We start from the raw sequence: 57,671 nt of genomic DNA on the forward strand, positions 1-57,671 counted from the left end.
AGTATTTTTTTATTATGCTACAAAAAAAATACTTTTAAATTTTATAGCGCTTAATGAATGATTATTGGGAGTAATTTAGTCAAGTTTATACAAGTGATGTAGTAATTATTTGTATGAAAAAGTTTTGTCGAAGGTGTTCAAATTTGGCTTTATTGAAATGTGGAATTGACATATTTTCATAAGTGTTTGATTGTAATTTTAGGTTGTGATCACATATTGAAATAAGTATGAGGAAAAACATTCATATAAAAAAACCATCCCGAAAAATGGGATGGTTTTTAATTTTATTTAAATTTATGTTCTTTCTTGAATTAGATATTTGTGGAAAAAAATATTAGCGAGTTCCTCCAGCCCACCAAACTTTTTCTGAATATACATAAGTTCCATTACCAAATGCTGCTTTGACATTATCGTTTGTAGACACATCAGAATCTCCATATGGTAATCTAAGTGGGAACTGAGTTGTGTTTTTAGGATTTGCCAATTGAATTGGATGTGCCGCTGCAGATCCATACATAGCTAGTAAACGTCTGTAGTCATTGTATGCCTCAACTGATTCGTTTTCGTAGAAAGATAGATATTTTTGTACTGCAATCTCTTTTAATAAATCGGCATTAGTTACAATGTTTAATCCAGCAACATAGCTTGCAGCATCTGTTTCTGAAAAATTAACAGCCTCATCTTTATTGAAAGCGGCATTTACAGCATCTGTTAAAGAGCTTGTACTTGTTACAGCAGGTGAATTTCTTGCTTCAGCTTCAGCCTTGATAAACAACAATTCGTGGTAGCTTAACATAAAAATTGGATTAGTTTCGTCTATTAAAGCTGAATACGAATATTTTTGACTTTGAATACTAACACCATTCTCAAAAAATTCGTAGGTAAGAGGGGCTCCAGTTGTTTTTTTAATTTTTTCAAAATAACCTTCAGCACGAGGGTCATTTGCTCTAACGTTTAGTTTGTCAAATAAACTTTTACTTGCAAATAAATAGCCTCTGTCATTATCAAATTGAAAATAAGGATTTGGAATATTTGCATTTTTCATCTTTAGTTCCTCACTGTTATCTGTAAAGGATTTACTAACATAGGTTAATACTTTAGCATAGTCAGGATTTTTAAAAGAAAGGCGCAGAGTATAACGAGCTAACAAACCATTAGCAGCTTTTATCCATTGGGATGTGTCTCCTCCATAGATTAAATCTTGTGTTCCTAAATTTGGATAAACCGAAGATGTTGTTTTCTCTAAGTTAACTATAGCATCTTCCAAAGTTGAAAAAACAATCTTGTATAGATCTTCTTGACGGTCAATTTTAGGTTGAAAAATAACACCAGGTTGGAAGGATTCAGATAAAGGGACATCTCCATACATATCTGTTAGTAAAGCTAAGTTGTATGCGTATAGGATTTGTGCTATTCCTAATGTGCTGTAGTTCCCTATTTCGTTACCCGTAGAACATTTGTTCATGATTCGCTTTAGATTCAATAATGTTTGATATTGACTGTTCCAAGCGTTGTTAAAAGTTGTTTGATTTTGAGGCTCGCCATTTCTTATCTCAGCATTGTACATCTGACCAAAACCACCTGCGTTTAATTCCATATAAACACCAGTATAGAAAGCTAGATCCGAACCAGTATTACTAAATGCAGTACTTGTCATAGCATCAGTAATGGCAAAACGGCTTGGAGCATCAATTGGATTGTTTACATTGGTATTGATATCGTCCATTACATCCTCTGAACAAGAATTTAATGAAATTGACGCAATCACCAAAAGTAATAAGACTTTATATTTTTTCATGATTTTTTGAATTATATTAATTAATTGTTAGATTCATTCCAACTCCAACACTTGTTGTTTGTGGAATAGATAGTCGCTCAAAACCTCCTGCCATATTATTATTTCCTTGTGATGATTCTGGATCTAAATTTGGTAGTTTAGATGATAACAAAATGTTTCGTGCAAAAGCAGAAAAACGTATGTCGAATCCTTTTGAAAATTGTGGCATAGTGTATCCTATTGAAATTTCTCTAAGTTTTACAAAAGATGCATCATATATGGCTGATTCAGCAATGTTTGAATATCTTGTATAAGTATCTTGTTTGGTAGCTCCTTTTGTATTTACTTCTCCAGTTTTTGTTACTCCCTCTTGAACTAATAGTTCATCACGGTTTCCTGTTTTAGCACTCAGTCCGTAAGTGTCTAACAATGAATTTGTTCCGCTATACATCTTTCCTCCGTTTTTCCATTCGAAGGTAGCAGCAAGAGTTATTTGTTTGTATCTAAAAGAAGTTGATCCTCCTAAGTTGAATTTTGGAGCTACTTGTCCAAGTGCTTTAGTTTCTCCAGCTAGAGCCAATCCCTTAGAATCAACTATAATATTTCCTTTATCATCTCTTGCAAAAGATGTTCCGTATATAACTGGGAAACGTTCTCCTACACTAGCTCTAATTTGTGGTGTTGAAAACCCACCTAAGAAAATATTATCTACTCCCGGTTTAAGTTCGTCTACATAATTGTCTGTTTTTGTAAAATTTGCAGATAAGGTCCAGTCAAAATTAGTTGTTTTTACTGGAATAACGGTTACTAATAATTCATGACTGTTAGTATGAATTTTTCCTCCATTCGTACGGTAACTTGCTGCACCTGTAGAACCAGCTAATGGCACATCAAAGATTTGATCAATTACGTTTTGTCTAGCGTATGTATAATCTATACTAATACGATTTTCAAATAATCGCAATTCTCCACCTAGTTCATATGATTTTGTATTTTGAGGTTTTAAGTTCGAATCATACACTAGATTGTTTGGGATGTATGAATTTATTCCACCAAGAGGGTAATTTACGGGACTGTTTGCCCAGAAACCACCACCATAGGATGGTACCGTGTAATAATTATCAAAATAAGTACCAGCTTGACCTACTTCAGCCCAAGACCCTCTTAATTTGGCAAAAGATATTGTTGAGTTTCCTTTTAACGCCTCCAATTCTGTCAATACAAGACCTAATGAAACTGAAGGGTAAACAAATGAACGATTATCTCTAGGCATTGATGATACAATATCTTTTCTTACTGTAGTTCCAAGGAAGATAAAGTTTTTGTATGAAAGATTTAGATTTCCAAATAAACCAAAAGTACGGTTTTTAGTAATGTTATCAGTTGCAACTGTTTGTTTTGCGTTACCTAAATTAGCCCAACCTCCAAAGTTAAGGTCGTTTCCTATCATGTCGTATGATTTTTCATACCTATCATTAATCTCATTACCAGCTAAAGCTGTTAAATTTAAATCATCTGAAATTTTGTATTCATAATTTACTGTAAATAATGAATTTATTGTTCTAGATGTAATTCCATAAAGATCTAAATGACCTTGTGTAGTTTGTTTATTTCCGTATTCTTGTATATCTCTATAATTGGTGGTATATGAATCTGCACCAAGTTGATAACGGAATGATATTTTATGTTGATCGTTTGTTGATATTTTTGGTGCAAATTCTACGTAGCTATTTCCATAAAAACGATCCGTTTGTTCGTCAAATATATTATGTGCAGCAGCCCAATATGGATTATTGAAACCAGTTGGTCTGTAATAAATTTGCTTATATGGGTCTAACGGATTTTCATATCCGTTTCCTTTTAAATCGTAGCTTATAGGACTTGCAAATGCTCCAGCAACAGATGAATCATTAGCGCCAGTAGCTTTTTCAATTTTAGTTTGAACGTAATTACCAACAAAACCCGTTTTCCATTCATCTGATAGTTTTGTACTGAATGCGGCTTTTGCATTATAACGATCAAAACCAGTAGCAGGAATAAAGCCATCTTGGTTTGATGATCCTAAGCTAAATGCGTAATTGCTTTTTTCAGTTGCTTGTGTTATGCTAAAAGAATTGTTTACTGTAATTCCTGTTTTGAAAAAATCACCAAAATTGTCATATACTTTAGGACTTACCCATGGGTCTAAGCCAGCAGTAGCTCTTTGTGGTACATAATATTTCCCAGCGTTTGTTGTTATATCTCCACCATTCAATACGTTGGAAATGTTACCTCCGTATTTTGGATCGTTTGGTAAACTAGAAATTTTAGGCCCCCAGCTCAATGAGCTTGTTGGGTCATATGTATTAGTTGACCCTTGAGCATATTCAGTCTGATAATCAGGTTTTCTAGATACGTTGTCTGCAGTAATCGAAGTAGAAAAACTTATTGTAGGTTTTCCATTTTTAGAAGCTCCTTTGCCACTTTTTGTGGTAATTACTATAACTCCGTTTGAAGCTCTAAGTCCATAAATTGCTGATGCAGCTTGGCCTTTTAGAACGTTTATAGATTCAATATCGTTTGGATCAATGTCTATTGCTCTGTTTGAACTATCCGATCCTGTTACGCTGTCCCCAGTGCTGTAATCTGCTTGAGATGCTACTGGCATGCCATCAATTACATATAATGGTGTGTTGTTTCCTGTAAAAGAACGAGCTCCACGAATTACAATTTGAGAAGAGGCTCCTGGAGCACCGCTTGAAGGTGTAATTTGAACACCTGCTAACTTTCCTTGAAGGGCTCCAGCTAGGCTATTGTTATTACCTTTGGTAAGTTCTTCAGCTTTAACTTCTTGTGTAGCATATCCTAATGCTTTTTTCTCTCTCTTAATACCCATGGCAGTTACAACAACAATTTCAAGTTGTGTAGCGTCACTTGTTAATTTTGTGTTTACTGTTGTTGAACTAGCACTTTTTTCTGAAGGCTTCATGCCTACATAGGTAAATACCAAGATGTCACTTGGTGCTGCTTTAATGGTATACTTACCATCGAAATCTGATTGAGTTCCATTTTTTGTACCTTTAATTAATACACTTACACCCGGTAAAGGCATACCTGCATTGTCGGAAACAATACCTGAAACAGATCTTTCTTGCGCAAAAGTTAGTTGCGCCACTAGTACTACAAGGAGTACTAAGAATCCATTGAACTTTAGTTTCATTTTTAAATATTTTGAATTAGTGCGGCAAAAATCATAATAATTTGTTAACCATCCTATAACATTCAATTTTTTTATGCGCGCATAATTACTTTATATTTTTAACTTATAACTAGGATAATGTTATAAATAAATATTAAAAATAATAAAATTTAAGGTGTTTTTTAACATATTCTTGCGTGAATATTTAAAAAAAGGCAATTTGCGCAATAATAAAAATGTATTTTTATAACAAATTAACTAAATAATGTTATAAAAACAACAGATCTTGTCTTGTTAAAATTTTATGCTGTAATTTAACGTAACGTTGGTATTGAAAAATTTAATTTCATTGTTGCTTTGTTTGCCATTTGTGATGGCGAATTTTAATAACCCATTTGTGGTTTGTGTACCTAACCCGAGGCCTATGCCTAGAAGTTTTTTGTTGGTTTTTGTAGTAGCAAAAGTTGTTGGATCTTCGTAGTAACAGTAATCTAATATAGAGTTAAGGTATAAATTAGACGAAATTAAATACCTATATTCTGTCATAATAGCAATCATCAAATTTGCTTGTAGGCTATTCTCTGAAAACCCTCTTATGGAGTTAATTCCTCCAAAACGATATAATTCATTTGTAATGTAATCTTGGCTTTTTAAATAATAATTCTGGTTTTTAACATTTATAATATTTTTCTCATTAATGTAAAAATCATTCATTATGTTAAAATTTACAAAATTTTGCTTTAAGGAAGGATTTGTACTTGTTGTTCGATTTCCTGTACCAAGAGCTAAGTTTATGTATGATTTTATTGAAAACAGTTTGTTTTTTGAGTTGTTTTTTTTAAATTCAATTGTTGTGGTGTAGAAAGTGTTTTTGTAGTCTGTCAAACTTTGACTGTTTAGATTTTGAATATCGCTTGATTCGGTCGATTCGTAGCCAAGGTAGATCCTTTTATTGTAATTTAGTAAATAACCCAATTGCAATAAAGTTTTTGTGTTTTGAAAAATACTGTCTTGTTTGAAAATGTTGATTTGTGCTTTTATTGCTACTGCACTGTTGAATAAATAGGGTATGTTTAAACTGGCGTTAAAAAGTTTTTGTTTATTTCCATCGTTTTTCCAATAAATGGATAATTCTTCTCCGTTTTTAATTGCATTAACCAAGGTTAGATCTAAATAACCGTTAAATTGTATTTTTTTATTTTCAGAACTGTTGAATCCTAAGTAGCCGTCAAAATTGTTGGCTTTTCTTTTTTCTAAATAAACAAATACTTTAGTGGTGTCTTTGGTGAATAATATCTCAGGTGCTTTGATCTGATTAATAAATCCAAATTCTTCAAAATCGTGTTGAATTTGTTTTACAGTTTCTTGGTTGAAGATTGTGTTTTTGTGTTTTTTATTGATTTCTTTTTCTGCTCCTTTAGGAAAGAGTTTTTTTTGTTGATTGGAGTATTTTATGTCAATCGAGTTTATATTTCTTTTGTTGTCTTTTGAGATTGATAAATCTGCATATAGGTTTTGTTTTTTTTGTTGAATGTTGGTGAGTTTTACTTTTGCGAATGCATAACCATTTCTTTCCAAATTTTGTATAGTGTGTTTTAAAAAGGGTTCTATTTGAGAATATGGTAATATTATAGAATCTTGTTTTGTATTGAATAAATTATCTAGGAAGGGATCTTTTTTTATACCTATATATATATGTATGTTTTTGATTCTTTTTTCAAGGTATATTTTTGCTGTATAAATACTGTCATTATCTTTGTTTTTCTCAGTTATTTGATTGTTTATATAGCCTATTTCGGTTAGTTTTTTACTAACTGTATTTATTTCTTCAATTAGTTGTTTAGCGCTTTGCTGGTTTTTTGAGTATCCGATGGAATCAATTATTTTGGTCTCAATTGATGTATTGCCAATTATTTTTAATTGAAGAGTTTGACCTTTGGAAGTCAAATAAGTAAGTAAAAAAAATAGAATAAGAATTTTAGATTTCAATTTTGATTTCTTTTTAATAAAACTAACGCAAATATCTATCGTTTGTTACAATAATCATAATGTTTGTTTTTTAAGTTGTTATTGTTTTTTTTGATTGAGTCTATTTAATTAGAAAATAAATTTTTACTTCTACTGAAAATAAATGAATTATGATTTGTGGAGTAAAAATTAATTCATACATTTGCAACCCCGTAAAAAGCGGGATTTTAATATAATAAGAAATTTTAGTATTTAATTATGCCAACAATTCAACAATTAGTAAGAACAGGAAGAACTCAGATAACTAAGAAGAGTAAATCGGTTGCTTTAGATTCTTGTCCTCAAAGAAGAGGGGTTTGTACGCGTGTTTACACTACTACACCAAAAAAACCAAACTCTGCAATGCGTAAAGTAGCGCGTGTACGTTTGACAAATGGTAATGAAGTGAATGCTTACATCCCTGGAGAAGGACACAATTTACAAGAGCACTCGATAGTATTAGTTAGGGGTGGAAGGGTAAAAGATTTGCCAGGAGTTAGATATCACATCGTTCGTGGTGCACTTGATACATCAGGTGTAGCAGGAAGAACGCAAAGAAGATCTAAATACGGAGCAAAAAGACCAAAAGAAGCGAAAAAGTAATTTAAAAAGTTATGTTTAATGTAGTGTGATTTATCGTGCTAGATTATTCGTGAAATTTTATTAAAAAAAAGACATGAGAAAAAGAGCGGCAAAGAAAAGACCACTTTTACCAGATCCAAGGTTTAATGACCAATTGGTAACACGTTTTGTGAACAACTTAATGTGGGATGGTAAGAAATCAACAGCTTTTAAAGTTTTTTATGATGCAATTGACATCATTGAAACTAAAAAACAAAATGACGAAAAAACTTCATTAGAAATCTGGAAAGATGCTTTGACAAACGTTATGCCTCACGTAGAAGTACGTAGTCGTAGAGTAGGTGGAGCTACATTTCAAATTCCAATGCAAATTAGACCAGATAGAAAAATTTCTATGGCAATGAAATGGTTGATTCTTTATTCAAGAAGAAGAAACGAAAAATCAATGGCTCAGAGATTAGCTTCAGAATGTTTAGCTGCTGCTAAAGAAGAAGGAGCTGCTGTTAAGAAAAGAATGGATACTCACAAGATGGCAGAAGCTAATAAAGCTTTCTCTCACTTTAGATTTTAATTCTTAAGAAATGGCTAGAGAACTTAAATATACAAGAAATATAGGAATTGCTGCTCACATTGATGCTGGTAAAACAACAACAACAGAGCGTATATTATTCTATACTGGAAAATCACACAAAATTGGTGAAGTACACGATGGTGCTGCAACAATGGACTGGATGGCACAAGAGCAAGAAAGAGGTATTACAATTACTTCTGCTGCTACAACTTGTGAATGGAATTTTCCAACTACTCAAGGTAAAATTTTACCTGAAACATTGCCTTATCACTTTAATATTATCGATACTCCAGGACACGTTGACTTTACAGTTGAAGTAAACCGTTCTTTGCGTGTTCTTGATGGTTTGGTTTTCTTGTTTAGTGCTGTTGATGGTGTTGAGCCTCAATCGGAAACTAACTGGAGACTTGCTGATCAGTACAGAGTGCCACGTATTGGTTTCGTTAATAAAATGGATAGACAAGGTTCTAACTTTTTGATGGTTTGTCAACAAGTAAGAGATATGTTGAAATCAAATGCAGTTGCGATCACTTTGCCAATTGGTGAAGAAAATGATTTCAGAGGTGTTGTGGATTTAGTAAGAAATCAAGCTATTGTTTGGGATGATGCTGGAATGGGAGCAACTTATGAAGTTGTTGATATTCCTGCTGACATGCTTGACGAAGTAAAAGAATACAGATCAATTCTTATTGAAGCAGTTGCTGACTATGATGAGAATTTGCTTGAAAAATTCATGGAAGATGAAAGCTCTATTACAGAGGAAGAAATCAACGTGGCATTAAGAGCAGCTGTAATGGATATGGCAATCATTCCTATGATTGCTGGTTCTTCTTTCAAAAACAAAGGAGTTCAATTCATGTTAGATGCAGTATGTAAATACTTGCCTTCTCCAATGGATAAAGAAGGTATTGAAGGGATTCATCCTGATGATGCTGAATTATTAGAAGAGGATCAAACTAAAATCTTGCGTAAGCCAGATGTTAAGGAGCCATTCGCTGCTTTAGCATTTAAAATTGCTACTGACCCATTCGTAGGTCGTTTAGCTTTCTTCCGTGCTTATTCAGGGCGTTTAGATGCTGGTTCTTATGTTTTGAACACACGTTCAGGAAATAAAGAAAGAATTTCTCGTATCTACCAAATGCACGCTAACAAACAAAATCCAATCGAATATATTGAGGCTGGAGATATTGGAGCTGCTGTTGGATTTAAAGATATTAAAACTGGAGATACATTGTGTGATGAAAAACACCCAATTATTCTTGAGTCTATGAAATTCCCTGCTCCGGTAATTGGTATCGCTATTGAGCCAAAAACTAAAGCTGATGTAGATAAAATGGGTATGGCTTTGGCTAAATTAGCTGAAGAAGATCCTACTTTTACTGTTAGAACGGATGAGGCTTCAGGACAAACTATTATCTCTGGTATGGGTGAGCTTCACTTGGATATCTTGGTTGATAGAATGAAACGTGAATTCAAAGTTGAAGTAAACCAAGGTGAGCCTCAAGTTGAATATAAAGAAGCTTTTACAAAATCTGCTGTTCATAGAGAAACGTACAAAAAGCAATCAGGTGGTCGTGGTAAATTCGGTGATATCGTATTTAAATTAGAGCCAGCTGAAGAAGTTGATGGAAAAGTTCCTAATGGATTACAATTTGTTAACGCTGTAAAAGGTGGAAACGTTCCTAAAGAATATATTCCATCTGTAGAAAAAGGTTTTAGAGAAGCTATGAAAACAGGTCCTTTAGCGGGATACCAAGTTGATAGTTTAAAAGTAACTTTAACTGATGGATCTTTTCACCCTGTGGATTCTGATGCTCTTTCTTTTGAATTGGCGGCTAGAATGGGTTATAGAGAAGTTGCTAAAGCTGCTGGAGCTGTAATTCTTGAGCCAATCATGAAAATGGAAGTTATTACACCAGAAGAAAACATGGGAGATATCGTTGGTGATATTAACCGTCGTAGAGGTCAGGTAAATGACATGGGTGATAGAAATGGAGCTAAAACTATTAAAGCTGATGTGCCTTTATCGGAAATGTTTGGATATGTAACAACATTGAGAACATTGTCTTCAGGTAGAGCTACTTCAACAATGGAGTTTTCTCACTATGCAGAAACGCCTTCTAATATTTCAGAAGCGGTAATTAAAAAAGCAAAAGGTAACGCTTAATTCTTAAGAAAATGAGTCAAAAAATCAGAATAAAACTAAAATCTTACGATCACATGTTGGTAGATAAGTCTGCTGAAAAGATTGTAAAAACAGTAAAAACTACTGGTGCTGTTGTAACTGGGCCAATCCCATTGCCAACTCACAAAAAACTTTTTACAGTATTGCGTTCTCCACACGTAAACAAAAAAGCGAGAGAGCAATTTGAAGTAATGTCATATAAGAGATTAATTGATATTTATTCATCTTCATCTAAAACTATTGATGCTTTAATGAAACTTGAATTGCCAAGTGGAGTTGAAGTTGAAATCAAAGTTTAAGTACTTTAGAGTAATAAAAGGACGCCGTTTTTAGGTAAAAAATATTTTTTTGGTTTGTGTGTAAATAAGTTATATCTTTGCACCCACTTAAAAAAATAGGATTTGCTTAAAAGCAGCGTTCTATATTTATATTTAATAATTAATAATTAATATTTATGTCTGGGTTAATTGGTAGAAAAATCGGCATGACTAGTATTTTCGATGAAAACGGGAAGAATATTCCTTGTACAGTAATTGAAGCTGGTCCATGCGTTGTTACCCAAGTCAGAACCAAAGGTGTTGACGGGTACGAAGCGTTGCAACTTGGTTTCGATGACAAAAACGAGAAACATTCCACAAAAGCGGCTGTAGGTCACTTTAAGAAAGCTGGAACTGTTGCTAAGAAAAAAGTCGTTGAATTTCAAGATTTTGCAACTGAACAAAAATTAGGAGATCTTATTGATGTTTCTATTTTCGCAGAAGGAGAATTTGTAGATATACAAGGTGTGTCTAAAGGTAAAGGTTTTCAGGGGGTTGTAAAACGTCACGGTTTTGGTGGTGTTGGTCAAGCAACTCACGGTCAACACAATCGTTTAAGAGCGCCAGGTTCTGTAGGAGCTTCTTCTTATCCATCTAGAGTATTCAAAGGAATGCGTATGGCTGGAAGAATGGGAGGAGATAATGTAAAAGTTCAAAACCTTAGAGTTTTAAAAGTAGTTTCTGATAAGAACTTACTTGTTGTTAAAGGATGTATTCCTGGATGCAAAAACTCTTATGTAATCATTCAGAAGTAATGGAAGCAAAAGTATTAGATTTCAATGGAAAAGATACTGGAAGAAAAGTTCAACTTTCTGATTCAGTATTCGGTATAGAGCCAAACAATCACGCAGTATATCTTGATGTTAAGCAATATCTTGCTAACCAACGTCAAGGGACGCACAAAGCTAAAGAAAGAGCTGAAGTTGCAGGATCTACTCGTAAAATAAAAAAACAAAAAGGAACTGGTACTGCTCGTGCGGGTAGTGCAAAGAATCCATTGTTTAAAGGTGGTGGAACAGTTTTCGGACCAAGACCAAGAAGTTATTCATTCAAATTGAATAAAAGCTTGAAAAGATTGGCTAGAAAATCTGCTTTCTCAATTAAAGCAAAAGAATCGAACATTATCGTTCTTGAAGACTTTAATTTTGAAACGCCAAACACTAAAAATTTCATTAACGTTTTGAAATCTTTAGAGTTAGAAAACAAAAAATCATTGTTTGTGTTGGGTGATACGAATAAAAACGTATATTTGTCGTCACGTAATTTAAAAGCATCAAACGTGGTAAGTAGCTATGAATTAAGCACTTATGCTATTTTAAATGCTAATAATTTAGTGCTTTTAGAGAGTTCTTTAGAAGTAATTGAAGAAAATTTAAGTAAATAATAGGATATGAGCATCATAATTAAACCTATAGTAACGGAAAAAGTAACCAAAGAAAGTGAAGTTTTAAACCGCTTCGGATTCGTTGTTGACAAGAAAGCAAACAAAGTACAAATTAAGAAAGCTATTGAAGCTGCTTATGGAGTAACTATTTTGAGTGTTAACACAATGAATGTGAGACCGGATAGAACTACAAAATACACTAAAAGTGGTTTGATCAGTGGAAAGACTAACGCAATTAAGAAAGCGATTGTTCAAGTACAAGAAGGAGAAACAATTGATTTTTACAACAATATCTAAGATAAAATGTCAGTAAGAAAATTAAAACCTATTACCCCAGGTCAGCGATTTAGAGTTGTGAATGGTTATGACGCCATTACAACTGATAAGCCGGAACGCTCTTTGATAGCGCCGATAAAAAACTCTGGAGGTAGAAATAGTCAAGGAAAGATGACCATGCGTTATACGGGTGGTGGTCACAAGCAGAGATATCGTATTATTGATTTCAAACGTACAAAGGAAGCAATTCCAGCTATCGTGAAATCAATCGAATACGATCCAAATCGTACTGCATTTATCGCTTTATTAGCTTATGCTGATGGTGAGAAAACTTATATTATTGCTCAAAACGGATTGAAAGTTGGTCAGAAAGTAGTTTCTGGTCCAGAATCTCAACCTGAAATTGGTAATACTTTACCTTTAAGCAGAATTCCTTTAGGAACTGTTATATCTTGTATCGAATTGAGACCAGGACAAGGAGCTGTAATCGCTCGTTCTGCTGGAACATTTGCTCAATTAATGGCAAGAGATGGAAAATATGCTACAATTAAAATGCCGTCAGGAGAAACAAGATTAATCTTGTTGACTTGTTCAGCTACAATTGGAGCAGTATCTAATTCTGACCACCAATTAGTTGTATCTGGAAAAGCAGGTAGAACAAGATGGTTGGGTAGAAGACCTAGAACAAGACCTGTTGCAATGAACCCTGTCGATCACCCAATGGGTGGTGGTGAAGGACGTTCTTCTGGTGGACATCCACGTTCTAGAAACGGTATACCTGCTAAAGGTTATAGAACTCGTTCTAAGAAAAACCCGAGTAACAAGTACATTGTAGAACGTAGAAAGAAATAATAAGATATGGCACGTTCATTAAAAAAAGGACCTTTCGTTCATTATAAGTTAGAAAAGAAAGTTGAAGAAAACATCGCAGGTGGAAACAAAGGAGTAGTAAAGACTTGGTCTAGAGCTTCTATGATTACTCCAGACTTTGTTGGACAAACTATCGCAGTTCATAACGGTCGTCAATTTGTACCAGTTTACGTAACTGAAAACATGGTAGGTCACAAATTAGGAGAATTTTCACCAACTAGATCTTTTAGAGGTCATGCTGGAGCAAAAAATAAAGGTAAAAAATAAGAAGCAATGGGAGTTCGTAAAAGAGAAACAGCAGATGCGAGAAAAGAGGCTAATAAGTCTATTGCTTTCGCAAAATTGAATAACTGCCCTACTTCACCTAGAAAAATGCGCTTAGTAGCGGACTTGGTAAGAGGTCAGAAGGTAGAAAGAGCACTTAACATATTAAGATTCAGTTCGAAAGAAGCTTCAAGAAAATTAGAAACATTATTATTATCTGCAATCAATAACTGGGAGCAAAAAAATAGTGAAGGTAATCTTGAAGAAGCTGGATTATTTGTTAAAGAAATCCGTGTGGATGGTGGAATGATGTTGAAAAGACTTCGTCCAGCTCCACAAGGTAGAGCACACAGAATTAGAAAACGTTCTAACCACGTAACAATCGTGTTAGGAGCTATCAATAACACACAAAGCAATTCTTAAGCATGGGACAAAAGACAAATCCAATTGGAAATAGACTTGGTATCATCAGAGGATGGGACTCAAACTGGTATGGTGGAAATGATTACGGTGATAAGTTAGCCGAAGATTCAAAAATCAGAAAGTATATCCATGCTCGTTTATCAAAAGCTAGTGTATCAAAAGTAATCATCGAGAGAACTTTGAAACTTGTAACCGTTACTATCACTACTGCAAGACCTGGTATCATTATCGGGAAAGGTGGACAAGAGGTAGACAAGTTGAAAGAAGAACTTAAAAAGATTACTGACAAAGAGGTTCAAATCAACATCTTTGAAATTAAAAGACCTGAACTTGACGCGTATCTAGTTGCTACAAGCATCTGTCGTCAAATCGAAAGCCGTATTTCTTACAGACGTGCAATCAAAATGGCTATTGCTGCTTCTATGCGTATGAACGCTGAAGGTATCAAAGTTTTGATTTCTGGTCGTTTGAACGGTGCAGAGATGGCTCGTTCAGAGGGTTTCAAAGAAGGACGTATTCCTCTATCAACTTTCAGAGCTGACATTGATTATGCTTTGGCTGAAGCTCACACTACTTATGGTAGAATGGGGATCAAAGTATGGATCATGAAAGGTGAAGTTTACGGGAAGAGAGATCTTTCTCCACTTGCTGGAATGGATAAAAAACAAGCTGGTGGGGGTAAAGGTGGTGATTCTCCAAGAGGAGATAGAAAACCTTTTAACAAAGGTGGTAAACCAGACGCTCGTAAAAGAAAGTAATTTTTTAAATTAAAGAAAAATGTTACAACCTAAAAGAACAAAATACCGTAAGGTACAAAAAGGTAAGATGAAAGGTAACTCTCAAAGAGGGCATGAACTTTCTAATGGAATGTTTGGTATTAAATCTGTTCACGAAGATGGAATGTTCTTAACTTCACGTCAAATCGAAGCTGCGCGTATTGCTGCAACTCGTTTTATGAAAAGAGAAGGACAATTATGGATCAAAATATTTCCAGACAAACCTATCACTAAGAAACCTCTTGAGGTACGTATGGGTAAAGGTAAAGGTGCCGTTGAATATTGGGCTGCCGTTGTTAAACCCGGAAGAATTATGTTTGAAGTTGGAGGAGTTCCTTTATCAGTTGCAAAAGAGGCGTTACGTCTTGCAGCTCAAAAGCTTCCAGTAAAAACTAAGTTCGTCGTTGCTAGAGATTTCGAAGCATAATCTATATTATATTATGAAACAATCAGAAATAAAAGATCTTTCTGCAGCGGAGTTGCAAGAAAAACTTAGCCAAACTAAGAAGGCATATGCTGATCTAAAAATGGCTCACGCTATTTCTCCAATTGAGAACCCACTTCAAATTAGAAGTGTAAGAAGAGCAGTTGCAAGATTAGCTACAGAACTTACTAAAAGAGAATTACAATAATTCTGCTGAAAGATGGAAGAAAAAAGAAATTTAAGAAAAGAAAGAGTTGGGGTTGTTACTTCAAACAAAATGGATAAATCCATTGTAGTTGCTCAAGTAACAAGAGTAAAACACCCATTATACGGTAAGTTCGTGTTGAAAACAAAGAAATTTGTTGCACATGACGAAACAAACGACTGTAACATAGGAGATACTGTAAGAATTAGCGAAACGCGTCCTTTGAGTAAATCAAAATGTTGGAGATTAGTTGAAATCTTAGAAAGAGCTAAATAATTATGGTACAACAAGAATCAAGACTAAAAGTAGCAGATAACACAGGAGCTAAAGAAGTTTTAACTATCCGTGTTTTAGGAGGTACCAAAAGAAGGTATGCCTCTGTTGGAGACAAGATTGTAGTATCAATTAAAGACGCTGCCCCTAACGGAAACGTTAAAAAAGGAGCCGTTTCAACTGCAGTTGTTGTACGTACCAAAAAAGAAGTAAGAAGAGCTGATGGTTCTTATATCCGTTTCGATGACAATGCATGTGTTCTTTTGAACGCTGCAGGGGAAATGAGAGGAACTCGTGTTTTTGGTCCGGTTGCAAGAGAACTTCGTGAAAAACAATTCATGAAAATTGTATCATTAGCACCAGAAGTGCTTTAATTCGTTTTAAGATGATAAAGCTAAAAATAAAAACTGGAGATATCGTAAGAGTAATTGCTGGAGACCATAAAGGTGAGGAAGGTAAAGTTTTACGTGTTTACCGTGAGAAAAACAAAGCGATTGTTGAAGGTGTAAACTTAGTTTCTAAACATACGAAACCTAGTGCAAAAAGCCCTCAAGGTGGTATTGTAAAAAAAGAAGCTTCTATTCAAATATCTAACATTTCTCTAATTGATCCTAAAACTAAGGAAACAACAAGAGTAGGTATTAGAGTTGAAGGAGATAAGAAAGTAAGATTTTCAAAAAAATCTAATCAAGTACTATAGTAATGGCATATATACCTAGACTAAAAGAAGAATATAAGAGTAGAGTTATCTCTGCTCTTAAAGAAGAATTCGGTTACACAAACGTTATGCAAGTTCCAAAACTTGAAAAAATCGTTTTGAGTAAAGGAGTTGGTGCAGCAGTATCTGATAAAAAATTGATTGACTATGCAGTTGATGAATTAACAAAGATTACTGGACAAAAAGCAGTATCTACTATTTCTAAGAAAGACGTTGCGTCTTTCAAATTGAGAAAAGGGATGCCTATTGGAGCAAAAGTTACTTTACGTGGAGAAAGAATGTATGAGTTTTTAGATAGACTTATTACTTCTTCATTACCACGTGTTAGAGATTTCAGTGGAATTAAAGCTACTGGTTTTGATGGAAGAGGAAACTACAATCTTGGTGTTTTAGAGCAAATCATTTTCCCTGAAATTGATATTGACAAAGTAAATAAAATATCTGGAATGGACATTACTTTTGTAACTTCTGCTGCTACAGACAAAGAAGCAAAATCGTTATTGACTGAATTAGGTTTACCTTTTAAAAAGAATTAAGATATGGCTAAAGAATCAATGAAAGCCCGTGAGGTTAAGAGAGAAAAAACGGTAGCTAAGTATGCTGAGAAAAGAAAAGCTTTGTTAGAAGCTGGAGATTTCGTAGGTTTGCAGAAATTACCGAAAAATGCTTCGCCAGTTCGTTTGCACAATCGTTGTAAATTGACAGGTAGACCAAGAGGGTATATGCGTCAATTCGGTATTTCACGTGTTACATTCCGTGAAATGGCTAACAATGGACTAATACCAGGTGTTAAAAAAGCATCTTGGTAGAAAAATATTCAGACGTGGGGTAACTCACGTCTGTTTTTCACATTTATAAACTGGTTTCAGGTTCGCCTACGTTTAGTCGAAAACCGTTACCGCAAATCAATACATATGTATACAGATCCAATTGCAGATTATTTGACGAGAGTTAGAAACGCTGTGGCTGCAAACCACAAAGTTGTCGAAATTCCAGCATCTAATCTAAAAAAAGAAATAACAAAGATCTTATTTGATCAAGGTTATATCTTAAGTTACAAATTTGAAGATAACTCTGTTCAGGGTTCAATCAAAATTGCTTTGAAGTATGATAAAGATACTAAAGAGCCTGTAATCAAAGATATCCAAAGAATTAGTAAACCAGGTTTACGTAAGTATGCAGGTGCTTCTAAAATCCCAAGAATCCTTAATGGATTAGGAATTGCTATTGTTTCAACTTCTAAAGGTCTTATGACTGGAAAAAAAGCGAAACAATTAAATGTAGGTGGAGAAGTAATTTGTTACGTATACTAATTTTAAAGACTATATAAGATGTCAAGAATAGGTAAAAGCCCAGTAACAATACCAGCTGGTGTAACTATTACAGTTGCAGATGGTATTATTACTGTAAAAGGAAAAAACGGTCAACTATCTCAGGAGTTTTCGGACGTAACTGTAAAAGTTGAAGGGGATCAAGTTCTAGTAGAAAGATCTTCTGATCATAAAGACCAGAGAGCAAAACATGGTTTGTACAGATCTTTAATTAATAACATGGTTATTGGTGTAACAGAAGGTTTTACAAAATCTTTAGAATTGGTTGGAGTTGGTTATAGAGCTTCAAATCAAGGACAAAAATTAGATTTAGCACTTGGGTTCTCTCACAATATTGTATTAGAAGTAGCTCCAGAGGTAACTCTTGAAACTATCTCTGAAAAAGGTAAAAACCCAATTGTGAAATTAACATCATTGGATAAACAACTTTTAGGTCAAATTGCTGCGAAAATTAGAGGTTTCCGTAAGCCAGAGCCGTACAAAGGAAAAGGTGTTAAATTTGTAGGTGAAGTATTAAGAAGAAAAGCAGGTAAATCAGCTTAAAAAATAAGATTATGTCATTAACAAAACCTGAAAGAAGACAACGTATTAGATTCAGAATTAGAAAAACGATTAGTGGTATTGCCACTAAACCGAGACTATCTGTTTTTAGAAGTAACAAAGAAATTTACGCTCAATTAATTGATGATGTAAACGGAGTTACTATATTAGCTGCTTCTTCAAGAGAAAAAGAAATTGGAAACGGTACGAATATTGAAGTTGCTACTGCAGTTGGAAAACTTATTGCAGAAAAAGCTTTAAAAGCGGGTATAAATGATGTTACTTTCGATAGAGGAGGTTACTTATACCACGGTCGTATTAAATCATTAGCGGAAGGCGCGAGAGCGGCTGGACTTAAATTCTAATAGTATGTCTAATAGTAAATACAAGAATATAGAGTTGGTAAAACCAAGTGGTCTTGAATTAAAAGATCGTTTGGTAAGTGTAAATCGTGTTACTAAGGTTACAAAAGGTGGTAGAGCTTTCGGTTTTTCTGCTATTGTAGTTGTAGGTGATGAAAACGGAGTAGTTGGTCACGGATTAGGAAAGTCTAAAGACGTTTCTGAAGCAATTGCGAAAGCAGTGGAAGATGCTAAGAAAAATTTAGTAAAAATTCCTTTGAATGGACAATCTGTTCCTCACGAACAAAAAGGTAAATTTGGTGGTGCACGTGTATTCTTAATTCCTGCCTCTCATGGTACAGGGGTTATTGCTGGTGGAGCTGTTCGTTCAGTTCTTGAATCAGTTGGAATTCATGATGTATTGTCTAAATCTCAAGGATCTTCAAATCCTCACAACGTAGTAAAAGCAACTTTTGATGCTTTATTACAAATGAGAAGTGCTTACACTGTTGCAAAACAAAGAGGTGTTTCTTTAGAAAAAGTTTTTAAAGGTTAATTCAAGGAAATTATGGCTAAATTATTAGTAAAACAAGTTAGAAGTCAAATCAACTGTCCCCTTACTCAAAAAAGAGGATTAGAGGCTTTGGGTCTTCGTAAAATGGGTCAAGTTGTAGAACACGATTCAAATCCAACTATCCTTGGAATGATAAATAAAGTTAAACACTTAGTTTCTGTTGAAGAAACTAAATAACAAATACTGTTATGAATTTAAGTAACTTACAACCTGCTGAAGGTTCTACACACAATCAAAATAAAAGATTAGGTAGAGGAGAAGGTTCTGGAAAAGGTGGTACCGCTGCACGTGGACACAAAGGAGCAAAATCTCGTTCTGGTTATTCTAAAAAGATTGGTTTTGAAGGAGGTCAAATGCCACTTCAAAGACGTGTGCCTAAGTTTGGTTTCACTAACATCAATCGTAAAGAATACGAAGGTGTTAATCTTGATACTCTTCAATTATTGGTTGATAATGGAGTAATTACAGATACTGTTGATATGACAGTTTATGTGGCTAATCGTCTTGCTACTAAAAATGAAATCGTTAAGATTTTAGGTAGAGGAGAATTGAAAGCAAAATTAAAAGTAACTGCTCACAAATTTACTGCTACTGCAAAAGCTGCTATTGAAGCTGCTGGTGGAGAAGCTGTAATCATGTAATTCCTAGAATTAAGATGAAGAAATTTATTGAATCAATAAGTAATGTTTGGAAAATAGAAGAACTAAAGAATAGAATTTTAATTACTTTAGGTCTGCTTTTAGTTTATCGTTTTGGTGCTCATGTTACGCTACCGGGAATTGACGCAACTCAATTAACAGGATTAGCTGGGCAAACAAAAAATGGATTAGGATCTATTCTAGACATGTTTACCGGAGGTGCATTTTCTAAAGCTTCAGTTTTTGCTTTGGGAATTATGCCTTATATTTCTGCATCTATTGTTGTGCAACTTATGGGAATTGCTATTCCTTATTTGCAAAAACTACAAAGTGATGGAGAGAGTGGTAGAAAAAAAATCAATCAAATTACCCGTTGGTTAACTATTGTTATCACTTTGGTACAAGGTCCAACTTATATCTACAATCTTTACAGAACTTTACCTAGTTCAGCTTTCATCTTGGGATTTAATTCTTTTGAATTTTTATTTTCTTCAGTAGTAATCTTAGTTACAGGTACAATTTTTGCCATGTGGTTAGGAGAAAAAATTACTGATAAAGGTATCGGAAATGGTATTTCCCTTTTGATAATGGTTGGTATTTTAGCTAGGTTGCCACAAGCTTTTATTCAAGAATTTACAACAAGAGTTACTAATAATAATGGTGGACCAATGTTATTGGTAGTTGAAATCATTATTTGGTTACTTGTAATTATTTCTTGTGTATTACTTGTGATGGCAGTTAGAAAAATCCCGGTACAGTACGCTCGTCGTACAACATCTGGTGATTTCGAACAAGATATGATGGGTGGTAACAGACAATGGATTCCATTAAAGCTTAATGCATCTGGTGTAATGCCAATTATATTTGCACAAGCTATTATGTTTATACCTGCTGCTGTTGCTGGTTTGTCTAAATCAGATGCTTCACAATCTATTGTTGGTGCTTTTAGTAATATGTTCGGATTCTGGTATAATTTCTTATTTGCAACATTAATTGTTGTATTTACTTTCTTTTATACTGCAATTACGGTTCCTACTAATAAGATGTCTGATGATTTAAAGAGAAGTGGTGGTTTTATACCAGGTATTAGACCAGGTGTTGAGACTTCAGATTATCTTGATAAAGTGATGTCTTTAATAACTTTTCCAGGATCTTTATTTCTTGCTTTGATAGCTGTGTTCCCAGCAATTGTTGTAAGTCTTATGGATGTTCAACAATCTTGGGCTATGTTTTTTGGAGGGACTTCATTGATAATTATGGTTGGAGTTGCAATAGATACTATTCAGCAAATTAATTCATACTTGTTGAATAAGCATTATGATGGTTTGATGAAAAGTGGTAAAAATAGAAAAGCGGTAGCTTAATTTATGGCAAAACAATCAGCAATAGAACAAGACGGATCAATCATCGAAGCATTGTCAAATGCGATGTTCCGTGTAGAGTTAGAAAATGGACATATTGTAATTGCTCATATTTCTGGAAAAATGCGAATGCATTATATCAAATTATTACCTGGTGATAAAGTGAAACTAGAAATGAGTCCTTACGATTTGTCAAAAGCAAGAATTACTTATAGATATTAAAGGATATTCACTATGAAAGTTAGAGCATCAGTAAAAAAGAGAAGTCCCGAGTGCAAAATTGTGCGTAGAAAAGGGAGATTGTACGTAATAAACAAAAAGAATCCTAGATTTAAACAAAGACAAGGATAATTATGGCAAGAATAGCAGGGGTAGATATCCCAAAAAATAAGAGAGGTGTTATAGCACTTACCTATATCTTCGGATTAGGAAGAAGTAGAGCAATTGAGATTTTAGAAAAAGCTCAAGTTAGCCAAGATAAAAAAGTTCAAGATTGGAATGATGACGAGATCGGAGCAATTCGTGAAGCAGTTGGAACATTCAAAATTGAAGGTGAATTACGTTCTGAAGTTTCTTTGAACATCAAACGTTTAATGGATATTGGATGTTATAGAGGTATCCGTCATAGATCTGGTCTTCCATTAAGAGGACAAAGAACTAAAAACAACTCTAGAACAAGAAAAGGTAAAAGAAAAACTGTTGCTAACAAGAAAAAAGCAACTAAATAATAAGTAATATGGCTAAAGCAACTGCAAAAAAACGTAAAGTTATCGTTGAATCAACGGGAGAAGCTCATATTTCTGCTACCTTCAATAACATCATCATTTCTTTGACTAACAAAAAAGGTGAAGTTATTTCTTGGTCTTCAGCTGGTAAAATGGGTTTCAGAGGTTCTAAAAAGAATACTCCATACGCAGCTCAAATGGCAGCAGAAGATTGTAGTAAAGTAGCTCTTGAAGCTGGACTTAAAAAAGTTAAAGTTTATGTAAAAGGACCAGGAAACGGACGTGAGTCTGCTATCCGTTCTTTACATAACGGTGGAATTGAAGTAACTGAAATCATTGATGTTACTCCAATGCCTCACAACGGATGTCGTCCTCCAAAAAGACGTAGAGTATAATACTCAAATAAATTATAGTATAATAAAGGTAGAATAACGATTATTGAAGGATAAGACCTGAATTCTTAATCTCTACCTTAAATTTTTTTAAAATGGCAAGATATACTGGTCCAAGTACAAGAATCGCACGTAAATTCGGCGAAGCAATTTTCGGAGATGATAAAGCTTTCGAAAAAAGAAATTACCCTCCTGGACAACACGGGATGGCAAAAAAAAGAGGAAAAAAATCTGAGTTTGCTATCCAGTTAATGGAAAAGCAAAAAGCTAAATATTCTTATGGAATTTTAGAAAAACAATTCAGAGGTTTATTCAAAAAAGCATCAGCTACTAAAGGTGTTACTGGTGAAGTTTTATTACAATTGTGTGAAGCAAGATTGGATAATGTAGTTTTCAGAATGGGTATTGCTCCTTCTAGAAGAGGTGCTCGTCAAATCGTTTCTCACAGACACGTTACTGTAAATGGTGAAGTGGTTAATATTCCTTCTTACCACCTTAGACCTGGTGATAAAGTTGCAGTTCGTGAAAAATCTAAATCTTTAGAGGCTATCGAACGTTCTTTATCTAATTCAAGTCATGTTTATGAATGGATTACTTGGAATCAAGATCTTAAAGAAGGAACTTTCGTTTCTGTACCTGCAAGACTTCAAATTCCAGAAAACATTAAAGAACAATTAATCGTAGAGTTGTACAACAAATAATAATTGACTTAGTCGAAATTTATGGCAATATTTAATTTTCAGAAGCCCGATAAAGTTATCATGATCGATTCAACCGATTTTGAAGGTAAATTTGAATTTAGACCTTTAGAACCTGGTTACGGATTGACCGTTGGTAATGCACTTAGAAGAGTTTTGCTTTCAGCATTAGAAGGTTATGCAATTACATCTGTCCGCATAGAAGGTGTAGATCATGAGTTTTCTACTATTTCAGGAGTTGTTGAAGACGTTACCGAGATTATCCTTAATCTTAAACAAGTACGTTTCAAACGTCAAATTGAAGATATCGATAATGAATCAGTTACTATTTCTGTTTCAGGTAAAGACCAATTAACAGCTGGTGATTTTCAAAAATTTATTTCAGGTTTCCAAGTTTTGAACCCAGAACTAGTTATCTGTAATTTAGATAGTAAAATCAAATTAAACTTTGATTTAACTATTGAAAAAGGTAGAGGATATGTTCCTGCTGAAGAGAACAAAAAACAAAATGCTGCAATAGGAACTATATTTACTGACTCAATTTTTACTCCGGTAAAAAATGTTAAGTATGCAATTGAAAACTTCCGTGTAGAGCAAAAAACAGATTATGAAAAATTAGTTTTTGAAATTAAAACTGATGGTTCAATCAATCCTAAAGATGCTCTTACTGAAGCTGCAAAAGTTTTAATTCACCATTTCATGTTGTTTTCTGATGAAAGAATTACACTAGAGGCTGACGAAATTGCACAAACAGAATCTTATGACGAAGAGTCATTACACATGAGACAATTGCTTAAAACTAAGCTTGTTGATATGGATCTTTCTGTTAGAGCATTAAATTGTTTGAAAGCGGCTGAAGTTGATACACTTGGTGATTTAGTATCGTTCAATAAAAATGACCTAATGAAATTCCGTAATTTCGGTAAAAAATCTTTGACTGAACTAGATGAACTAGTTGCAATCAAAAATTTGACTTTCGGAATGGATTTAGCAAAATACAAACTAGATAAAGAATAAACTACTTCGTATTTTGCTCTCCATAGAGGATAGAAGCAAGATGAAGGTTTAAAAAAAACACGTCATGAGACACGGAAAAAAATTCAATCACTTAAGCAGACAGACAGCTCATAGAAGTTCTATGTTAGCTAATATGGCTTGTTCTCTTATCGAGCACAAACGTATTAATACTACTGTTGCTAAAGCTAAAGCGCTTAAACAATTCGTTGAGCCGCTTATAACAAAATCAAAATCTGATACTACTCACAATCGTCGTATCGTTTTTGCTTACCTACGTAGTAAATATGCAGTAACTGACTTGTTCAGAGATGTAGCTGCTAAAGTAGGTGACCGTCCAGGTGGATACACTCGTATCATTAAAGTTGGAAATCGTTTAGGAGATAATGCTGATATGGCAATGATCGAATTAGTAGATTTCAATGAACTTTACAACGGAGGTAAAAAAGAAGTTACAAAAGCAAAAAGCCGTCGTGGTGGAAAAGCTAAAAAAGCGGATGCAGCTACTGAAGCTCCAGCTGCTGAAGCGGAACCTACAACTGACGCAGCTGAATAATTATGAAAATAATCATTCAATAATAATAAAGGATAAGCTATTTATAGTTTATCCTTTTTTTTTGTAAAATAAATAAGCATTTTTTGGCAAAGCTTAAAAATTTGCATTTAGGATCGCAGTTATATTTTTTAATGAATATGCTTTTTTAAAACATTTTATTACCTTTTTGTTACTCTATAGTCTAAGGTTTTAAATTCCCTGAATTATTCATAAAAAACATTGCGTCCACTGTTTTAAAAATTTAAATTTGCACAATATTAAATTACATATGAAATATACAACACGAAAAAGCGCTATTCTTTTATTAAGTGACGGAACTATATTCCACGGTAAATCAATTGGAATCACTGGAAAAACATTTGGTGAAGTTTGTTTTAATACCGGTATGACTGGATATCAGGAGATTTTTACAGATCCGTCTTATTTTGGTCAATTAATGGTTGCTACAAATGCTCATATTGGAAATTATGGGGTAAATGATAAAGAAGTTGAATCTAATAGCATTAAAATTGCAGGTTTAGTTTGTAAAAATTTCAGCTTTAATTATTCAAGAGCTGATTCATCAGGGAGTTTGGAAGATTATTTCGCTAAACAAAATTTGATTTGTATTTCTGATGTTGATACACGTGCGCTGGTAAGTTATATACGTGATAATGGAGCTATGAATGCTGTTATTTGTACTGATGATACTCCTATAGAAGAATTAAAAGCATTATTGGCTGAAGTTCCAGATATGAAAGGATTGGAATTAGCTTCTAAAGTGTCTACATTAGAGCCTTATTTTTATGGAAATGAAAATGCTACGTATAAAATTGCTGCTTTAGATTTAGGAATAAAAGAAAACATTCTTAGAAATTTGGCAAAAAGAGACTGTTACATTAAAGTTTTCCCTTATAACACATCTTATTCCGAATTGGCTTCTTTTAACCCAGATGGTTTTTTCTTATCTAACGGTCCTGGAGATCCAGATCCATTGGAAAGTGCAATAGAAGTTGCTAAAGAGATACTTCAAAATAATAAACCTTTGTTTGGTATTTGTTTAGGTCACCAAGTTATTGCTTTGGCAAATGGTGTTTCGACATATAAAATGTTCAATGGTCATAGAGGTATTAATCATCCTGTGAAAAATATAATTACGGGCAAAGGAGAAATTACTTCTCAAAATCATGGTTTTGCTGTGAACAAAGAAGAATTAGATCAACACCCTGATTTAGAAATTACACATTTGCATTTGAATGACGGAACAGTTGCAGGAATGCGAATGAAAAATAAGAATTGTTTTTCTGTGCAATATCACCCTGAAGCAAGCCCTGGGCCGCACGATTCTTCTTATCTTTTTGATCAGTTTATAGAAAATATCAAATCTGTATAAGACTAAAACGTTATCGTTAATAAATAAAATCATATTAACGTTTTAAGAATGAAGACTAATGAATTTTTTTACTTAATTTTGAGTAAAATACAAATTAATAACATAAAAAATAAGAATAATGAGTATTATTGTTAAAATTCACGCAAGACAAATTTTCGATTCAAGAGGAAATCCTACAGTAGAAGTAGATGTAGTAACAGAAAACGGAGTTTTAGGAAGAGCTGCTGTTCCATCTGGAGCGTCGACTGGTAAATTCGAAGCAGTAGAGTTACGTGACGGAGGGAATTCTTTTTTAGGAAGAGGTGTTTTAAAAGCGGTTGAAAATGTAAATACTAAAATTGCTGAAGAATTAGTTGGTACATCTGTTTTTGAACAAAACTTGATTGACCAAACAATGATTGATTTGGATGGTACACCAAACAAAGCCAATTTAGGAGCAAATGCTATTCTTGGAGTTTCTCTTGCTGTTGCAAAAGCAGCTGCTAATGAATTAGGATTACCTTTGTATAGATATGTAGGTGGGGTTTCTGCAAATACTTTGCCGGTTCCAATGATGAATATTATCAATGGAGGTTCGCATTCTGATGCGCCTATTGCATTTCAAGAATTTATGATTTTCCCTGTAAAAGCAACTTCTTTTACACATGCTATGCAAATGGGAACTGAGATTTTTCACAATCTTAAAAAAGTATTACACGATAGAGGTTTAAGTACTGCTGTTGGTGATGAAGGAGGATTTGCTCCAAACTTAGCTGGTGGAACTGAAGATGCTTTAGATACTATCAAATTGGCAGTTGAAAAAGCGGGTTATTCTTTTGGAGATGAAATTATGGTAGCTTTAGATTGTGCTGCTTCAGAATTCTATGTTGACGGAAAATATGATTATTCTAAATTTGAAGGACCAACAGGAAAAATTAGAACTTCTGCAGAGCAAGTTGATTATTTGGCTGAATTAGCTGCTAAATATCCAATTATCTCTATTGAAGATGGAATGGATGAAAATGACTGGGATGGATGGAAATTATTAACAGAAAAAATCGGAACTAAAACTCAATTAGTTGGTGATGATTTATTTGTTACTAATGTTGAACGTTTGTCAACAGGAATTGAAAAAGGAATTGCAAACTCAATTTTAATTAAAGTAAACCAAATTGGAACTTTAACTGAGACTATTGCAGCAGTAAATATGGCTAAAAATGCAGGTTATACTTCAGTAATGTCTCACCGTTCAGGAGAAACAGAAGATAATACAATTGCTGATTTAGCAGTAGCTTTAAACTGTGGTCAAATCAAAACTGGTTCAGCTTCTCGTTCTGATCGTATGGCAAAATATAATCAATTATTGAGAATTGAAGAGGAATTAGGGAATTCTGCATATTTTCCTGGGAAAAATGCCTTTAAAATAAAGTAATTGTAATGATTTTATAGTAATTGAGCCATTCGTCTATGATGAATGGCTTTTTTATTGAATTTTTAACAAATTCATTATCTAATTAGTTTTTAAATTACTTAGAAATTACTTAGATTTGGTAAATTAAAAATTAAATTTTATTTCATAAATAATATGTCAAAAATAGCAATATTAGAAATCGATGGTAATAGGTTTGAGCTTCCAGTTATTGTAGGAAGTGAGAACGAGGCAGCCGTTGATATTAGTAAATTACGAGATATGTCTGGTGTAATTACACTTGATCCAGGTTACAAAAATTCAGGTGCTTGTAAAAGTGAAATTACCTTTTTGGATGGAGAACTTGGGATTTTGCGTTATAGAGGATACTCAATAGAAGATTTGGCTGAAAAATCTCATTTTTTGGAAGTTTCGTATTTAATAATTTTTGGAGAATTACCTTCTAATGAAAAATTAGAGCAATTTGAAAATGATATTAGAAGACATACTTTAGTTAGTGAAGAAATGAAGATCATTTTGGATGGTTTTCCAAGAACTGCTCATCCAATGGGAGTATTGTCTGCTTTGACTAGTGCTTTAACAGCTTTTAATCCTAAATCTGTTGATGCAAGTAATGAAAAAGAAATGTATGATGCAGTTTGTAAAACTATTGCTAAATTTTTAGTTATTGCTACTTGGACTTATAGAAAAAGTATGGGGTATCCTTTGAATTATTATGATAATACAATTGGATATGTTGAGAATTTTATGAGTTTGATGTTTAAGTTGCCTACAGCGCCATATACAGCTAATCCTGTTATTATAGATGCTTTAGATAAACTATTCATTCTTCATGCAGATCATGAGCAAAACTGCTCAACTTCTACAGTTAGAATGGTAGGGTCTTCACATGCTGGTCTCTTTGCTTCAATTTCTGCGGGTGTTTCTGCTTTATGGGGACCTTTACACGGAGGAGCAAATCAAGCTGTTCTAGAAATGTTAGAGGAAATACATGCTAATGGTGGTGATGCTGATAAATATTTAGCGAAAGCAAAAGATAAAAATGATACTTTTAGATTAATGGGATTTGGTCATAGAGTTTATAAAAACTTTGATCCTAGAGCAAAAATCATTAAAAAAGCGGCAGATGAAGTACTTTCAACTTTAGGTGTTAATGATCCTATTCTTGAAATTGCTAAAAAATTAGAAGCAGCAGCATTAGAAGATGAGTATTTCAAATCAAGAAATTTATATCCTAATGTTGATTTTTATTCAGGTATTATTTATAGAGCTTTAGGAATTCCAACTGATATGTTTACCGTATTATTTGCAATTGGAAGATTGCCAGGTTGGATTGCTCAATGGAAAGAAATGAGAGAAAATAAAGAACCGATCGGTAGACCAAGACAAGTTTATACTGGATATCCTTTAAGAGAATATGTTAAAGAATAAAGCATAAAATAGATTATCAAAGCTTCACTTTATAGTGGAGCTTTTTTTTTATCTTTGGCGAAAGTTTAAAAAATGCTAGAATTAAATATAAAAAATGAAACCTCAAGGTTAAGGACGGTAGTATTAGGTTCTGCAATAAATAATGGACCAACACCAAAAATTGGCGAAGCATATGATCCTAAATCTTTGGAGCATATTTTAGCTAATACTTATCCAATTGAAGCTGATATGGTTATCGAGATGGAAGCTTTTAATTCTGTTTTTAAAAAATATGGAGTAACGGTATTACGTCCAGAAATGATTGAAAATTATAATCAGATATTTACAAGAGATATTGGTTTTGTTATCGATGATGTTTTTATTAAGTCCAATATTTTACCAGATCGAAAAAGAGAATTGGACGCTATTCAGTACGTGATTGATCAGGTAAATCCAGCAAAAGTAGTTCGCCCACCAGAAGAAGTTCATATTGAAGGAGGGGATGTAATGCTTTGGAATGATTATGTTTTTATTGGAACATATAAGGGAAGTGATTATGCTAGCTACATTACGGCAAGAACCAATTTGCATGGTGTCAATTTTATAAAAGACTTATTTCCAAATAAAATTGTAAAAGAATTTGATTTAGTGAAATCTAGAATTGAAGCGCGTGATAATGCACTACACTTGGACTGTTGTTTTCAACCAGTTGGGAAAAACAAAGGAATTATTTATAAAAGAGGATTTAGAGAAGAAGCTGATTATATGTTTTTGGTTGACCTTTTTGGTAAAGAAAATTTGTTTCATATTACAAGGGATGAGATGTATAATATGAATTCTAATGTGTTTTCGATTGATAATAACGTAGTTGTTTCTGAGAAAAATTTTACCAGATTAAATAATTGGTTGCGAGCAAATGGATTTATTGTAGAGGAAATTCCATATGCTGAAATTTCGAAGCAAGAAGGCTTGTTAAGATGCTCTACTTTGCCATTAATAAGAGATTAATAATTTGTTTTGAGTTTTATTGTCTAACTTTAGGCAATAGATTTTGGAACGATAAAACAATATGAATATGACACAAACAACAAACTCCATTTTAATGATTCGACCTGTAGCTTTTCGTATGAATGAGCAAACGGCAGTGAATAATTATTATCAAAAAGTTTTAGATGGTCTTTTGCCTGCAACAGTAAATGCAAAAGCACAACAGGAATTTGATGTTTTTGTTGAGAAGCTTCGGGCGGTTGGGGTAGATGTAACGGTAGTGGATGATCTTGAAGATGCAGATACTCCGGATAGTATTTTTCCAAATAATTGGATTTCATTTCATGAGAATGGAGATGTGGCGCTTTATCCCATGTTTGCAGAGAATCGTCGTCTGGAACGTCGTGAAGATATTCTAGATATTTTGGAAGAAAAAGGATTTATAATTAACAATATTATGGATTATACTTCTGCCGAAGATGATGGTTTTTTTCTTGAAGGTACAGGGAGTCTATTGTTGGACAGAGAAAATGGGAAAGCTTATTGTGCTCTTTCACCAAGAGCAGATGAAGAATTATTTATTGAATTTTGTGAAGATTTCGAATTTACTCCTGTAATTTTTGAAGCTTTTCAAACAGTTAATAAAGAGCGAAAATTAATTTATCATACCAATGTTATGATGTGTCTTGGAGATACATTTGCAGTTATTTGTGTAGATTCTATCGATGATAAAAAAGAGCGAAAAATGGTTCTTGATAGCATTAAAGGTGATGAAAAAGAAATAATTTTGATTACCGAAGAACAAGTTAATAATTTTGCTGGTAATATGTTGGAGGTAAAAGGATCTGATGATAGAAGGTATTTGGTAATGAGTGCTTCGGCTCATCAAAGTTTGACAAAAAAACAAATTGCTCAATTAGAAGAGCATGTGACGATTTTGAGTTCAAATTTAGATACAATTGAAGCTTGTGGTGGAGGAAGTGCCCGTTGTATGATGGCTGAGATTTTTTTACCAAGAGAGTAAGATTTAGTAGGTTAATAAAAAAGTCCAAATCTTAAATGTTTATATTTAAGTTTTGGACTTTTTTATTGAGTGTTTTTGATTTACATCAAATTGCTTTTTATAATATTAATTAGTGCGCTTACTATATATTGAATGCCAATGGCAACAACAATAAATCCTATAATTCTAGATATAGCAACAATGCCAGATGCTCCGAGTATTTTTGCTAAATAATGAGCACTTCTCAGGATAATAAAAATAGAAACTGCAATTGCTAATATTGCTAAAGAAGCAATTATAAGTTCATTCGTAGCATGATGTTCTTGGTAAAATGCAATCAATAGAGATATTGAACCTGGTCCAGCAAGCATTGGTATAGCTAAAGGGGTTAGAGCAATATCATTTCGTTTTTGAGCATCTGTTTCTATCTTTTTATTGATGCCTCTTTTTTTGTTGAATTTTCCCGAAAGCAAAGAAAAACCAGAGCTTACAATAATTAAACCTCCAGCAATTCTTAGTGAATCAATACTAATGCCAAAAAAACTTAAAACATATTTTCCAATAAAAAACGAAATTATAAGGATTAGAAAAACATTTATAGAAGTCCATAATGAAATTCTTGAACATTCTTGTTTGGAATCACCTTGGGTTAAGCCTACAAAAATTGGTACAGTTCCAATGGGGTTTAATACGGAAAATAAGGCGACAAATAAGTAAATAAATAAATCCATCCAGTTTTAACTTTTTATTGTAAAATTACGATTTTCTCTATAACTAAGTTTAAATAAGAGTTAGATTATTGTTTATTTCGATATAATGTAAAATAAATTGAATAAAATTGTGGAATTTGGATTGTAATCCCACCAAATTCCAAATTTATAATATAGGTATAAAGCAACTATTTGGTTAGTGCTTAATGGTTTTTGATTACTTTTGCACTTCATAAAGATTTACAATGACAAAAAATAAAAAGACTTTAATTATTGGAGCAACAACAAAGCCTGAAAAAGTAGCTTTCAAAGCAATTGAAATGCTTGTTGCCAATGGACATTCCGTGCTAGCATTGGGACAAAATACAGGAGAAGTAGCTGGGGTTAAAATAAATACCAAAGCAATTCCTGTCAAAAATATTGATACCATTTCATTATATATAAATTCTGCTCGCCAAAGAGATTATTATAATTATATAGTAGAAGCCAAACCAAAACGTGTTTTATTTAATCCAGGGACTGAAAACCCAGAATTTTATCAGTTATTGGAATTAAATAATATAAAGTTTGAAGCTGCTTGCACGTTAGTTTTACTGACATTAAATAAATATTAATTAGTATCTATTTATATTATATCTTTTTATTTCTGTAAAAGAGAGAAAAAGAGGTGATTATAAGAGCAATTCGTACATATTAAGTCATAACAGTCAACGGTTTTAAATTAGTGGCAATTGATATTTTGAAAAAAATTACATTTGTTCATACTTAAAATTGGAAATTATTTGTTTTAAAGTTAGATATTGTGTTTAAAATAGGTTTAATTTTCTAAATGTCAGTTTGTCAAATTGCTTACTTTTGTAACCATGGAATTTTCTTCAAAATTAATAGAAAAAGCAGTTAATGAAATGGCTCAATTGCCTGGAATTGGTAAAAGAACCGCTTTGCGATTGGTTTTGCATATTTTAAAACAACCCAAAGATCAAGCTACTTTTTTAGCTCAAGCATTAGTGACAATGCGGGAAGATATTAAGTATTGCAAAAGTTGTCATAATATATCTGATAGAGAAGTTTGTGAAATTTGCACCAATCCAAGTAGAAATCATCAAATTATATGTGTAGTAGAGGATATTCGAGATGTAATGGCAATTGAAAACACTGGACAGTTTAGAGGAATTTATCATGTTTTGGGCGGTAAAATTTCGCCTATAGACGGAGTAGGGCCAAGTCAGCTTACTATTAATACATTGGTAGAAAAAGTTAAGTTAGGACAAGTCAAAGAGATTATTTTCGCTTTAAGTTCTACTATGGAGGGCGATACGACCAACTTTTATATCTATAAACAAATAGCTGATTTGTCAATAGTAGTTTCAACAATTGCTAGAGGAATTGCTGTTGGAGATGAACTAGAATACGCCGATGAAGTTACACTTGGTAGAAGTATATTACATAGAGTACCTTTTGAAAAATCATTAAAAGCCAATTAAGCTGTTTATTAAGTATTATACTTTTTAAATAGTAATCTAAAAACTATATTTGTTATTAAATAAATACGAATGAACAAGCATTTTTTCTATATATTTTTATTTATCAGTGTATTATTTACATCTTGTATTCCAGTGAAGGATTTAGTTTATCTTCAAAAAAAGGATAATTCTTCAAATGAGAATCCAATAACAATGGTAGAGTCAAAACCCTATCGATTGCAAACACATGATGTAATAAGTATTTCTATCAAAGCATCAGATCCTAATTTAGTTGCTATTTTTAATCCATCATCGAATGGTGCATCCGCAGGTTCTTCACAATCAGAATCTGGTTTGTATTTTAATGGTTTCACTGTTGATGATCATGGAAATATTAGAATTCCTGTTTTAGGAGAAATGAATGTTATGGGATTTACTCTTGAAGAAGTACGCTTAGATGTCGAAAAGCAATTGTTATCGACTTATTTTAAAGATAATGCCAGTATTTTTGTGGTAGTAAAGTTGGCAGGTTTTCGTTACACGATAAATGGCGAAGTGGCTAATACAGGTACAAAAACATTATTTCAAGAAAAAGTAAATATTATGGAGGCAATTGCAAATGCAGGTGATATAACTACTACTGGAGACAGGAAGGCAGTTACAATTATTAGGCAGACGCCAAATGGGACGGAGATGAAAGATTTAGATTTAACAAATATAAATGTGATGAATTCGCCATATTATTTTTTACAGCCAAATGACTACGTGTACGTAAAGCCACTAAAACAAAAAACATGGGGAACGGGTAGTACGGGTATCCAGTCTCTAACAACTATAATTACATTATTGTCTTTATTTACAACTACTTATTTGTTAGTTAAAAGTTTAAATTAACCCCAGTATGTTAGATATTAAAGATTTTGCAGTTTTTGAAAATGGACCAAGTTTTGATTTTAAGGGATTTCTACTTAAGATACTAAGTTATTGGAAGTGGTTTCTATTAACAGTAGTAATAGCCTTAATGATTGCCTATCAGGTTAATATACGTAAGGAGAAGATTTATAGTATCGAAACTCTGATTTCTGTAAAAGAAGAAACTAATCCACTATTTACCTCAAGTACCAATTTGGTTTTTAATTGGGGAGGTGCCTCGGACCAAATTCAAACTATTTCGACCACGTTACAATCCAGATCTCACAATGAACTAGTGGTAGATAAATTGCAATTTTACATTGATTATCTAGTGCAAGGTGAATACAATCTCATAGATGCTTATGGTACTGTTCCATTTTATGTAGACATCGATAAAAAGCAAGGGCAATTAGTTGGGAATCTTATAGGAATTAAATTTTTAAGTGATAATGAATATGAAATAAGGATTCCTTTTATAGGATCTTCAGTTTCGTTAATTCATTATTCAGACAATAGCTACAGTACTACATCTGTTGTTGAAGGAGAATTTATCAAAAGATACAAAGTAGGTGAACCAGTGGTATTGCCTTTTTTGAATTGGAAATTGCAGATAAGAAACAATCCTGGATTATATAAAGGGAATGAATACTTTGTTCGATTTAATGATTTTGATGGAACTGTTTCAGTTTATAGAGATGTTAATGTTAAGGCTGATGACAAAGGAAGTTCTATAATTACTTTGGGAATGCAAGGTACTAACAAAGCAAGAATGGTTGAGTATCTTAATTCTACTGTAAAGATGTTGATGAAGAGACAGTTAGATGCTAAGAATCAGTTTGCAACCAATACTGTTAATTTTATTGATAGCACACTTATAGCAATGGAATCTCAGTTGAAAAAAACAGGAGACGAGCTAAAATTCTTTAGGAAAGATAAGAATATTTATGAGATTGAGGGAGGTGGGCTTGCTTTCTCAGATAAAATACTTGATTTTGACACTAAGAGAGATGTTATAGACAGGAAAATAACCTATTATAATTCTTTAAAGGCGTATTTAAAAAATAGTGTTGATTATTCAAAATTACCCGCTCCTTCTGTGGCAGGAATTGAGGATCCAAATATTGTGGTTAATGTTTCTAAACTAATAGCTCTTTCAACTCAAAGGTCGGAGATGGCTTATGCAGTAAAAAGCGAAAAAATATTTAGAGATTTTGATAATCAAATGGAAGCGATCAAGAATGTTTTATTAGAAAATATAGTTACAGCCAAAGCTTCATTGCAATACGATTTAGCAATGATTCAAAGTAAAATTAATGAAGCCGAAGGTAAGATAAAACGTCTTCCAGATGATCAGCAAGAATTAATTAAAATTCAAAGAAAATACGATTTAAATAATAATATATATAATACTTTTTTGCAAAAAAGGAGTGAAGCTGATATTGTAAAGGCTGCTAATTTATCTGATATTCATTTTATTGATTCAGCAAAAGATATTGGAGGTGGGCTTATTGGACCAAAAACAGGAGTTAATTATATTTTGGCTTTATTTTTAGGACTTTTATTGCCTTTATTGATTATTACAATTCTTTTTTTTATTAATAATACTATTCAGAATCCTGATGACATTAATAAATTAACATCTATTCCTTTAATTGGTATTGTTGGAATTAATCCGGATAAAAACAGTTTAGCAGTTTTTGACAAACCAAAATCTGCATTGTCTGAGTCTTTTAGAGCAGTTCGATCTTCACTACAGTTTTTGTACAAAAAAAATAATGTGGCAGGAGCCAAAACTCTCATGATCACATCATCAGTTAGTGGTGAAGGAAAAACATTTTGCTCTATAAATATTGCTACAGTATTTGCTTTAAGTGAGAAAAAAACTGTGATTGTGGGATTGGATTTAAGAAAGCCAAAATTATCCGAAGAATTTAATTTGACTAATACAATTGGTGTTGTGAATTATTTAATTAAAGATAAAAGTTTGGATGAGATTATAAATCATACTTCTGTTCCCTATTTGGATGTGATATTGTCTGGACCAATACCTCCCAATCCATCTGAATTAATTTTAAGCGAAGCTATGAAAGAATTAATAGATGAGCTTAAATCGAAATATGATTATATTATTCTCGATACACCTCCAGTTGGTTTGGTGGCTGATTCATTAGAACTGACACAATACTGTGATATTATTTTATATATTGTAAGGCAAAATTTTACTAAAAAAGAAATGATATCACTATTGAATAATAGAATTAATCGAGAAGAATTGCACCATACGAGTATCATTTTGAATGGATTTGAAAATAAAGCAAAGTACGGTGGTGGTTATGGTTATGGCTATGGTTATGGAAGTGGGAATTATTCGAATGGCTATCATGAAGTTGAAAAGAAAAAAAGTTTATTACAGAAAATTGGGGTTAAGAAAAATACTTAGCACTGGATTTTAAAAAAATAAAGAATGGATAAAAATAGCAGTAAAACAATTCTAATAACAGGTGGGGCTGGATTTATTGGATCTAACCTATGTGAATATTTTTTATCCAAAAAATACAATGTTGTCTGTTTGGACAATTTTGTGACAGGTCATCGTTATAATTTGAAGGACTTTCTTAACAACGATAATTTTAATTTAATTGAAGGAGATATACGAAATTTAGAAACTTGTATGTTAGCAGTTCGTGGAGTGGATTATGTGTTACATCAAGCTGCACTTGGATCTGTTCCGAGATCCATAAATGACCCAATTACTACAAACGAAGTTAATGTTTCAGGCTTTTTGAATATGTTGATAGCATCAAGAGATGCTAATGTGAAACGCTTTGTTTATGCTGCAAGTTCTTCTACGTATGGTGATTCTATTGAATTGCCAAAAGTAGAAGAAGTTATAGGAAAACCACTTTCTCCCTATGCAATTACAAAGTATGTTAACGAATTATATGCCGAAATTTTCAGTAAAACATATGGGTTGGAAACAATCGGATTGCGTTACTTTAATGTGTTTGGTCGCAAACAAGATCCTAATGGAGCTTATGCAGCGGTGATTCCAAAATTTGTAATGCAATTGATGCAACATGAAAGCCCAATAATAAATGGGGATGGGAATTATTCGAGAGATTTTACTTATATCGATAATGTAATTCAGATGAATGAATTGGCAATGATTACCGAAAAAGCAGAGGCAATAAACACAGTTTATAATACAGCGTACGGAGATCGTAATACATTAAATGATTTGGTTGGTTATTTGAAAACTTTTTTGTCCGAATATGATTCAGAGATTGGGAAAGTAGAAATTCAATATGGTCCTAATAGAATGGGGGATATACCTCATTCGTTAGCTAGTATTGATAAAGCCAAAACTATTTTAGGGTATAAGCCTAAGTTTTCTTTGCAGGAAGGCTTAAAGGAAGCGGTGGGATGGTATTGGGAAAGTCTTAAGAAATAAAGAATAGAAATTAAAGAATAGAAATATGAAAATCACAAAAATTTGTTGCATCGGAGCAGGTTATGTTGGAGGACCAACTATGGCTGTTATTGCGCAAAAATGCCCTCACATTCAAGTGACAGTAGTGGATTTAAATGCGGAAAGAATTGCTGCATGGAATGATAAAAATACTGATAATATTCCAATTTATGAACCAGGATTAAGTGCTATTGTTGCTGAAGCTAGAGGAAGAAACTTGTTTTTTTCAACCGAAGTTGATAAAGCAATTGACGAAGCTCAAATCATTTTCATATCTGTAAATACGCCTACAAAAACGTATGGTAAAGGAAAAGGAATGGCAGCTGATTTAAAATATATTGAATTGTGCGCAAGACAAATTGCTAAAGTTTCTAAAGATAATAAGATTGTTGTTGAAAAATCAACTTTGCCAGTTCGTACTGCCGAAGCAATTAAAAGCATTCTTGATACTACAGGGAACGGAGTTCAGTTTCAAATTCTTTCAAATCCTGAGTTTCTTGCAGAGGGAACTGCTGTTGAGGATTTATTGAATCCTGATAGAATATTAATTGGAGGAGATGTTTCGGTTGAAGGACAAAAAGCAATTCAAGCTTTGGTTGATGTGTATTCGAACTGGGTTAATCCTGAAAAAATATTGACGACTAATGTTTGGTCATCTGAGTTGTCAAAATTGACTGCTAATGCTTTTTTGGCTCAAAGAATATCATCTATTAATGCGATGTCTGAATTATGTGAAAAAACTGGAGCAGACGTTAATGAAGTTGCTAGGGCGATTGGGATGGATAGTCGTATCGGATCTAAATTTCTTAAAGCTTCAGTTGGATTTGGAGGTTCTTGTTTTCAAAAAGATATTTTGAATTTGGTTTACATTGCAAAATCTTATGGTTTGAATGAAGTGGCTGATTATTGGGAGCAGGTAATTATTCTAAACGACCATCAAAAACGTCGTTTTTCTAATAATATAGTACAAACTCTTTATAATACGGTTGCAGATAAAAAAATTACATTTTTGGGTTGGGCATTCAAGAAAGATACCAATGACACTAGAGAATCTGCGGCTATATATATTGCAGATGATTTAATTAATGAACAAGCAAAAATTGCGGTCTATGATCCTAAGGTTTCAAGAAAGAAAGTATTAGCAGACTTAGATTATTTAGAAACGAGAACTTCCGAGGAAAATGTAAATAGTATAATCACTTTTGAAGACCCATATAAGTCTTGCGAAAAAGCTCATGCCATTGCAGTACTTACTGAGTGGGATGAATTTGTGGAATATGACTGGCAAAGAATATATGATAGCATGCAAAAACCTGCGTTCATTTTTGATGGAAGAAATATATTAGACAAATTTAAATTAGAAAAAATAGGTTTTGTTTATCAGGCGATCGGTTCGTAGTTTTTACATGTTTTTTCTGTTTAAAATAAATATTTGATATTAAATATGGCATCACTATAAATAGTGATTTTTCACCTTAATAAGTGATTTTTGAAAAAGATTTTTACTGACTACTAGTCGCTTAGACTTTTGGTTTGTAAAAATCTTTTGTTGGTTTTATAGGTGATTTTTTTTTGAGAAAATTGGTTGCTTATTTTTACTATATTTGCGTGCTTAATTTAGGAGGGAAATTATGTTTATATTTAAAACACTACTCTCTGATTATAATTTCGATAATTGGAATTTTAAAACCAACAATAGTTTAAGAAATTGAATAAAGATATAAAAATTGCAGTAATAGGATTGGGCTATGTTGGTTTGCCTTTGGCTAGACTGTTTGCTACTCAATTTTCAGTTGTAGGGTTTGATATCAATCTTTCAAGGGTTGAAGCATTACAATCTGGTGTAGATAGTACTTTAGAAATAGATAGTGAAACTTTACAAAAGGTTTTAATTGAAAAAGAGGCTAGTGAAAACGGTTTATATTGTACTTCAGAAATAGGAGATATAGCCAATTGTAATTATTTTATTGTTACAGTACCAACACCTGTTGATAAAAATAATCGCCCAGATTTAACTCCATTATATAAATCTAGCGAAACAGTTGGTTCTGTTTTAAAAAGAGGAGATATTGTTATTTATGAGTCTACAGTATATCCTGGGGTTACAGAGGAGGAATGTGTGCCGGTTTTAGAGAGAATCTCGGGGTTGCGGTTCAATGTTGATTTTTTTGCGGGTTATTCACCAGAACGAATCAATCCAGGAGATAAAGAGCATACTGTTGATAAAATATTAAAAATCACTTCTGGTTCAACTCCTGAAATTGGACAAAAAGTGAATGAATTGTATCAATCAGTAATTGTTGCAGGAACTCATCTTGCCCCTTCTATAAAGGTGGCAGAAGCTGCAAAAGTTATCGAAAATTCTCAACGAGATATTAATATTGCATTTGTCAATGAATTAGCCAAAATCTTTAATCTTTTAGATATAGATACTGCTGCTGTTCTTAAAGCTGCGGGAACTAAATGGAATTTTTTACCTTTTAAACCTGGTTTGGTAGGAGGGCATTGTATAGGTGTTGATCCGTATTATTTGGCGCAAAAAGCCCAAGAAAAAGGATACCATCCAGAAATAATATTAGCAGGTCGGCGTTTGAATGATAGTATGGGTGAATACGTAGCTTCGCAAGTAGTAAAGCTAATGATAAAACGTGGAATAACGATTAATGGTGCTAGTTTGTTGATGTTGGGTATTACTTTTAAAGAGAATTGTCCAGATGTTCGTAATACTAAAATTGTAGATGTTATTAAGGCATTTGAGGATTATGGAATTCTAATAACTACGTATGATCCTTGGGCAAATCCAGCCGAAGTGAAACATGAGTATGGTTTGATAACTGTAAATGAGAAACCAGATGTTGTTTTCGATGCCGTAGTTTTAGGTGTTGCACATTCCGATTTCTTGAATTTAGATATTCATTCGTTAAGAAGAACTCATAGTGTACTTTATGATGTTAAGGGAGTCTTAAGAGATGGAGTAGATGGAAGACTTTAATAGAATGAAAGTAGAATTTTAAAATATAATAAGAAGAAAATGAAAAAGATACTTATTACAGGAGGTGCTGGATTTATTGGTTCGCATGTTGTAAGACGATTTGTTACAACCTATCCTAATTATCAAATTTTTAATTTGGATGCATTAACTTATGCAGGGAATTTAGAAAACATTAAAGATATCGAAAATGAATCTAATTATACTTTTGTAAAAGGAGATATCACTGACGAAAATTTTATAAATAATTTGTTTCAAGAGCAACAGTTTGATGGTGTGATTCATTTGGCAGCGGAGTCCCATGTTGACCGTTCAATTGAAGATCCTTTGGCTTTTGTGAAAACAAATGTAATTGGGACAATGAATTTGTTGAATGCTGCCAAAAAGCAGTGGCTAGGAAATTTTGAAGGAAAACGTTTTTACCATGTAAGTACAGATGAAGTTTATGGGTCACTTGGAGTTACTGGGTTGTTTACAGAAACTACAGCTTATGATCCTAATTCGCCTTATTCTGCATCCAAGGCCAGTTCAGATCATTTTGTGCGTGCCTATGGTGAGACTTATGGGTTACCTTATGTAATAACGAATTGTTCAAATAATTATGGGCCTTACCATTTTCCAGAAAAATTAATTCCATTGTTTATTAATAATATCATTAATAATAAACCGTTACCAGTTTATGGTGATGGAAATTATACTAGAGATTGGTTGTTTGTGAAAGATCATGCTGTAGCAATTGATTTAGTTTATCATGATGGAAAGAATCATGAGACTTATAATATAGGAGGTTTTAACGAATGGAAAAATATAGATTTAGTAAAGGTTTTGTGTCAAATTATGGATGAAAAATTAGGCAGAATAAAAGGAGAATCTGCTCAATTGATTACGTATGTGAAAGACAGACCAGGCCATGATTTGCGCTATGCAATTGATGCCTCAAAAATAAATACTCAGTTGGGATGGAAACCATCTGTAACTTTTGAACAAGGATTAGAAATTACTATTGATTGGTACTTGAATAATCAAGATTGGTTAAATAATGTGACTTCTGGAGCATACGCTTCCTATTATGAGAAACAATATTCATAGTAGGGGTTTGTCTATTTAAAGTTTTCGGGTATTAAAAATAAAAAAATGAACTGGTACGTAGTTTACACAAAGCCTAAATGGGAAAGAAAAGTTGCGGAACGTTTGAAAGAAATAGGGGTAACTTCTTATTGTCCATTAATAACAAAGTTGAGCCAATGGTCGGACCGTAAAAAGAAAGTACAAGTGCCACTTTTTAATTCCTATATTTTTGTACAAGTAGATGAAAAAAACAGGAATGTTATTTTTGAAATACCAGGTGCAGTACGTTATTTGTTCTGGTTGGGAAAACCAGCTATTGTCAAAGAAAAAGAGATTCAAATTATCCAAGATTGGCTGGAAATACCAGATATTTTTGAGATAATGGTTGATAAATGGCAAAGGGGAGATAAAATTGTTTTAGAATCGGGACCATTTGCGACAAAGTCAGCAACTGTGCAAGAGGTTAAGCAAAATCATTATATACTTGTTTTAGAGTCTTTAGGATGTATCCTTAAGGTTGAAAAAAAATAATTTTTTTATTAATAAGATTTGCAAATTTTTAGAAAATGTAGATGTGAACCAAAAATGGGACTCACAAAGGCGAAGCCATATAATTAAGTTGCATTTTTGTAAAATAGATATGTGAATTATTTGTCTTTTCGATGGTTTTAATTCACTTTTATTATAAGTACTTCCTGTAAAATTAATTTTATAGAATATCTAAAAATTCAAAAACAGTAAAAAAAAATAAGGCTGGTAGCTTTATCTTTGATTAAAAATAAATTTAGTTTCACAATGAAAAAAATAATCACAGTAATTGTTCTTTTTGTATTTCTATTTCAGGTAGATACTGTTGTTGCACAAGATATTTTAAAAGGAAATAATTTGAGTAGTATAAAGATAGATAATTTGTCTGAAGGAGATATTGCAAAAATCAAAGCTCAATTAAAGAGCAACGATATGTCTATAGATCAGGCAGAACCTATAGTATTATCAAAAGGAATGAGTGCAACAGAATTTGCTAAGTTGAAAGAGCGATTAACTGCGATTACAATAGAATCAAATGATGTTTCTAGTACGAGTTCTAATGGAGACTTAACTGCGGTTAGTACTCAAAGTGCAGTTCAGTATAATAATCCAAAAAAAAATGATGATACCACAGTTTTTGGTTCAGAGTTATTTGATAATCCAGCGCTTAGTTTTGCTCCCGATTTAAAATTAGCGACACCAGTTAATTATATATTAGGACCTGGGGATGAATTACAAATCGGAGTTTATGGTGTTCAAGAATACAGTAGTAGTTTATCAGTTTCCGTAGAAGGAAAAATCAGCATTCAGTATGTTGGTCAAATTTCTGTAGCTGGAATGACCATTGAAGCTGCTACTCAAAAAATTAAAGGATCCATTGCTAAAGTGTATAGTACAGTTCGATCTGGTCAATCACAAGTTAGTGTTAGTTTGAGTAAAATACGAACTATTAAGGTTACAGTTGTTGGTGGTAATCAGCCAGGTAATTATTCAGTATCCTCATTAGCTACAGTTTTTAATGCTTTGCATTTGGCTGGTGGACCAGGTAAAAATGGAAGTTACAGGAATATTGAATTAATTAGAAATAATAAAGTTTTAAGAAAAATTGATATTTATAGATTTTTAGTAAAAGGAGATCAATCCGATAATATAGGTTTAAGAGATGATGATGTAATCAGAATTCCTGCATATAGTCAAAGAGTTGTTTTGTCAGGCGAAGTTAAAAGACCAGGGATTTTTGAGATGAAAACTGGTGAAACATTTTCAGATTTATTATCTTTTGCTTCAGGTTTTAATGAGTTTGCTTACACTGCTTCAGTAAATGTGGAACAAAAAACAGGTAAGGAATTTAAAGTTCAGGATATAAATGAAGGAATGTATTCGACCTATATTCCTAAATCAGGAGATGTTATTAAAGTTTCAAGAATTTTAGATCGATTTGAGAATCGTATTAAAATTGAAGGAGCTGTTTTTAGACCGGATGCATATTCTTTTTCAGAAGGAATGAGAGTATTAGATCTGATTAATAGAGCGGAAGGACTTAAGGAAGATGCTTACACAAAAAGAGCTAGAATAATTCGTTTGAAATCTAATTTAACTTCTGAGATCGTAAATGTTGATTTGAGTGCTGCTTTGAATGGAGATGTAAATGCAAATATTGAACTAAGGAGAGAAGATATTGTTACTGTTTATTCTATTTTAGAATTCAGAGAAGAATATAAAATTACTATAGATGGTGAGGTGAAAAATCCGGGGACATATCCTTTCTATGAAAATCTTACTTTAAATGATTTAGTGGTTCAAGTAGGTGGATTAACTGGGTCAGCTTCAAAAAGAGTTGAAATTGCCAGAATGATTAAGTCTGATACTATTAATGTGAATGATTCTAAAAGAGTAGAAGTTTTTAATTTAGAAGTTACACCTGAAAATAATGAGCAAATAAAGAATTTTACCTTAGAACCTTTTGATGTTATTACTATTCGCAGAATGGCTATTTATGAAAAGCCTACTACGGTTTTTGTAAGCGGATCTGTTGTTTATCCTGGTAAATATGTTTTGGCGAATAAAAAGGAATCGGTTTATTCGATAGTTATGCGTGCAGGAGGATTATCAGCTGATGCTAATGTAGAAGGGTTGAAAATTAAACGTCCAATTAAAAATGACCAAATAAAAGATATAGAAGATGTGAGTGTCAATGTTAATGGTAATAATTCTGAAGAAAGTTTAGCCAATAAGTTGAAATACGATATTAAATTTGCTGTAATTCCTGTTAATTGGGAGAAAATTGTAAAAGATAAAGACCATTATTCTAATGTCACTTTGTTTTCTGGAGATGAAATTATAGTGTCTAAATTTAATGAAGGTGTAAAAGTAGCTGGAAATGTATTGTTGACATCTGAAATTCCATATCGTAAAGGTAAAAACTTTAATTATTATATTAATGCAGTTGGTGGAATTGACAATAAGGGGTGGAAAAAGAAAGCCTATATTATTTATCCGAATGGGAAAGCAGATGTAGCCAAATCTTTTTTGTTTTTTAAATCTTATCCTAAAGTTTTGCCAGATTCACAAATTGTTGTACCTGAGAAACCTGAGGTAAATAAAATGAGTACTGGAGAATTGGTTAGTATAGGCAGTGTTATTACTAGTCTAGTTTTGTTAATTGTTACTGCATTTAAATAAAATTATATTTTTTATGGAGAGTAAGCCTGAAATTAATGATGAAATTTCATTAAAAGAGTTAATAGAGAAGGGAAGAGAATGGTATTGCTATTTATGGTCACAATGGAAAATAATTATATTGGTAGGTTTGATTGGAGCAATTTTTGGATTGACCTACTCATTTATCAAAAAGCCAATTTATACAGCCACTTTGTCTTTTGCACTTGAAGATGAAAAAGGTGGAGGGGGATTAGGAGGTGCTATTGGTTTGGCTAGTTCTTTTGGATTAGATCTTGAAGGAAGTGGTGGAGGTATGTTTGTAGGTTCCAACTTGACAGAGTTATTTAAATCTCGTACAATGGTCGAAAAAACGTTAATGACTCCTGTTACAGTAAATGGAAAAGTAATTTCTCTGGCTGAAATGTACATTCAAGATAATAAATGGCGTGATAGTTGGAATGATGATGCTAAATTTAAAAATATACAGTTTTTACCTGATACTAAGCGTAAGTATTTTACTAGAGTTCATGATAGTATTTTGGGTGTCATTTATGAAAAGTTGTCAAAAAAATCTTTGTCTGTAGAGCAAAAAGATAAGAAGATATCTATTATCTCAATGGAAGTTGCTTCTACTAATGAATTATTTTCTTTATATTTTTGTGAGGCTTTAGCAAGACAGGTTGGAAAGTTTTATGTAGACACCAAAAGCAAAAAAGCCCGTATGAATATGGAAATTCTTAATAGACAAACGGATTCTATTCGTGCAGAGCTAAATAGTGCTATTACTGGGGTAGCAATAGCAACAGATAATACATTTATGTTAAATCCTGCCCTAAATGTACGTCGTACACCGTCAGCTAAACGTCAGGTAGATGTACAAGCCAATACAGTTATATTGACGGAATTGGTAAAACAAACCGAATTAGCTAAAGTAACGTTGCGTAAAGAAACACCTTTAATACAAGTAATTGATAGACCTATACTGCCATTGAATAAAGAAAGGTTTGGAAAAGCAAAAGGTATTTTGGTAGGTGGATTTTTATCTGGATTTTTAGCAATATTATTTCTTTTCTTAAAAAAAACATTTAGTAATATTACAAGTTAATTTATGTATTCAATTACACATGTTATTCTTACTGGCGGTGTTGGTAGTAGATTATGGCCTTTGTCAAGAAAATGTCAACCGAAACAGTATCTAGAAATTTTTGGAGGACAATCATTATTTGAAATGACTTTAGAGAGAAATAAAAACTTGGTTAATGCCATTATGGTGGTTGGAAATTGTGATAATACTCATTTAAGTAAGAATATATTAGATAAATCTAATACTTCATATTTGAATATTATTGAGTCAACCCCTAGAAATACAGCTGCTGCGATTGCCTTTGCGGCTTTAGCTTCTCAACCTGATGATATTTTAATTGTAACTCCCTCTGATCATATTATTGAAGATGATGTAGCTTATAAAAAAGCTATAAAGGAAGCTATTGATAAGGCTTCGAAAGGATTTATTGTAACCTTTGGAATTGTACCAACTAAACCAGAAACGGGTTATGGATATATTGAACGAAATGGAGATGATGTGATTTCTTTTCGAGAAAAGCCAAATAAAGAAACAGCAATTGATTTTATAGAAAGAGGTGATTTTTTATGGAATAGCGGTATATTTTGTTTTAAAGCGAGTGTTTTATTAGAGGAATTAAAAAAATATGTACCTGATGTTTATGCAAAATCAAAAAGTGTATGGGAGGCAAATGTCGATGGAAAATTGGATTTGAATTTATCATTAAATATTCCTTCTATCAGTATTGATTATGCAGTAATGGAAAGAAGTAAAAAAATAAAGGTAGTATCGACTGAGTTTATTTGGTCTGATTTAGGTTCTTTTGAATCGGTTTATGATTATTTAGTTTCTTCTGGTCATCCTATAGACGAAAATGGAAATATGGTAATTGGAAGTTCAGTTTATTCGGTATTTATTGGACTTAAGAATACTATTTTTGTTACAACAAGTACTGCCAATTTAATTTTGCAAAAAGAAAATTCCCAAGATGTAAAAACTATTTATACTTTTTTAGAGAACCAGGATTCGCCTTTGCTTAATTAAATTAGCTGCAAAAAAAAATACATTGTATATTTTAAGTGATTTTGTGGAATTTAATTATGATAATCTAAATCATAATTGGTTAAAAATCTAAAATATATTTTAGTAGCTGTATTAATTATAGGTGTAAGTGAATTGAAATTGTATTAATTAGAGGATAATTTTTAAAGATAATGGTTACACTACATTGAATTCTTCTAATAGCAAATTTATACTGTTCTTACAGAATAAATTTAGGATAACGCAAATGTCTATATTTTGCTTATTTTATAAAATAGTTTTAACAAGTAAAGCTGTCAGTTATTAAATTAATTGTCTAATATTATGAAAAAAAACAAATGGATTATAGGTTTTCTTGTAATTTCATTAATATGTAATTTAATAGTTTTAAAAGTTGATATTATTCCTTTTATGATGCTGAGATTTGAAATTAAACATTCAAAAAATCAACCTAAAATAAGTAATATTAAATCTCCTGAGAAAATCATTTTGAATAGGTCATTAGAAATGGCTAATTCTAATACTATATTTACCGTTTTTGATGAGCAGTCTAGTTTTTCTGAAAGCTTTTTAAGAATGTTAGGACACGGAGGACGAGATGATTTATTTAAGAGGTATAATTACCCGAGAGCGTATTTGATTAGTGGATTGACTGATTATGCTAAATCTGAAAAGGATACCGTTTTAATGCTTAAAATTGCTAAAATTTTTGATAAATATATTAATGATGACGGGTCTCCTTCGTTTGTGCTTGACAAAGTAGATCAAGTGCCATTTGGTATAGCAGCTATAAATCTATTTAAATATACAAATAATATAAAATATGAGAAATTTGCTAAGTATATTTATAATTATATAAAATCATTAGAACATAATAATATTGTTCTTTACAGGAATAATAGTAATGTACAGCTTAATGATGTAGTAGGAATGATTTGTCCCTTTTTGGTAAGATATGAAGAAATAAGCAAAGATAGAAAGTCATTATTACTCTGTTTAAAACAATTACAATTTTATAATACATATGGTGTAGATAAAGAAACATTTTTACCCTGTCATGGTATAAATTTAAAAACAAATATTAAGGTAGGGCCTACAAATTGGGGACGTGGAATTGGGTGGTATCTCATTGGGTTGTCTGAGTATGTAAAAAAAGAAGGAAGACTTACTTCTCAACTGAATGGATTAATAAACTCGCTTGAGATGCTTAAAACTGATGATTTAGTTTGGACTCAATTCCCAGGGTCAGACACTAAATTTGATGCTTCATCTACAACAATGTTTATGTATGGAATAAATTTATCAAAACCAGATGCATATTCTAAGCAAGATGTTTTTAAAATACTGAATAACTATATAAAGGAGGATGGTACGATTATCTCAACTTCTGGAGATACACATGGTATTAATAATTACTCTCAAACATTTGGCGAGAGTGAATTATCTCAAGGAATGCTTTTAATGCTCCTAAGTACAACTACTAAATAATTTGATTTCAACCACTTCTTTGTTAATTATATACTAACTAATAATTTAATGTCCACAGATAATAAAAAGATTGCCAGAAATACTTTGTTCTTATATGTAAGAATGTTTCTGACAATGGGGGTCAGTCTCTATACTTCACGGATTGTGCTTAATGCATTAGGTATTGAGAGTTATGGGGTTTATAGCGTGGTTGGTGGAGTTGTAACTCTTTTTAGTTTTTTTGATTCTGCAATGTCAACAGCTACACAACGTTTTTTAGCTATGGATATTGGGAAAGAGAACTCAGAAAATCTTAAAAAAACTTTTAATTCCGCTCTAATTATACATATAGTTATTGCTCTGTTAGTGCTTTTAATAGCTGAGACTATTGGTTTGTGGTTTGTAAATTGTAAATTAAATTTACCTGTGGATAAAGTTGATCAAGCAAATTTTGTTTATCAGTTTTCTATATTGGCAAGTATTATTGGTATTACTCAAGTACCATTTAATGCATTGATTATTGTAAAAGAACGTATGGACGTATTTGCAATAATAAGTGTTGCGGAGGTTTTGTTAAAGTTGGTGATTGTTTTTTTGTTGTATATATCACCTTATGATAAGTTAAATACTTATGCGATTTTGGTATTTTTGCTATCTTTAATTATTTCAACAGTATATAAAATATATTGTCATGTAAACTTTAAGGAAAGTTCTTTTAGATTATATAAGGACAAAGGGATGTATAAGGAATTAATTTCATATTCTGGTTGGACTGTTTTTGGAAGTATAGCAGGAATAGCTAAAGGACAAGGAATAAATATATTATTGAACTTGTTTTTTGGAACAGTAGTTAATGCAGCTTATGGAATTACTTTGCAAATTCAAAATGCGGTCTATTCTTTTGTTACTAATTTTCAGATGGCAGTAAATCCCCAAATTTATAAGAGTTATGCTCAAGGTAATATAGATCAAATGCAAAAACTTGTATATCAGTCCTCTAAATTCTCTTATTATTTGTTATTTATTTTAGTTAGTCCTATAATTTTTAATATTGATTATATATTGGTTTGGTGGCTTAAAAATCCACCACAATATACAGCAATTTTCACAGTTTTAACTTTGGTTAATTTATTGATAGAATGTATTTCGAGACCTCTCATAACAGCTGCTTTTGCAACGGGTGAAATTAAATGGTATCAGATAATTATTGGAGGTTTTTTGTTTTTAAATCTGCCTATTAGTTACTTCTTTTTCCAGATAAATAAAGATCCTACGTCATTTTTGTATGTAGCAATAGTTTTATCCATTTTAGCTTTTTTTTTTAGGTTTGGTTTTCTGAAAAAAATGCTTGATTTAGATATTTTTAATTTTATAAAGAAAGTAATTTTACCCGTTTTGGCAGTATCATTAGTTTCTATAGTGTTATTATATGGTCTTAATTTGTTGGTAAAGAGACCTGAAAAATTGTTTGATCTATTATGGATTAGTTTTATTGTGATGATTATCAATTTTTTTGTGATTTCATTTTTTGGTTGTAATCATTTAGAAAGAATGATGTTGTTGAATTTTATTAAGAATAAATTAAATAAAAAAGGATAAATATTTAAGTATATCAACATTAAGAATATCAATGTGACATAAAAAGTCATTTTATAATTGGGAATGTATTAATTAAAAAGTAGTATAATAAAAAAGATATGAGAATAGGGATAATGACGTTTTGGGAATCAAAAAATAATTATGGACAAATTTTACAGTTGTTTGCTTTACAAAAGATAGTTGGTGATTTAGGACATAATCCATTTTTAATAAGATATAAGAGGATACCTATTCCGTATAAAAGTGAAAATTTTGTTGTAAACTTTAAAATAAAATTGAAAAATTTTTTAAAGTTTATTTATACTACTATTCGCGGACTTTTTGTTAAGAAAAAGCTAGCCAATGATGAAAAAAGAAAATTTGAGGAGTTTAAAAAGAAGTATATTGTCTCTGAGGGTTCTGATTATTTAGATTATAAAGATTTAATAAAAAAACCTCCAGTTGCAGATGTATATATTGTAGGTAGTGATCAAGTATGGAATAACAATTTTAGTGTTTCAGCTGAAGCCTTTTTACTAGGCTTTGGTAATAATAAAATAAAAAGGATTGCGTACGCAGCAAGTTTTGGTCAAAAAAAGTTATCGGATAAAACAAATCAATTATTCAATAAATATATTCAAAATTTTAATTCAGTAAGTGTTAGGGAAGAAAGTGGTGTGGATATTTGTATGGATTTAAAAGTTTCTAATCCAGAATGGGTGCTAGACCCTACATTGTTATTTACTAAAGAAGATTGGATAAAAATGTTAGAGCTTCCTGATATTAAAGAGGAACAAAAATCTATTTTTATATATACTCTTGGGAATAGTAAAATTCTAGATAAAGATAAGTTTATTGGGTATGCAAATAGCTTAAAAGATTATAAAGTCGTGCATGCATCAGCAAATTCTGATGATTCTGGGAATGTTTTGCCAACAATTCCAGAATGGGTTAATTATATTAAAAATGCTGAATTGGTAATAACTACTTCCTTTCATGGAATGGTTTTTTGCATATTAAATAATACGAACTTTATTGTATTGCCTAATACAGGACATGCTGAAGGTATGAACGAACGAATTTACAGTGTGTTAACACTATTAAATTTGGAAGAGCATATGATAGAATCATTTTCAGAAAAAACTGTATCTAATATTTTCTCTAAAAAAATCGATTGGAATTCTATAAATAATATTTTGGAAAATAAGAGAAAATTCTCAATAGAATTTCTTAAAAATGCTATAAATTAAAATGAAAGTAATTTTCGCTCCATATAGTGATGGAAATCCTTATCAAAAAGAATTGATAAAAGAATTAGAGTTAAAAGGAGTTTCTGTAGGGAATGCTGGATTGGGATTTAAAGATTTTTTTAAAACTATAGACTTGAATAAAGCTGATGTTATTCATTTTCATTGGTTAGACACTTATATATTAGGCAATAATTCAATTATTACGTTTATAAAAATTATTGTTTTTTTATTAAGATTGAAGCTGTTTAAGAAATCAAAAAAATATATTTGGACAGCACATAATTTAAAAAGTCACGAAAGTAGTCATCCATTATTGGAAAAATTTTTTTTAAAAAATTTTGTAAAGATTTTAGATAGAATTAGTGTCCATAGTTTGTTTGCAAAAGATAAATTAATGAAAGAGTATGGCGCAAATTCAGATAAAATTCAAATTATTCCTCATGCTAATTATATCAATGCATATCCAGTTAGAGATGATGAAAGGAAACTGTTGTTAAAAAATAAATTAGAAATAGATAACGGAAAGTTTACTTTTATGTTTTTGGGTAATATTCGCCCGTATAAGGGAGTGTTGGAAGTAATAAGCGCTTTTAAAGAATTAAATTTTAATGATGCGCAACTTGTTATTTGTGGCAGTGTTAAAGCTAAGGATGAACAAAAATTGATAGAGAAGAAAATTGATAAATTTAGTAATATAAAACTGATAGCAGAATATATAAATGATGAAGATATTAGTAGTTATTTAGACCTTGCTGATGCAATGCTTTATCCTTATAAAGATATATTAACGTCGGGTGGTTTGCTTCTTGGGATGTCTTATAAAAAGGTTTGCATTGCATCTAACGTTGGTAGTATGTCTGAGTTTTTAGATTCAAAGTTTCTTTTTAATACTTATTTAGATTTGAAGGAGACTATGAAAGAAATAAGGGGTTTTTCAGAAGAAGAATTAAAACTTGCTGGTGAGCTTAATTATTCAAGAATAAAGGATGATACATGGAAAAAAATGGCAGATTTAACATTGAATTTGTATAGTTAATGTTAAAAGTATCTAGAAATTTATTGATAACTTCCTGTCCTATTTTTTTAATGCCTTTATTTTTTTTTAAAGAGTGAGTTATTTTATGTTAGTGATATTTTAAAGAGATTGTTGAATATACGATATCTCATGAAAATCAAGATTGAATTGTATTTTTTTATGCAACTAATAGTTTTAATTGAGATTCCTTTTTAATTAAAAGACAATAGATTAAATATGCAATGTAAAGTTTTATATATTCTAAACGATTCTACACCTTATGGAGGTGCAAATAAGTCATTTTTAAATATGATTGATGGCTTAATTTTAAATGGAATAAAGCCATTCGTGATTTTGCCTACTGATAATGGTATTATAGTTAATTTAAAAGACAGGGGATTGCCATGTTATGTGATACCTATTCGTATGGATGTGTTTCCATCTATAAATAATTTTCGAGATATATGTATGTTTATCCCGAGAATATTCCGAATCTTATTCATTAATAAAAAAGCTTATTGGAAAATTTTAAGTTTAACAAAGGAAATTAAGCCAGCTTTAATTCACACTAATGTTGGACCTATCCATACAGGTTTCAATGTAGCTATTAAAATTGGTATACCTCATGTATGGCACATACGAGAGTATCAGGATTTAGATTTTAAAATGAAGCCTCTTTTCTCTATGGATAGATTTGTTTTAAAACTAAATTCAATTAATAATTTCCCAATAGTAATAACAGAGTCTATTTATAAACATTTTTCATTAAAATTTCCGGCAAAAGTTATAAGCAATGGAGTGTTAAGTTCTACGCTTGTGCAATTTGATAGAATTAAAGAAAAATATTTTTTATTTGCTGGTAGACTTGAAGAAAGTAAAGGAATTAAAGAGACAATTAGAGCATTTTCTGAATTTAATAAAATTAATTCTGAATACTATTTGTACTTAGCAGGAGACACAGAGGATTCTATTTATATGAATTCGTTAGTAGAATTAATCGAAAAGTTAAATATAACTAATCGAGTTTTATTTCTTGGGATGCGGAATGACATATCTAATTTAATGGCAAAGGCAACCGCTTTAATTATGTCTTCTAGATATGAGGGATTCGGTAGGGTGACAGCGGAAGCAATGTTCAACGGATGTTTGGTTATTGGAAGGAATACCGGTGGTACTAAAGAAATTTTAGAAAAGGAGAGATTAGGACTTTTGTTTTTGACTAATGAAGAAATGGTTGAGCTAATGAAAGATGTAGTTGCTGACGGTGTCGAAAGTTATTTTTCAATGATTATGGAAGCCCAAAAATTTGCTATAAATAATTTTTCTAATGAACAGAACGTAAATAAAGTTATTGAATTATATAAAGAAATTTTATCTATAAAAAGATAAAATCAATTTATAAATAATTTGCTAAAAGAATTAGTAGTAAAGGAAAAGTTTGTTTTGTAAAATGTAACAATATTTAAGATCATTATGAAAAATATATTGAGGAGTGTAATTAATTTTCTTATAAGTTTGATTGCATTTTTTTTTATCAAAGTATCATTGAATAAGCTGATTGATATATTTAATCAATTATATTCAATGTGGATATCAAATTATCTTCAAAACAAACCTAAATGTTTTGTAGTTTACCCTATTTATTTGAGAGGTGGTAAATATATATCATTAGGAAAACATTGTGGTTTTGATCAAAGACTAAGGTTGGATGCAATCGATGAAGCACTCGGTGATTTTTTTTCACCTGAAATTTTTATTGGGAATAATGTTTCTATTCAGAAAGATTGTCATATTGGTGCTATTAATAAAATTGTTATAGGGAATAATGTACTTTTAGCGAGTAAAGTTTATATAACTGATCATTATCATGGAGAAATTAATTTTGAGGCTATAAGCTTACCTCCAGCTCAAAGAAAATTATATAGTAAAGGACCAGTGATTATTGAAGATAATGTTTGGCTTGGTGAGGGGGTTGTAGTTTTACCAAACGTTACTATTGGAGCCAATACTATAGTAGGAGCAAATGCAGTAGTAACAAAATCAATACCAAAAAATAGTGTTGCAGGGGGTAATCCTGCCAGAGTAATAAGAGAATTAAATTAATGGAAAAGAAAGCAAGAGTAATAGCATTTTATTTGCCACAATATCACCCAATACCTGAAAATGATAAATGGTGGGGTAAAGGTTTTACTGAATGGACAAATGTAGGTAAGGCAAAATCACTTTTTAAAGGACATTATCAACCACGAGTTCCTGCCGATTTAGGATATTATGATTTACGTGTTCCAGAAACTCGCAAAGCTCAGGCTGATATGGCTAGAGATTACGGAATTGAAGGTTTTTGCTATTGGCATTATTGGTTTGGTAATGGGAAAAGACTAATTGAAAGGCCTTTTAACGAGGTGGTTGCGTCAGGAGAACCTGATTTTCCTTTTTGTTTAGCATGGGCAAATGAAACATGGAAAGGTTTTGCGCATGGTCTAAAAAACAGAAACATGTTAATTGAGCAATTATATCCAGGGATAGATGATTATACGGCACATTTTTATGCGGTGTTACCAGCATTGCAAGATAAAAGATATATTAAAGTTAATGAGAAACCTTTATTTTTGATTTACAAAGCATTAGGGTTTACTGATGTGTCAGTTTTTATAACTTTGTGGCAGAAGCTTGCAAAAGAAAATGGAATTAAAGGAATTCATTTTGTTGCTCAAACTCCTAATATTGAGGATAAGGCTAAAATATTAGCATTAGGATTTGATGCTATCAATGTGGTAAGAATGTTTGATTTTATGAAAAGAAGAACATTTTTGGTAAAAGCATTGCAAAGAATTAGAGTTAATGTTTTTAATATGCCACGTATATTTAAATACGGTCATATTATGAAATGGTTTACTGGTATTGAAGATTCTGATATTGATGTAATTCCATGTGTTTTTCCAAATTGGGATCATACACCACGAAGTGGAAATGAAGGATTAGTTTTTCAAGATTCTACTCCTGAGTTATTTGAAAAACATTTATCAGATGTCATTGATGCAGTTAAAAAGAAGCCAGATGATGAAAAAATAATTTTTGTAAAATCATGGAATGAATGGGCAGAAGGTAATTATATGGAACCTGATTTGAAATATGGAATGAAATATTTAGAGGCCATGAAAAGTCAGTTGTAATAGGTTAAATAATTACTTTAAATACAATGTATTATTTTTTAATTTTTCTTTTTCTATGTCTAGCCTGCTATGCCTCTATTTCTATCGATGGGAATAGGATTTCAAGGTTGAATTATTTTATTGTATTTCTTTTATTTTGGTTGACTTCGGGCTTGCGTTTTGAAACAGGGATGGATTATTTTGCATACGAAAATATTTATAATGTTACAAATTCATTTGGGGAAATTGTAAAGTATGGTAGAGTTTCTGAAATAGGTGCTGAGCCTGGTTACTTGTTCTTGAATTCATTGTTTAGAACCTTAGGAACTGAAGTTAATATTATGTTTTTATTTATTTCATTGTTAACAACTTTGATGTTGTTTAATTCTTTAAAACTTTATTTAAATAAATATAAGTATTTTGTTTTATTAACCTATTTTTCATTTGTTTATTTTACACTTGATATGAGTGGGGTTCGACAAGCTATTGCTGTAAATATTTTTATTTTTTCATTACGATATGTTCATGATAAAAAGAAGATTAAGTATTTTGCGTGCATTATTTTAGCTAGTTTCTTTCATACTTCTGCTTTGATAGGGCTGATTTTGTATTGGTTGTTTAATAAAAAGTTAAATACATTATTTATTATTGGCTCTACTTTGTTTGGCTTACTGATAATTGCATTGCAAATACCTATAGTTAATATAATTATTGATAATTTTTTATCTCGATTTATTCCAGCAGGAGCGTTATTTAAACTTTTATATTATTCATCAAATGACAAGCCTTGGGGTTTAAATATAAAAGTCATTTTTAATGTTATTGTATTATTTGTATTACTATATAATAGAACAGTATTGAGTAATCGGTTTTCTTATTTTAATATAATTCTAAATTCTTTGTTTTTTTATATTTTCTTACGTGAAATACTATGGGAATCAATAAATATAAATAGTAGATTGAATTTTTATTTTATATCAGGTCTGATAATGGGTTTTCCTTTATTAATTGATATTGGGGAGAGAAAATATTATAAATTAAGTGTTTTTGCATCAATAATTTTAGTTTGCTTTTATCAATGCAGTGAGTTTTTTATATATAGGAGCGCTGCAAATCCGTATCAAAACTATGTTGTTTATAAAGTTTTTGAATTGGACAGTACTGGGAAAGAACGTTTTTTGGAGGAAGCAAATAAACAATAAAATAAGATAAATGAAAAATATCCTTTTTATTGCTCATTCAGGAAAAGCAGGTGGTGCAGATAATGTTTTAAGTTATGCAATTAATAACACATTTGGAGATAAAGTCAAATACAAACGTTTTGTTGTTTATCCTAAATTTCAAGGTTTGGATTTTTTAAAATTATTAAATCCAAATATATTAACAAAATCAATATTCTATAGGTCAAATTCTTCTAATTTTTTTAAAAGCATTATTTGTAATATAATTAATATTCCAGGATTAGTTTATTTATTAATATTTAGTTATGTAAATAAAATAAACATTATTTACATAAATTCTAGTGTCAATTTTATAGGAGCTGTTTTGGCTTTTTTAACTCCTGCAAAAATTCTGTGGCATATTCATGAACAGCCTAACGAAAAAGTGAAAATTGTCCCAAACTACCTTCATAATATTTATAAAAATTTCTTTCTATCCAATAAATTTAATTTAATTTTTGTTTCTAATCATAGTAAGGAAATATGGGAGAATACGCTTTCGATAAATATTCTTAAGGCTAATATAATTTATCCACCAATTAAAAATGATGGAATTATTGTTGGAAATAATTTGAATGATAATGAATTTTGCTATGGTTTTTTAGGTGCATTAGTTAGAGAAAAAAATATTATTACACTTCTGGAAGCATTTAGTGAGATTTCCAAAATTAGAGTCAATATAATTACCAAATTAGTAATTGCTGGAAATGGAATTTTACGTGATGAGATTATCGCTAAAGCTACAGAATTGGATATCATAAATAGAATAGAATTACTTGAATTTAACAATGATGTTTCTGCCTTTTTTTCTAAAATAAATGTACTAGTTCAACCTTCTTACAATGAATCTTGGGGGTTAGTTGCAATTGAGGCACTATCTTGTTCTAGAGCTGTAATTATGACCAAAGAAACGGGGTTAAAGGAGATTTTGATTGATGATGTAGATTGTTTGTTTTTTGATCCACTTAATAAAAATGATTTAATTGATAAAATGATTTTTTTATTAGATAATGATGTTGAATGTATTAATCTTGGTCAAAATGGTTATTCAAAGTATATGTCTTTTAATTTTAATGAAAATTTTGATAATTCTATAAAAAGTATTTGCGAGGGATGATTTTGTGATGGACGATTTTTAGATATAATTAAATTATAAGTCCTGTGTTTAAGCTAGAGTAGAACTTTAGTTCTTTTTTATGTTATTAATTAGATTAAGAGTAGAATGAAACAAATTTCTAAATATATATTTTGTCAAATAATTTTAATTGAATTATTGTTGTTTCCAATTTATGTAAGCATGAATTATTTAAAGTGGAACTACGGTAAGAGTCTGAAAAGATCAATACTTTCCAAAATAAGAAAACCGATTGATAAAGATAAAATTGCGGTTTGTGTTCATGAATGGGGTGGTTATGAGGGTGGTAGAAAAAAGAAAATTAAAAATATTAAAGAATTTGAATGTGGTTTAGACTCTCAATTATCAAGATTTCAAAATTATGAAGGAA

The 57,671-nt window shown here is 31.7% G+C and carries 63 protein-coding genes (1 of these 63 only partly in view); 59 read left to right on the forward strand and 4 right to left on the reverse strand.

The window, feature by feature from the left end; translation table 11 throughout:
• Positions 1-334: 334 nt before the first annotated feature.
• The 3 genes from CLU82_RS12295 to CLU82_RS12305 all read right to left on the reverse strand — a co-directional run bounded on the left by CLU82_RS12295 (position 335) and on the right by CLU82_RS12305 (position 6,944).
• Entirely contained in the window at positions 335-1,798 is a 1,464-nt protein-coding gene (locus CLU82_RS12295; RefSeq protein ID WP_100843377.1) for a SusD/RagB family nutrient-binding outer membrane lipoprotein, read from the reverse strand.
• A gap of 16 nt (positions 1,799-1,814) precedes the next feature.
• A complete protein-coding gene (locus CLU82_RS12300) occupies positions 1,815-4,976 on the reverse strand; it encodes a SusC/RagA family TonB-linked outer membrane protein (protein ID WP_100843378.1) in 3,162 nt (1,053 codons plus the stop codon).
• Positions 4,977-5,249: 273 nt separating this feature from the next.
• Complete coding sequence (locus CLU82_RS12305) at positions 5,250-6,944, reverse strand: hypothetical protein (protein WP_100843379.1); 1,695 nt, start codon at positions 6,942-6,944, stop codon at positions 5,250-5,252.
• Positions 6,945-7,181: 237 nt separating this feature from the next.
• Between CLU82_RS12305 and rpsL the strand changes: the two genes are divergently transcribed.
• The 37 genes from rpsL to ctlX all read left to right on the forward strand — a co-directional run bounded on the left by rpsL (position 7,182) and on the right by ctlX (position 30,601).
• Positions 7,182-7,565 carry a 30S ribosomal protein S12 gene (gene rpsL / locus CLU82_RS12310; protein ID WP_007136570.1) on the forward strand — a complete coding sequence of 128 codons (384 nt, stop codon included), beginning with the start codon at positions 7,182-7,184 and terminating at the stop codon, positions 7,563-7,565.
• A 73-nt stretch (positions 7,566-7,638) separates the two neighbouring features.
• Complete coding sequence (gene rpsG, locus CLU82_RS12315; RefSeq protein WP_026727879.1) at positions 7,639-8,115, forward strand: 30S ribosomal protein S7; 477 nt, start codon at positions 7,639-7,641, stop codon at positions 8,113-8,115.
• Between the two features lie 10 nt (positions 8,116-8,125).
• Positions 8,126-10,282 carry an elongation factor G gene (fusA, locus tag CLU82_RS12320; protein ID WP_100843380.1) on the forward strand — a complete coding sequence of 719 codons (2,157 nt, stop codon included), beginning with the start codon at positions 8,126-8,128 and terminating at the stop codon, positions 10,280-10,282.
• A gap of 11 nt (positions 10,283-10,293) precedes the next feature.
• On the forward strand, positions 10,294-10,599 hold the full coding sequence (gene rpsJ / locus CLU82_RS12325) for a 30S ribosomal protein S10 (protein ID WP_007803605.1): 306 nt from the start codon (positions 10,294-10,296) through the stop codon (positions 10,597-10,599).
• A gap of 155 nt (positions 10,600-10,754) precedes the next feature.
• A complete protein-coding gene (gene rplC, locus CLU82_RS12330; protein ID WP_100843381.1) occupies positions 10,755-11,372 on the forward strand; it encodes a 50S ribosomal protein L3 in 618 nt (205 codons plus the stop codon).
• A complete protein-coding gene (gene rplD / locus CLU82_RS12335) occupies positions 11,372-12,001 on the forward strand; it encodes a 50S ribosomal protein L4 (protein ID WP_100845022.1) in 630 nt (209 codons plus the stop codon). Before rplC ends, rplD begins: the two co-directional genes overlap by 1 nt.
• Before the next feature lie 6 nt (positions 12,002-12,007).
• Complete coding sequence (gene rplW, locus CLU82_RS12340) at positions 12,008-12,298, forward strand: 50S ribosomal protein L23 (protein WP_066081040.1); 291 nt, start codon at positions 12,008-12,010, stop codon at positions 12,296-12,298.
• A 6-nt stretch (positions 12,299-12,304) separates the two neighbouring features.
• Positions 12,305-13,129: a 50S ribosomal protein L2 gene (gene rplB / locus CLU82_RS12345; RefSeq protein WP_100843382.1), complete on the forward strand. Its 825-nt coding sequence runs from the start codon at positions 12,305-12,307 to the stop codon at positions 13,127-13,129.
• 6 nt (positions 13,130-13,135) lie between these two features.
• Entirely contained in the window at positions 13,136-13,414 is a 279-nt protein-coding gene (gene rpsS / locus CLU82_RS12350; protein ID WP_024981511.1) for a 30S ribosomal protein S19, read from the forward strand.
• A 6-nt stretch (positions 13,415-13,420) separates the two neighbouring features.
• Positions 13,421-13,834, forward strand: coding sequence for a 50S ribosomal protein L22 (rplV, locus tag CLU82_RS12355; RefSeq protein WP_100843383.1), 414 nt, complete (start codon positions 13,421-13,423; stop codon positions 13,832-13,834).
• A gap of 2 nt (positions 13,835-13,836) precedes the next feature.
• A complete protein-coding gene (gene rpsC / locus CLU82_RS12360; protein ID WP_100843384.1) occupies positions 13,837-14,592 on the forward strand; it encodes a 30S ribosomal protein S3 in 756 nt (251 codons plus the stop codon).
• A gap of 19 nt (positions 14,593-14,611) precedes the next feature.
• Complete coding sequence (rplP, locus tag CLU82_RS12365) at positions 14,612-15,037, forward strand: 50S ribosomal protein L16 (protein ID WP_007803637.1); 426 nt, start codon at positions 14,612-14,614, stop codon at positions 15,035-15,037.
• Positions 15,038-15,050: 13 nt separating this feature from the next.
• Positions 15,051-15,242, forward strand: coding sequence for a 50S ribosomal protein L29 (gene rpmC / locus CLU82_RS12370; protein ID WP_100843385.1), 192 nt, complete (start codon positions 15,051-15,053; stop codon positions 15,240-15,242).
• Between the two features lie 12 nt (positions 15,243-15,254).
• The gene (rpsQ, locus tag CLU82_RS12375; protein ID WP_100843386.1) at positions 15,255-15,515 is read left to right on the forward strand and encodes a 30S ribosomal protein S17; all 261 of its coding nucleotides are present in this window, start codon (positions 15,255-15,257) and stop codon (positions 15,513-15,515) included.
• A 2-nt stretch (positions 15,516-15,517) separates the two neighbouring features.
• On the forward strand, positions 15,518-15,886 hold the full coding sequence (rplN, locus tag CLU82_RS12380; protein WP_100843387.1) for a 50S ribosomal protein L14: 369 nt from the start codon (positions 15,518-15,520) through the stop codon (positions 15,884-15,886).
• 11 nt (positions 15,887-15,897) lie between these two features.
• Positions 15,898-16,212, forward strand: coding sequence for a 50S ribosomal protein L24 (rplX, locus tag CLU82_RS12385; protein ID WP_100843388.1), 315 nt, complete (start codon positions 15,898-15,900; stop codon positions 16,210-16,212).
• A 2-nt stretch (positions 16,213-16,214) separates the two neighbouring features.
• Complete coding sequence (gene rplE / locus CLU82_RS12390; RefSeq protein ID WP_100843389.1) at positions 16,215-16,766, forward strand: 50S ribosomal protein L5; 552 nt, start codon at positions 16,215-16,217, stop codon at positions 16,764-16,766.
• 3 nt (positions 16,767-16,769) lie between these two features.
• Entirely contained in the window at positions 16,770-17,039 is a 270-nt protein-coding gene (rpsN, locus tag CLU82_RS12395) for a 30S ribosomal protein S14 (protein WP_026707007.1), read from the forward strand.
• Between the two features lie 105 nt (positions 17,040-17,144).
• Complete coding sequence (rpsH, locus tag CLU82_RS12400; RefSeq protein WP_100843390.1) at positions 17,145-17,543, forward strand: 30S ribosomal protein S8; 399 nt, start codon at positions 17,145-17,147, stop codon at positions 17,541-17,543.
• Positions 17,544-17,561: 18 nt separating this feature from the next.
• Positions 17,562-18,104: a 50S ribosomal protein L6 gene (gene rplF / locus CLU82_RS12405; RefSeq protein WP_100843391.1), complete on the forward strand. Its 543-nt coding sequence runs from the start codon at positions 17,562-17,564 to the stop codon at positions 18,102-18,104.
• Positions 18,105-18,115: 11 nt separating this feature from the next.
• Complete coding sequence (gene rplR, locus CLU82_RS12410; RefSeq protein WP_100843392.1) at positions 18,116-18,466, forward strand: 50S ribosomal protein L18; 351 nt, start codon at positions 18,116-18,118, stop codon at positions 18,464-18,466.
• Positions 18,467-18,470: 4 nt separating this feature from the next.
• Positions 18,471-18,998 carry a 30S ribosomal protein S5 gene (gene rpsE, locus CLU82_RS12415; RefSeq protein ID WP_100843393.1) on the forward strand — a complete coding sequence of 176 codons (528 nt, stop codon included), beginning with the start codon at positions 18,471-18,473 and terminating at the stop codon, positions 18,996-18,998.
• A gap of 12 nt (positions 18,999-19,010) precedes the next feature.
• On the forward strand, positions 19,011-19,193 hold the full coding sequence (rpmD, locus tag CLU82_RS12420) for a 50S ribosomal protein L30 (protein ID WP_100843394.1): 183 nt from the start codon (positions 19,011-19,013) through the stop codon (positions 19,191-19,193).
• A gap of 11 nt (positions 19,194-19,204) precedes the next feature.
• A complete protein-coding gene (gene rplO / locus CLU82_RS12425) occupies positions 19,205-19,657 on the forward strand; it encodes a 50S ribosomal protein L15 (protein WP_100843395.1) in 453 nt (150 codons plus the stop codon).
• A gap of 14 nt (positions 19,658-19,671) precedes the next feature.
• Positions 19,672-21,018: a preprotein translocase subunit SecY gene (gene secY / locus CLU82_RS12430; protein WP_100843396.1), complete on the forward strand. Its 1,347-nt coding sequence runs from the start codon at positions 19,672-19,674 to the stop codon at positions 21,016-21,018.
• 3 nt (positions 21,019-21,021) lie between these two features.
• On the forward strand, positions 21,022-21,237 hold the full coding sequence (gene infA / locus CLU82_RS12435; RefSeq protein WP_007136545.1) for a translation initiation factor IF-1: 216 nt from the start codon (positions 21,022-21,024) through the stop codon (positions 21,235-21,237).
• Positions 21,238-21,249: 12 nt separating this feature from the next.
• The gene (gene ykgO, locus CLU82_RS12440; RefSeq protein WP_008992256.1) at positions 21,250-21,366 is read left to right on the forward strand and encodes a type B 50S ribosomal protein L36; all 117 of its coding nucleotides are present in this window, start codon (positions 21,250-21,252) and stop codon (positions 21,364-21,366) included.
• 2 nt (positions 21,367-21,368) lie between these two features.
• Entirely contained in the window at positions 21,369-21,743 is a 375-nt protein-coding gene (gene rpsM / locus CLU82_RS12445) for a 30S ribosomal protein S13 (protein WP_100433334.1), read from the forward strand.
• 8 nt (positions 21,744-21,751) lie between these two features.
• Positions 21,752-22,135, forward strand: coding sequence for a 30S ribosomal protein S11 (gene rpsK / locus CLU82_RS12450; protein WP_024981527.1), 384 nt, complete (start codon positions 21,752-21,754; stop codon positions 22,133-22,135).
• Between the two features lie 92 nt (positions 22,136-22,227).
• The gene (gene rpsD, locus CLU82_RS12455; RefSeq protein ID WP_100843397.1) at positions 22,228-22,833 is read left to right on the forward strand and encodes a 30S ribosomal protein S4; all 606 of its coding nucleotides are present in this window, start codon (positions 22,228-22,230) and stop codon (positions 22,831-22,833) included.
• A gap of 21 nt (positions 22,834-22,854) precedes the next feature.
• Complete coding sequence (locus tag CLU82_RS12460; protein ID WP_035637337.1) at positions 22,855-23,847, forward strand: DNA-directed RNA polymerase subunit alpha; 993 nt, start codon at positions 22,855-22,857, stop codon at positions 23,845-23,847.
• Positions 23,848-23,911: 64 nt separating this feature from the next.
• A complete protein-coding gene (rplQ, locus tag CLU82_RS12465; protein ID WP_100843398.1) occupies positions 23,912-24,400 on the forward strand; it encodes a 50S ribosomal protein L17 in 489 nt (162 codons plus the stop codon).
• A 268-nt stretch (positions 24,401-24,668) separates the two neighbouring features.
• On the forward strand, positions 24,669-25,772 hold the full coding sequence (gene carA / locus CLU82_RS12470) for a glutamine-hydrolyzing carbamoyl-phosphate synthase small subunit (RefSeq protein ID WP_100843399.1): 1,104 nt from the start codon (positions 24,669-24,671) through the stop codon (positions 25,770-25,772).
• A 118-nt stretch (positions 25,773-25,890) separates the two neighbouring features.
• Complete coding sequence (gene eno, locus CLU82_RS12475; RefSeq protein ID WP_100843400.1) at positions 25,891-27,183, forward strand: phosphopyruvate hydratase; 1,293 nt, start codon at positions 25,891-25,893, stop codon at positions 27,181-27,183.
• Between the two features lie 153 nt (positions 27,184-27,336).
• Positions 27,337-28,611, forward strand: coding sequence for a citrate synthase (locus CLU82_RS12480; RefSeq protein ID WP_100843401.1), 1,275 nt, complete (start codon positions 27,337-27,339; stop codon positions 28,609-28,611).
• A gap of 72 nt (positions 28,612-28,683) precedes the next feature.
• A complete protein-coding gene (locus tag CLU82_RS12485) occupies positions 28,684-29,598 on the forward strand; it encodes a dimethylarginine dimethylaminohydrolase family protein (RefSeq protein WP_100843402.1) in 915 nt (304 codons plus the stop codon).
• Positions 29,599-29,665: 67 nt separating this feature from the next.
• Complete coding sequence (gene ctlX / locus CLU82_RS12490; RefSeq protein ID WP_100843403.1) at positions 29,666-30,601, forward strand: citrulline utilization hydrolase CtlX; 936 nt, start codon at positions 29,666-29,668, stop codon at positions 30,599-30,601.
• Between the two features lie 80 nt (positions 30,602-30,681).
• On the opposite strand, the gene CLU82_RS12495 is transcribed toward ctlX, so the two are convergent.
• The gene (locus CLU82_RS12495; RefSeq protein WP_100843404.1) at positions 30,682-31,311 is read right to left on the reverse strand and encodes a MarC family NAAT transporter; all 630 of its coding nucleotides are present in this window, start codon (positions 31,309-31,311) and stop codon (positions 30,682-30,684) included.
• 224 nt (positions 31,312-31,535) lie between these two features.
• Between CLU82_RS12495 and CLU82_RS12500 the strand changes: the two genes are divergently transcribed.
• The 22 genes from CLU82_RS12500 to CLU82_RS12605 form a co-directional block, all read left to right on the forward strand.
• Positions 31,536-31,904 carry a CoA-binding protein gene (locus tag CLU82_RS12500; RefSeq protein WP_100843405.1) on the forward strand — a complete coding sequence of 123 codons (369 nt, stop codon included), beginning with the start codon at positions 31,536-31,538 and terminating at the stop codon, positions 31,902-31,904.
• 249 nt (positions 31,905-32,153) lie between these two features.
• A complete protein-coding gene (gene recR / locus CLU82_RS12505) occupies positions 32,154-32,774 on the forward strand; it encodes a recombination mediator RecR (protein WP_100843406.1) in 621 nt (206 codons plus the stop codon).
• A gap of 69 nt (positions 32,775-32,843) precedes the next feature.
• Positions 32,844-33,647, forward strand: coding sequence for a polysaccharide biosynthesis/export family protein (locus CLU82_RS12510; RefSeq protein WP_100843407.1), 804 nt, complete (start codon positions 32,844-32,846; stop codon positions 33,645-33,647).
• A gap of 7 nt (positions 33,648-33,654) precedes the next feature.
• Positions 33,655-36,105, forward strand: coding sequence for a polysaccharide biosynthesis tyrosine autokinase (locus CLU82_RS12515; RefSeq protein WP_100843408.1), 2,451 nt, complete (start codon positions 33,655-33,657; stop codon positions 36,103-36,105).
• Positions 36,106-36,129: 24 nt separating this feature from the next.
• The gene (locus tag CLU82_RS12520) at positions 36,130-37,116 is read left to right on the forward strand and encodes an SDR family oxidoreductase (RefSeq protein ID WP_100843409.1); all 987 of its coding nucleotides are present in this window, start codon (positions 36,130-36,132) and stop codon (positions 37,114-37,116) included.
• A 25-nt stretch (positions 37,117-37,141) separates the two neighbouring features.
• The gene (locus CLU82_RS12525) at positions 37,142-38,533 is read left to right on the forward strand and encodes a UDP-glucose 6-dehydrogenase (protein ID WP_100843410.1); all 1,392 of its coding nucleotides are present in this window, start codon (positions 37,142-37,144) and stop codon (positions 38,531-38,533) included.
• Positions 38,534-38,842: 309 nt separating this feature from the next.
• On the forward strand, positions 38,843-40,126 hold the full coding sequence (locus CLU82_RS12530) for a nucleotide sugar dehydrogenase (protein WP_198520219.1): 1,284 nt from the start codon (positions 38,843-38,845) through the stop codon (positions 40,124-40,126).
• A gap of 39 nt (positions 40,127-40,165) precedes the next feature.
• Positions 40,166-41,212, forward strand: coding sequence for a dTDP-glucose 4,6-dehydratase (rfbB, locus tag CLU82_RS12535; RefSeq protein WP_100843411.1), 1,047 nt, complete (start codon positions 40,166-40,168; stop codon positions 41,210-41,212).
• A gap of 45 nt (positions 41,213-41,257) precedes the next feature.
• Positions 41,258-41,722: a UpxY family transcription antiterminator gene (locus tag CLU82_RS12540; RefSeq protein WP_100843412.1), complete on the forward strand. Its 465-nt coding sequence runs from the start codon at positions 41,258-41,260 to the stop codon at positions 41,720-41,722.
• Between the two features lie 264 nt (positions 41,723-41,986).
• Entirely contained in the window at positions 41,987-44,401 is a 2,415-nt protein-coding gene (locus CLU82_RS12545; protein WP_100843413.1) for an SLBB domain-containing protein, read from the forward strand.
• 13 nt (positions 44,402-44,414) lie between these two features.
• On the forward strand, positions 44,415-45,485 hold the full coding sequence (locus CLU82_RS12550; protein WP_100843414.1) for a Wzz/FepE/Etk N-terminal domain-containing protein: 1,071 nt from the start codon (positions 44,415-44,417) through the stop codon (positions 45,483-45,485).
• 3 nt (positions 45,486-45,488) lie between these two features.
• Entirely contained in the window at positions 45,489-46,487 is a 999-nt protein-coding gene (locus tag CLU82_RS12555) for a mannose-1-phosphate guanylyltransferase (RefSeq protein WP_100843415.1), read from the forward strand.
• A 321-nt stretch (positions 46,488-46,808) separates the two neighbouring features.
• Positions 46,809-47,972, forward strand: coding sequence for a glycoside hydrolase family 88 protein (locus CLU82_RS12560; protein WP_100843416.1), 1,164 nt, complete (start codon positions 46,809-46,811; stop codon positions 47,970-47,972).
• Between the two features lie 48 nt (positions 47,973-48,020).
• Positions 48,021-49,550 (forward strand): oligosaccharide flippase family protein, encoded by a 1,530-nt coding sequence (locus CLU82_RS12565; protein WP_100843417.1) that lies wholly within the window; start codon positions 48,021-48,023, stop codon positions 49,548-49,550.
• Positions 49,551-49,648: 98 nt separating this feature from the next.
• Complete coding sequence (locus CLU82_RS12570) at positions 49,649-50,779, forward strand: polysaccharide pyruvyl transferase family protein (protein WP_100843418.1); 1,131 nt, start codon at positions 49,649-49,651, stop codon at positions 50,777-50,779.
• A 1-nt stretch (position 50,780) separates the two neighbouring features.
• Positions 50,781-51,815, forward strand: a complete 1,035-nt coding sequence (locus CLU82_RS12575) for a glycosyltransferase (RefSeq protein ID WP_100843419.1) — start codon at positions 50,781-50,783, stop codon at positions 51,813-51,815.
• A 216-nt stretch (positions 51,816-52,031) separates the two neighbouring features.
• Positions 52,032-53,183 carry a glycosyltransferase gene (locus CLU82_RS12580; protein ID WP_100843420.1) on the forward strand — a complete coding sequence of 384 codons (1,152 nt, stop codon included), beginning with the start codon at positions 52,032-52,034 and terminating at the stop codon, positions 53,181-53,183.
• Positions 53,184-53,267: 84 nt separating this feature from the next.
• Entirely contained in the window at positions 53,268-53,897 is a 630-nt protein-coding gene (locus tag CLU82_RS21090; RefSeq protein ID WP_100843421.1) for a DapH/DapD/GlmU-related protein, read from the forward strand.
• Entirely contained in the window at positions 53,897-54,967 is a 1,071-nt protein-coding gene (locus CLU82_RS12590; RefSeq protein ID WP_100843422.1) for a glycoside hydrolase family 99-like domain-containing protein, read from the forward strand. The genes CLU82_RS21090 and CLU82_RS12590 overlap by 1 nt, the downstream gene beginning before the upstream one ends.
• A 26-nt stretch (positions 54,968-54,993) precedes the next feature.
• Complete coding sequence (locus CLU82_RS12595) at positions 54,994-56,148, forward strand: EpsG family protein (RefSeq protein ID WP_100843423.1); 1,155 nt, start codon at positions 54,994-54,996, stop codon at positions 56,146-56,148.
• Between the two features lie 10 nt (positions 56,149-56,158).
• Complete coding sequence (locus CLU82_RS12600; RefSeq protein ID WP_100843424.1) at positions 56,159-57,283, forward strand: glycosyltransferase family 4 protein; 1,125 nt, start codon at positions 56,159-56,161, stop codon at positions 57,281-57,283.
• Positions 57,284-57,388: 105 nt separating this feature from the next.
• Positions 57,389-57,671, forward strand: partial view of a hypothetical protein gene (locus CLU82_RS12605; RefSeq protein ID WP_100843425.1) — the beginning only. The gene runs 617 nt beyond the window's last position; only the first 283 of its 900 coding nucleotides appear in the window; it begins with the start codon at positions 57,389-57,391; its stop codon lies off the right edge, out of view.

Source organism: Flavobacterium sp. 5 (assembly GCF_002813295.1).
In the GTDB taxonomy this organism is placed as follows: domain Bacteria; phylum Bacteroidota; class Bacteroidia; order Flavobacteriales; family Flavobacteriaceae; genus Flavobacterium.

What these genes read in the sequence shown, in the direction of transcription:
- CLU82_RS12295 (WP_100843377.1), bottom strand. Translation starts at nt 1,798, where the DNA reads ATGAAAAAATATAAAGTCTTATTACTTTTGGTGATTGCGTCAATTTCA.
- CLU82_RS12300 (WP_100843378.1), bottom strand. Translation starts at nt 4,976, where the DNA reads ATGAAACTAAAGTTCAATGGATTCTTAGTACTCCTTGTAGTACTAGTG.
- rpsL (WP_007136570.1), top strand. Translation starts at nt 7,182, where the DNA reads ATGCCAACAATTCAACAATTAGTAAGAACAGGAAGAACTCAGATAACT.
- rpsG (WP_026727879.1), top strand. Translation starts at nt 7,639, where the DNA reads ATGAGAAAAAGAGCGGCAAAGAAAAGACCACTTTTACCAGATCCAAGG.
- fusA (WP_100843380.1), top strand. Translation starts at nt 8,126, where the DNA reads ATGGCTAGAGAACTTAAATATACAAGAAATATAGGAATTGCTGCTCAC.
- rpsJ (WP_007803605.1), top strand. Translation starts at nt 10,294, where the DNA reads ATGAGTCAAAAAATCAGAATAAAACTAAAATCTTACGATCACATGTTG.
- rplC (WP_100843381.1), top strand. Translation starts at nt 10,755, where the DNA reads ATGTCTGGGTTAATTGGTAGAAAAATCGGCATGACTAGTATTTTCGAT.
- rplD (WP_100845022.1), top strand. Translation starts at nt 11,372, where the DNA reads ATGGAAGCAAAAGTATTAGATTTCAATGGAAAAGATACTGGAAGAAAA.
- rplW (WP_066081040.1), top strand. Translation starts at nt 12,008, where the DNA reads ATGAGCATCATAATTAAACCTATAGTAACGGAAAAAGTAACCAAAGAA.
- rplB (WP_100843382.1), top strand. Translation starts at nt 12,305, where the DNA reads ATGTCAGTAAGAAAATTAAAACCTATTACCCCAGGTCAGCGATTTAGA.
- rpsS (WP_024981511.1), top strand. Translation starts at nt 13,136, where the DNA reads ATGGCACGTTCATTAAAAAAAGGACCTTTCGTTCATTATAAGTTAGAA.
- rplV (WP_100843383.1), top strand. Translation starts at nt 13,421, where the DNA reads ATGGGAGTTCGTAAAAGAGAAACAGCAGATGCGAGAAAAGAGGCTAAT.
- rpsC (WP_100843384.1), top strand. Translation starts at nt 13,837, where the DNA reads ATGGGACAAAAGACAAATCCAATTGGAAATAGACTTGGTATCATCAGA.
- rplP (WP_007803637.1), top strand. Translation starts at nt 14,612, where the DNA reads ATGTTACAACCTAAAAGAACAAAATACCGTAAGGTACAAAAAGGTAAG.
- rpmC (WP_100843385.1), top strand. Translation starts at nt 15,051, where the DNA reads ATGAAACAATCAGAAATAAAAGATCTTTCTGCAGCGGAGTTGCAAGAA.
- rpsQ (WP_100843386.1), top strand. Translation starts at nt 15,255, where the DNA reads ATGGAAGAAAAAAGAAATTTAAGAAAAGAAAGAGTTGGGGTTGTTACT.
- rplN (WP_100843387.1), top strand. Translation starts at nt 15,518, where the DNA reads ATGGTACAACAAGAATCAAGACTAAAAGTAGCAGATAACACAGGAGCT.
- rplX (WP_100843388.1), top strand. Translation starts at nt 15,898, where the DNA reads ATGATAAAGCTAAAAATAAAAACTGGAGATATCGTAAGAGTAATTGCT.
- rplE (WP_100843389.1), top strand. Translation starts at nt 16,215, where the DNA reads ATGGCATATATACCTAGACTAAAAGAAGAATATAAGAGTAGAGTTATC.
- rpsN (WP_026707007.1), top strand. Translation starts at nt 16,770, where the DNA reads ATGGCTAAAGAATCAATGAAAGCCCGTGAGGTTAAGAGAGAAAAAACG.
- rpsH (WP_100843390.1), top strand. Translation starts at nt 17,145, where the DNA reads ATGTATACAGATCCAATTGCAGATTATTTGACGAGAGTTAGAAACGCT.
- rplF (WP_100843391.1), top strand. Translation starts at nt 17,562, where the DNA reads ATGTCAAGAATAGGTAAAAGCCCAGTAACAATACCAGCTGGTGTAACT.
- rplR (WP_100843392.1), top strand. Translation starts at nt 18,116, where the DNA reads ATGTCATTAACAAAACCTGAAAGAAGACAACGTATTAGATTCAGAATT.
- rpsE (WP_100843393.1), top strand. Translation starts at nt 18,471, where the DNA reads ATGTCTAATAGTAAATACAAGAATATAGAGTTGGTAAAACCAAGTGGT.
- rpmD (WP_100843394.1), top strand. Translation starts at nt 19,011, where the DNA reads ATGGCTAAATTATTAGTAAAACAAGTTAGAAGTCAAATCAACTGTCCC.
- rplO (WP_100843395.1), top strand. Translation starts at nt 19,205, where the DNA reads ATGAATTTAAGTAACTTACAACCTGCTGAAGGTTCTACACACAATCAA.
- secY (WP_100843396.1), top strand. Translation starts at nt 19,672, where the DNA reads ATGAAGAAATTTATTGAATCAATAAGTAATGTTTGGAAAATAGAAGAA.
- infA (WP_007136545.1), top strand. Translation starts at nt 21,022, where the DNA reads ATGGCAAAACAATCAGCAATAGAACAAGACGGATCAATCATCGAAGCA.
- ykgO (WP_008992256.1), top strand. Translation starts at nt 21,250, where the DNA reads ATGAAAGTTAGAGCATCAGTAAAAAAGAGAAGTCCCGAGTGCAAAATT.
- rpsM (WP_100433334.1), top strand. Translation starts at nt 21,369, where the DNA reads ATGGCAAGAATAGCAGGGGTAGATATCCCAAAAAATAAGAGAGGTGTT.
- rpsK (WP_024981527.1), top strand. Translation starts at nt 21,752, where the DNA reads ATGGCTAAAGCAACTGCAAAAAAACGTAAAGTTATCGTTGAATCAACG.
- rpsD (WP_100843397.1), top strand. Translation starts at nt 22,228, where the DNA reads ATGGCAAGATATACTGGTCCAAGTACAAGAATCGCACGTAAATTCGGC.
- CLU82_RS12460 (WP_035637337.1), top strand. Translation starts at nt 22,855, where the DNA reads ATGGCAATATTTAATTTTCAGAAGCCCGATAAAGTTATCATGATCGAT.
- rplQ (WP_100843398.1), top strand. Translation starts at nt 23,912, where the DNA reads ATGAGACACGGAAAAAAATTCAATCACTTAAGCAGACAGACAGCTCAT.
- carA (WP_100843399.1), top strand. Translation starts at nt 24,669, where the DNA reads ATGAAATATACAACACGAAAAAGCGCTATTCTTTTATTAAGTGACGGA.
- eno (WP_100843400.1), top strand. Translation starts at nt 25,891, where the DNA reads ATGAGTATTATTGTTAAAATTCACGCAAGACAAATTTTCGATTCAAGA.
- CLU82_RS12480 (WP_100843401.1), top strand. Translation starts at nt 27,337, where the DNA reads ATGTCAAAAATAGCAATATTAGAAATCGATGGTAATAGGTTTGAGCTT.
- CLU82_RS12485 (WP_100843402.1), top strand. Translation starts at nt 28,684, where the DNA reads ATGCTAGAATTAAATATAAAAAATGAAACCTCAAGGTTAAGGACGGTA.
- ctlX (WP_100843403.1), top strand. Translation starts at nt 29,666, where the DNA reads ATGACACAAACAACAAACTCCATTTTAATGATTCGACCTGTAGCTTTT.
- CLU82_RS12495 (WP_100843404.1), bottom strand. Translation starts at nt 31,311, where the DNA reads ATGGATTTATTTATTTACTTATTTGTCGCCTTATTTTCCGTATTAAAC.
- CLU82_RS12500 (WP_100843405.1), top strand. Translation starts at nt 31,536, where the DNA reads ATGACAAAAAATAAAAAGACTTTAATTATTGGAGCAACAACAAAGCCT.
- recR (WP_100843406.1), top strand. Translation starts at nt 32,154, where the DNA reads ATGGAATTTTCTTCAAAATTAATAGAAAAAGCAGTTAATGAAATGGCT.
- CLU82_RS12510 (WP_100843407.1), top strand. Translation starts at nt 32,844, where the DNA reads ATGAACAAGCATTTTTTCTATATATTTTTATTTATCAGTGTATTATTT.
- CLU82_RS12515 (WP_100843408.1), top strand. Translation starts at nt 33,655, where the DNA reads ATGTTAGATATTAAAGATTTTGCAGTTTTTGAAAATGGACCAAGTTTT.
- CLU82_RS12520 (WP_100843409.1), top strand. Translation starts at nt 36,130, where the DNA reads ATGGATAAAAATAGCAGTAAAACAATTCTAATAACAGGTGGGGCTGGA.
- CLU82_RS12525 (WP_100843410.1), top strand. Translation starts at nt 37,142, where the DNA reads ATGAAAATCACAAAAATTTGTTGCATCGGAGCAGGTTATGTTGGAGGA.
- rfbB (WP_100843411.1), top strand. Translation starts at nt 40,166, where the DNA reads ATGAAAAAGATACTTATTACAGGAGGTGCTGGATTTATTGGTTCGCAT.
- CLU82_RS12540 (WP_100843412.1), top strand. Translation starts at nt 41,258, where the DNA reads ATGAACTGGTACGTAGTTTACACAAAGCCTAAATGGGAAAGAAAAGTT.
- CLU82_RS12545 (WP_100843413.1), top strand. Translation starts at nt 41,987, where the DNA reads ATGAAAAAAATAATCACAGTAATTGTTCTTTTTGTATTTCTATTTCAG.
- CLU82_RS12550 (WP_100843414.1), top strand. Translation starts at nt 44,415, where the DNA reads ATGGAGAGTAAGCCTGAAATTAATGATGAAATTTCATTAAAAGAGTTA.
- CLU82_RS12555 (WP_100843415.1), top strand. Translation starts at nt 45,489, where the DNA reads ATGTATTCAATTACACATGTTATTCTTACTGGCGGTGTTGGTAGTAGA.
- CLU82_RS12560 (WP_100843416.1), top strand. Translation starts at nt 46,809, where the DNA reads ATGAAAAAAAACAAATGGATTATAGGTTTTCTTGTAATTTCATTAATA.
- CLU82_RS12565 (WP_100843417.1), top strand. Translation starts at nt 48,021, where the DNA reads ATGTCCACAGATAATAAAAAGATTGCCAGAAATACTTTGTTCTTATAT.
- CLU82_RS12570 (WP_100843418.1), top strand. Translation starts at nt 49,649, where the DNA reads ATGAGAATAGGGATAATGACGTTTTGGGAATCAAAAAATAATTATGGA.
- CLU82_RS12575 (WP_100843419.1), top strand. Translation starts at nt 50,781, where the DNA reads ATGAAAGTAATTTTCGCTCCATATAGTGATGGAAATCCTTATCAAAAA.
- CLU82_RS12580 (WP_100843420.1), top strand. Translation starts at nt 52,032, where the DNA reads ATGCAATGTAAAGTTTTATATATTCTAAACGATTCTACACCTTATGGA.
- CLU82_RS21090 (WP_100843421.1), top strand. Translation starts at nt 53,268, where the DNA reads ATGAAAAATATATTGAGGAGTGTAATTAATTTTCTTATAAGTTTGATT.
- CLU82_RS12590 (WP_100843422.1), top strand. Translation starts at nt 53,897, where the DNA reads ATGGAAAAGAAAGCAAGAGTAATAGCATTTTATTTGCCACAATATCAC.
- CLU82_RS12595 (WP_100843423.1), top strand. Translation starts at nt 54,994, where the DNA reads ATGTATTATTTTTTAATTTTTCTTTTTCTATGTCTAGCCTGCTATGCC.
- CLU82_RS12600 (WP_100843424.1), top strand. Translation starts at nt 56,159, where the DNA reads ATGAAAAATATCCTTTTTATTGCTCATTCAGGAAAAGCAGGTGGTGCA.